We start from the raw sequence: 42,738 nt of genomic DNA, 5'->3' as shown, positions 1-42,738 counted from the left end.
ACTCGCTACGACAAGACCACCGAGTCCTACCAGGCCGCCGTCACCCTCGCCTCGCTCCTGATGTGGGCGTGACATTTGAAGACATCTCCTAGCGGCGGCGGCCGCCCCGGCGGCGAGAAGCCTTCTCACGTGCGGCCGGACTCGATGAACGGCTCCACCAGCGACCCGCACCTCACCGGACGCCCCACGGGCGACCGGCCCTGTGAGAACGACCCGGTCGACGTCGCCAGCGGCGAGCTGCTGCAGACGGAGACCGATCTCGACCTGCCCGGCGTTCTGCCGTTGCGGATCTCCCGTACGCACCTTTCCTCGTACCGGTACGGACAGTTCTTCGGCCCGTCATGGGCCTCTGCGCTGGACGAACGTCTGGAGGTGACGGAGGACGGGGTCGTCTGGGCCCGTGAGGACGGTTCCTTGCTGCGGTATGAGTCCCTGCCGCCGGCGGGCAGTGACGAGGCGGTCCACCCCGTCACCGGGGCACGGCTGCCGCTCGCCCATGCCGGCACCGGGGCGCTCGGCGGGACCACGTACGAGATCACCGACCTGCGCACCGGCATCGTCCGCGTCTTCGCCGACTCCCCCTCCCGGTCGGGCTGGTTCTGGCTGCAGTACATCGGTGACCGGAACGGCAACGAGATCGTCCTCTCCCGCCTGGAGGACGGCACCCCGACGACGGTGCACCACAGCGGTGGCTACGTCGTGCGTATCCACACCGAGGCCGGCCGCGTCTCCTGCCTCGCCCTGGACACCTCCGACGGACCGGCCGAGATCAAGTCCTACCGTTACGACGACGACGGCGCCGGAAACATCACCCACGTGGTCAACTCTTCAGGCAATGCCCTGGAGTTCGGGTACGACGACTTCGGTCGGATGACCTCGTGGACGGACCGGAACGGCTCGACGTTCCGGTACGAGTACGACCAGTGGCACCGCGTCGTGCGGACGATCGGTCCGGACGGCGTCCTCTCCAGCCGCTTCTCCTACGACCCTGCCCGGCGCACCACCCGGTACACCAACTCCCAGGGTGCCGTCACCGTCTACCAGTTCAACGCCCGGCACCAGGTGATCGCCGAGACCGATCCGCTCGGGAACACGGTCAGGCGTGAGTGGGACGAGCACGGCAACCTCCTCGCCGAGACGGACCCGCTGGGCCACACCACTCATTACGCGTACGACGACGCCCAGAACCTCACCGCAGTTCACCGGCCTGACGGCACCACGGTCCGCGCCGTGTACAACGGCCTGAACCTGCCCGTGGAGATCACGACGCCGGACGGCTCAGTCTGGCGGCAGGCCTTCGACGAGGGGGGCAACCTCACCGAACACACCGCGCCGGACAGCACCGTCACACGGTACGGGTACGACCTCACCGGCGCGGTCGCCGAGGTCATCGCCCCGGACGGCTCCAGGTCGGGCTACGCGAACAACGGGGCCGGCCTGCCGACCTCGTACACCGACCCGCTCGGCCACACCGCGCACGTTGAGCGCGACGCCTTCGGCCGTCCTGTCGCACTGACCGACCCCCTCGGAGCGCGTACGCACCTGGAGTGGACCCGTGAGGGCAAGATCGCCACCCGTACCGGCGCGGACGGCGCCCGGGAGACGTGGGAGTGGGACGGGGAGGGCAACCTCCACCTGCACACGGATGAGCTTGGCGGCGTTTCGGCGTACACGTACACGCACTTCGACAAACTCGTCTCCCGTACCACTCCCGACGGCGCCACCTACCGCTTCACCTACGACACCGAGCTGCGCCTCACCCAGGTCACCGATCCGGCCGGCCTGACCTGGGACTACACCTTCAACGAAGCGGGCCGCCTCACCGCCGAGTCCGACTTCGACAACCGGACCTCCACTTACGGTCACGATGCGGCGGGGCGGCTCGCCACCCGTCTCACCCCCACCGGCGAGAGCGTTACCTACGAGCGCGACGCCTTGGGCCGCATCACAGCCAAGGAGGCTGCCGGACACATCACCCGCTACCGGCACGACGCCCAGGGCCGCCTCCTTGAGGCCGTCACCGCCACTTCCCGCGTCGCCTACGAACGCGACGTTCGCGGCCGGGTGCTGGCGGAGACGGTCGACGGCCGCACCGTCCGCTACACGTACGACGCGCTGGGCCGCCGCACCTCCCGCACCACGCCGACCGGTGCCGTCACCCACTACGCATACGATGCCGCAGGCCGCACCACCGGCGTCGACATCGACAGCCACGCCCTCGTCTTCACCCACGACGCCGCGGGCCGCGAGACCACCCGCACCTTCGGCACCCCCGACGCTCCGGTTTCGGTGACCTCGGTGTGGGACATGTCGGGCCGCCTCACCGCCCGCGCCGCCGCCGCTCCCGGCCGCACCCTCATCTCCCGCACCTACCGCTACCGGCCGGACGGCCACCTCACCGCCGTCACCGACGAACGCCTCGGTGTCGGCCGCGAGTTCACCCTCGACCCGATCGGCCGCCCGCTCGGCGTCAGCGCCGAGAACTGGATCGAGCGATACAGCTACGATCTCGCGGGAAACCAGACCGAGGCCGCTTGGCCCGACCAGGCCGGCCACGACGAGGCCCGCGGCCCCCGCACCTACGCCGGGACCCGCCTGGAGTTCGCCGGCCACGTCCGCTACGAGTACGACGCCGCAGGACGCATCACACTCCGCCAGAAGAAGCGCCTGTCGGCCAAGCCCGACTCGTGGCGCTACGCATGGGACGCCGAGGACCGCCTCACGGCCTGCATCACCCCCGACGGCACCCGCTGGACCTACACCTATGACGCCCTCGGGCGCCGCGCCGCCAAGACCCGCCTCACCGCCGACGGGCAATCACCGGCCGAGACAGTGGCGTTCACCTGGGACGGCACCCGCCTCGCCGAGGAGCATTCCAGCACCACCGGCATCACCACCACCTGGGACCACAAGGGACACACCCCTCTTGCCCAGTACGAACGCAAGCACCTCTCCCAGGACGAAGTCGACGCCCGCTTCTTCGCCATCGCCACCGACCTCACCGGTATGCCGACGGAGCTCATCAGCGAGGACGGCGACCTCGCGTGGCAAGCCCGCGCCACCACCTGGGGCTCCACCGCCTGGAACCGCAACGCCACCGCGTACACGCCCCTGCGCTACCCCGGGCAGTACGCCGACCGCGAGACGGAGCTGCACTACAACTTCTTCCGGCACTACGACCCGGACACCGGGCGGTACGCCAGCCCGGATCCGCTCGGGCTCGGACCGGCTGCCAATCCGATCAGCTATGTGCTGAACCCCGCACGTTGGCGGGACCCCCTTGGTTTGTTCGGCTGCGAAGACGATGAGGAATTCTCAAGCCACCACGAACCAGCGCGTGATCTTTCCCGGTACACTGAAGGACAGAGTACTCGCGATCCGAGTTCGCAGTGGTATCACGAATACCTGAGTAACGATGAGCTTGTGGCGTCATTCAACAATGCTGGACCAGGGGATGGATTCCTTGTTTCGCCCGGGGGGCAAGTACTCGGTGGGCATCATCGATGGGATGAGCTCATGACCAGGGTGGGCGATGGCCGTATCGATCCCGAAACTCCCATCCGTGTCGATGTTCTTGGCGGGGAGTAGCACCTATGTCACTCGTCCGGTCTTCAGATCCTGATTTCCGCGTGTGCCAGGTCCGTTTCGCGGATCTGCTCGAACTGCAGTTGCGGGCAGAGCGGGAAGGGTGGGCAACGCGGTGGTCCTCCGAGGAGTCACTCCGTGGGCAGGTGAAGGAGGCTGCCGTATTTCTCTGCACCATCTTGCGGGAGGAGCGAAATGGTGAAGTGCGCTCCTATCGGTGCCTGGTGCTTTTCCCGGCGGCAAAGGGTGACGCCGCAGGAGGTGTGACCACGATTGACATCGCCCCGGAGGTGCTCGCGTCAATGGAAAGGATCGATCGAGATCCGCAGACGCGAAAGGCGCTTGCGAGAATTTTCTCCCTCGCCTCGGGCGGTATCTCCATGGCCTCGAAAGACTGATGTCATCCGGTCGCGACCGGATCAAGGGGAGCTGCGGATGCGAGCTCGCGGGCCCTTCACGGAGGTCCGCTCCGTGAAGGGCCCGCGGCTGCAGCTGGATGACGTTCCGTGAGCTGCGCGTGGCAGTGATCGCCGACTGCTGGATACCCGCTGGATCGGACGCTACGACGGGACGTACCCCGCCGGTCACTGCGGTGCCGTCGACATGTCGGTTCAACGTGTAGCGGGTGACCTGACGCCACGCGGCTGACCCAACGTCACCCCGCTGATCCAGCACGCCTACACAGCTGATCCCGCACACCCCCACCGCACAGAGGCCCGGCCCGTCAGGGTCGGGCCTCTGGTTTTTGGGCCTCCGGCTTTCTCAGGGTGGCCGCGGCGACCTGATCCAGCCGAGGGAGCGCTCGACGGCGCGCTTCCAGTCCTCGTACTCCGCCTCCCGGCGCTCGGGGGCCATGTCCGGCAGCCACTGGGCGGCGCGGTGCCAGTTGCGGCGGAGGACTTCCAGGTCGGGCCAGTAGCCGGCGGCGAGGCCGGCGGCGTAGGCGGCGCCCAGGGAGACCGTTTCGACGGCCATGGGGCGCACCACGGGTACGTCGAGCACGTCGGCCAGGAACTGCATGAGCAGGTTGTCCGACGTCATCCCGCCGTCCACCTTGAGCACCTTCAGGGCGAGCGAGGAGTCGGCGTTCATGGCGTCGACCACCTCCCGGGTCTGCCAGCCGGTGGCCTCCAGCACGGCCCGGGCCAGGTGGCCCTTGGTGATGTACGAGGTGAGGCCGACGATGACCCCGCGGGCGTCGCTGCGCCAGTGCGGTGCGTACAGGCCGGAGAACGCCGGGACGATGTAGCAGCCGCCGTTGTTCTCGACGGTGCGGGCGAGCGTCTCGATCTCGGGGGCGGTGCTGATCAGCCCCAGCCGGTCGCGGAACCACTGGACCAGCGCGCCCGTGACGGCGATCGGGCCTTCGAGCGCGTAGACCGCGGGCTGGTCCTCGACCTTGTAGGCGACGGTGGTGAGCAGGCCGTGCCGGGACCGTACGAGGTCGGTGCCGGTGTTGAGCAGCAGGAAGCTGCCGGTTCCGTAGGTGCACTTCGCCTCGCCGGGGGCGAAGCAGGTCTGCCCGAACAGCGCCGCCTGCTGGTCACCGAGGGCCGCGGTGATGGGGACGCCCGGGATGACGGCACGGGCGGCCCCGTAGCTCTCGGCCGAGGCGCGGATCTCCGGGAGCATCGGCCGGGGGATCCCGAAGAACTCCAGCAGCTCCTCGTCCCAGTCGAGGGTGCTGATGTTCATGAGCATGGTGCGGCTGGCGTTGGTGACGTCGGTGAGGTGCACGCCGCCGGCCGGCCCACCGGTGAGGTTCCAGATCAGCCAGCTCTCCATCGTGCCGAACAGCACCTCGCCGTCCTCGGCGCGCTGCCGCAACCCGTCGACGTGGTCGAACAGCCAGCGGATCCGGGGCGCGGAGAAGTACGTGGAAGGGGCCAGGCAGCAGCGTCGGAGGAAGAACTCGTCGCCGGGCCGGCTCCTGAGGTCCTCGACCAGTGGAGTCGTACGGGTGTCCTGCCAGACGATCGCCCTGCCCAGCGGGGTGCCCGTACGCGGGTCCCACAGCACGGTCGTCTCGCGCTGGTTGGCGATCCCGACGGCGGCGACCTCGTCCGGGCTGACATCCGCATGGGAGAGCGCCTGCGGCACCACGCGCTGCAGGGTGTGCCAGATCTCGACGGCGTCGTGCTCGACCCACCCGGGCCGGGGGAAGTACTGCTGGTGCTCCCGCTGGGCGACCGACACCAGCCGCCCCTGGTGGTCGAACAGGATGCATCGGGTGGAGGTGGTGCCCTGGTCGATGGACATCACATACCGCTTAACCATGATCAACCCTCCGTTGCGGGGCGCGAGAGCGGTGGCTCACCAGCGGGCGGCTCCCAGGTCTCGGGAGATCGCCCGGGCGGCGTGGCGTACCTGGGTGACCAGGGCCGGCTGCGGGACCCCTTTGGCGTCGCAGATCCGCTCGACCGTGCCGGAGACGCCGATGGCGCCCACCACGAGACCGCCGTGGCCCCGGACCGGCGCGGCGATACCGGCCTCACCCGTGATCATCTCCTGCACCTCGGCCGCCCACCCGAGCTCGCGGACCTCGGTGAGCGCCCGGGTGAGGTGCTCGCGGTCGGCCAGGGTGTGCCGGGTATACGCCTCCAGCCCGGCCTCCACGGCCGGCTCCAGCGGCACACTGCCGAAGGCCAGCAGCACCTTGCCGAGCGAGGAGGCGTGCAGCGGCAGCAGCGCGCCCACGTCCAGGGTCTGGAGGGTGTCGTCGGGGCGGAAGACGTGGTGGACGATGAGCACCTTGCCCTCCAGGGGAGCGCCCAGCCGGACCGCCTCCCCGCTGCGGGCGGCCAGGGCGTCGGCCCAGTTGATGGAGCGGGAGCGCAGCTCGTTCACGTCGAGGTAGCTGGTGCCCAGGTGCAGCAGCGCGGCCCCGAGCTGGTACTTCCCGGTCGCCGGGTCCTGCTCGACGAAGTCGATGTTCTGCAGGGTGCGCAGAATGCCGTGGGTGGTGCCCTTCGCCAGCGCGAGCGACGCGGCCACCTCACCCAGCCCGAGCCGACGGGGCCCACTGGCGAGCAGACGCAGGATTGCCGCCGCCCGTTCGATCGACTGGACCGGGCCGGCCATGAGGCAATCCTAGTCCCGCGCTCGTAGTCCCGCGGTCGGCATCTGCCGGAAGCGACGGCCCTTCGCGGGCAGCGTTCGGTAATGCCGACCGCCGTTCATTGACCGCCCCCACCGTCCCTCATAGCGTCCCTTCAAAGCCCGGCATCCAGCCGGTAGGGGGCCTCGGAGGAGGCGGCATGACGGCACAGCTCGAAGAGGTGGTCGGGGAGGCGGTCGAACACGTCTGCCCGCTGCCCCACATCCCCGAAGCCGTCTCGGTCGTACGCCGGCGGGTGCGTACGGTCCTGGCCGGCTGGAACCTGACCCCGGGCCTCGTCGAGGACGCGCTCCTCGTGGTCTCGGAACTCGTCACCAACGCGGTCGTCCACGCCCGGCCGCCGGCCGTGCTGCGGCTGTCGCGGGCCGTCGACGGGCGCAACGCCCTGCGCGTCGAGGTCACCGACACCGGGCCCGTCACGGCGGACGGGCAGCCGGCCGCCGAGCGCTGCGCGGACGAGCACGGCCGCGGGCTCGGCATCGTCACCGCCCTGGCGGCCGAATCCGGCACGCGGGTCCACGCCGGCGGCACCACCCGGTGGGCGGAACTCCGCGCCGCGTGAGTCGTGAAGCGCCGTCGCACATCCGGAATGCCGTCGCACACCAGGAATGCCGTCGCACACCAGGAGTGACAACGGCGGCCGTCGGCGCGCGGGCGATGATCCATTCTCTCCCGGAAAGGGGGGCGGGCGCATCGACTCCGCGGATGATCTTGAACGCGTTCGGCGGCCCTAGCGTGGACGCATGACACGAAGCGCGCGGAACGCGGGCCGGGACCTGATGTGCGAGGCCGGCGACGGGGTGGAGCTGGCGGTGCGGGACCACGGTGGGGCAGGGACGGCGGTGCTGTTGTTGCACGGGGCCGGGCGGACGCTCATGGACTGGGAGCGGGTGGCGCCCCTGCTGGCCGCCGGGCACCGGGTGCTGGCGATGGACCTGCGCGGCCACGGGCGGTCGGGGGACGGGGCGGTGCCGTGGACGTTCGAGGTGGCCGTTGAGGACGTACGGGCGGTGCTGACCGCGTGCGGGACACCGCGGGCCGTGGTGGTCGGGCACTCCCTGGGCGGGATGGTGGCCGTACGGTGCCTGGAGGCTCTGGCGGACGCCGTGCCCGCGGCGGTGAACCTCGACGGGCACGGGATGGGACGGCCCGAGCAGTATGTGGGGCTGGATCCGGCGTGGGTGCGGGAACGGCTCGCCGAGGCACGGAAGTTCGCCGAGGAGGCGGGCGGACGGCCCTTCGAAGCAGCGGCGTTGGCCGGCGTGATCGGCTACCAGACCGGCATGGCCGCCGAGTTGGGGATTCCCGCCGACGTGATGGAGGCGGGGGTGCGGCGGTCGCTGGCGGAGACCGGGGACGGGCGGCTCTTCCTGCGGCCCGGGCGGCAGCAGGCCCGGGAGCTGCAGGAGGCGATGGCCGGGATCGACCTGTTCGGGCGCTACCGGAACGTCTCCCGGCCGCTGCTGATCGCCCGGGCGCTGCGCCCCAACCCGCCGGTGCCGGGCGTGCCGTCGTGGTTCGACGACCTGATGGCGGCCTATACGGAGGGCCTGCGGCGCGACCTGGCGGAGCTGGCCCGGACCCGGCCGTACGTGACCGTCACCGGAGTGGACGCCACCCACGCGATGGTGCTGGAACGGCCCGCGGAGATCGCGGAGCTGGTGGCCACGTTCGCGGCGGGCGCGGTGAACGGGGGCTGCGGCGTACGGGCGTACGGGGGCGGGACGCGGTGAGCAGAGGTGCGGCGCGGTGAACGGCGGCGGCCCGCGGGGAACAGAGGTGCGGCGCGGTGAACGGCGGCGGCCCGCGGGGAACAGAGGTGCGGGGACCCGGAGTTGGGCGCGGTGAACGGCGGTGCGGGGACCAGGAGTTGGGCGCGGTGAATGGGGTTGCCGGGGGCGGGGACTTGGGGTTCCTGGCCGTACGGGGGGCCTAGCGCGGGAACAGCTCGAACAGGGTGGCCGGGCGGCCGCGGTGACGTTCCCCGCCGGTGCGGAGGGCCTGCTCGATGAAGGCGCGGGCGTAGGACTGCGCGTCCTGCCCGTGGCCGCGCAGGCCGTTGATGTACGTACTGTGCGCCGCCAGGGAGGCCACCGCGCGGTCGATGCCGGGGCCGACCTCGGCGGCGTGCGTGGGGTACGGCGAGGCGGCCACCGCCACCCAGCGGACACCGTTCCAGGGGGCGAGGCCGAGCGTGTCGGCGAGCTCCGGGAAGATCCAGCGGTTGCCGGCGTCGCCCGCCGCGTCCAGGACCGCCCGGCCGACCGCCCGGTGGTCCGGCGTGTTCCAGTGGCCCCCGGTCCATGTGTCGTGGTGGTTGAGGGTGATCAGGAGCTCCGGGCGGTGGCGGCGGACGGCCGCTGCGAGGTCGCGGCGCAGCGCCGGCCCGCCCTCGATCGTGCCGTCCCGGTGGTGGTCGAGGAATTCCACGGTGTGGACGCCGACGAGCGCGGCGCCGGCCCGCTGCTCGGCCTCGCGCACCCGGGCGCATTCGTCGGGGGCCAGCCCGTCGATACCGGCCTCGCCACGGGTGACCAGGAGGTAGCTCACCTCCCGCCCGGCGGTGGTCCATTCGGCGATGGCCGCCGCGGCGCCGTATTCGAGGTCGTCGGGGTGGGCGGCGACGGCGAGGGCCCGTTGCCAGTCCTTGGGCATGGGGGAGAGGGGGGACTCGGCGGGCATGGGCGCCTTCCTTCCTACTCCGGGTGGTCGTTCCTGATCCGGGGTCGGTTTCCGTTCCGAAGTGGTCGCTTCCGTTCCGGGGCTGTCCGGCACGGTCGCCGTTCGGTCGATTTTCGGTCGCTTTTCCGGGCCGTCGTCCGGGCTGTCTTCCGGACGTTCCGTCGGGTCCGCCCGCCGGCGGGGCTGCCGTCGGGCCGTTCCGTTCGTCGTGGTCGTCGTCGTGGCAGTCGTCGGGCCCCTGTGATGGGGGCGTGTGGACGATCGTGACATGACGAGGTGGCGCGTGCGGGGTGTGACGCCGGAGGTGGGCGAGGCGGAAGATGCGGAACGCCGGTGCGGGCCCGCACGGTCCCCAGGTGGCTGAGCTGGGTTTCATCACAACAGGTGAATATCTGGCCCGAGGTTGCGGTCGACCACGCGCGGTTGCCACGCTGTTGCTGACTGTCAAGCTGTTGGGAGGGGCATGTGCCTTTCGGTGAGCAGCCCGCGTACCTCCGCGTCGCCGGCGACCTGCGCCAGAAGATCGTCGACGGGGTGCTGCCGCCGCACACCCGCCTCCCCTCCCAGGCCCGGATCCGCGAGGAGTACGGCGTCTCGGACACCGTCGCCCTGGAGGCCCGCAAGGTCCTGATGGCGGAGGGGCTCGTCGAGGGCCGCTCGGGGTCGGGGACGTACGTGCGCGAGCAGCCCGTTCCGCGGCGCATCGCGCGGGTCGGGTTCCATGCGGCGGGTGGGTGTACGCCCTTCCGGCAGGAGCAGACGGACGAGCGGGTGCGCGGCACCTGGGAGTCCAGCAGCGAGCAGGAGGCGGCCAGTTCGGCGGTGGCCGGCCGGCTGCGGATCCCGCCGGGCGGCAGGGTCATGCGGACCCGCTACCTCTTCCGCGCGGAGGGCGAGCCGGCGATGCTCTCGACGTCCTGGGAGCCGCTGGACGTGACCGGCCGGACGCCGGTGATGCTGCCCGAGGCGGGCCCACTGGCCGGGCGCGGTGTCGTCGAGCGGATGGCGGCCATCGATGTGGTGGTGGACAACGTCATCGAGGAGGTCGGCGCGCGGGCCGCACTGGCCGAGGAGGCCATGGCGCTGGGCGGGGTTCCGGGCCATGCGGTGCTGGTGATCTCGCGGACGTACTTCGCGGGCGGCCGCCCGGTCGAGACGGCCGACATCGTCACGCTCGCGGACCGCTACCGGGTCGCGTACCACCTGCCGGTGAAGTAGGCGGCGGGGCGGGGCGGGGACGGGCGGGCGCTGGGTGGGGGTGGGCGGCCCTTGCTGGGGCCTCGCCGCACCCCGTAAGGGCGTTGGCGTCGTAAGGCTACTGACCCCGGCCCGTAGAGCCGCTGTCCCGTAGAGCCGCGCCGCTGGTACCGGCCCGTAGAGCCGCTTTCCCCTAGGGAGGGGTCGAACGGATCCCGTAGGGGTTGCGCGCGCCCCCTGTGGGCCGACAACGGCGCACGGGACGGCGGTATTCCCGCGTGAAGCGGCGGAATTCCCGCGTGACGCCCCCGGGCCGTGACGCCCCCGGGCCGTGACGCCCCCGGGCCGTGACGCCCCCGGGCCGTGACGCCCCCGGGCCGTGCCGCCCCCGGGCCGTGCCGCCCCCGGGCCGTGACGCCCCGGGCCGTGACGCCCCGGGGCCCGCCTCGTGCGAGATCCGCAGTTACTTTCGGCCTCAAGTCAGCTGTCCGTTTCATCCGCATATGCACGTAAACGTTGGCCGGATCTTGGTGTTGGAAAACTCACAGAGCCTCAGCTGGGCGGGAGTTTTGGCCGAGAGCGGGAAGCCGATCTTCGGATTCGCTCTTACGATGGCGAAGTTTGTGCACGGCACGGGGGAAGACCAGGAGACCAGCACGTGAGCACGACGAAAAACCCGGGTGCGGAGCAGGGTTCGCATTCGCATTACCGTCGGTCCCTCGGGACCATCGCCCTGACCGCCACTGGTCTCGGGTCCATCATCGGCTCCGGCTGGCTCTTCGGGGCCGAGCGGGCCGCCGCCATCGCGGGGCCGGCCGCGATCATCGCCTGGATCATCGGCGCGCTGGTCGCACTCACCATCGCCCTGACCTACTCCGAGCTCGGCGCGATGTTCCCGAAGGCCGGCGGCATGGTCCGTTACGGCCAGTACTCGCACGGCTCACTCGCCGGCTACCTCGCCGCGTGGGCGAACTGGATCGCCATCGTTTCGGTCATCCCCGGCGAAGCCACCGCCTCCGTCCAGTACATGAGCTCGTGGGACTTCGGCTGGGCGCAGGCGCTCTACGACGGCAAGGAGCTGACCGGCACCGGCGTCGGGCTCGCCAGCATCCTGCTGATCTTCTACTTCTTCCTCAACTGGTTCGCGATCTCGCTGTTCGCGAAGACCAACACCGCGATCACGGTCTTCAAGGTCGTCGTCCCGGTGCTGACCGCCAGCGCCCTGATGCTGGCGCACTTCGACACCAGCAACATCGCGCACCACGGCGGCTTCACCCCCAACGGCTGGAGCTCGGTCTTCACCGCCGTCGCGGTCTCCGGCATCGTCTGGGCGTACAACGGCTTCCAGTCCCCGCTGAACCTCGCCGCCGAGGCCCGCAACCCCGGCAAGTCGCTGCCCAAGGCCGTGGTCTCGTCGATCATCATCGCCCTGGTCATCTACGTGGCGCTGCAGGTCGCGTTCCTGATGGCGGTCCCCGGCGACAAGCTGGGCGCCAACGGCGGCTGGGCCGGCCTCGGCTTCAACTCGCCGCTCGCCGACCTGGCCGTGGCCTGGGGCCTGAACTGGCTCGCGCTGCTGCTCTACGCGGACGCCTTCGTCTCGCCGTCCGGCACCGGCATGATCTACGCCGCCACCACCTCGCGCATGATCCAGGGCGTGCAGGAGAACGGCCACCTGCCCGGCGTCTTCGGCAAGGTGGACAAGAAGACCGGTGTGCCCCGCCCGGCGCTGCTGCTCAACCTCGTGATCGCGTTCCTCTTCCTCGCGGTCTTCCGTGGCTGGGGCTCGCTGGCCGAGATCGTCTCGGTCGCCACGGTCATCTCGTACATCACCGGCCCGGTCGCCGTGATGTCGCTGCGCCGGCTGTCGCCGGACCTCAAGCGCCCGGTCAAGCTGCGCGCCATGCCGGTCATCGCGCCGATCGCGATGATCTTCGGCTCGCTGGTCCTCTACTGGGGCCGCTGGCCGCTCACCGGCAAGGTCATCCTGATCATGGCCGTCGGCCTGCCCGTCTGGGCCTGGTACGAGATCGGCAAGCCGCTCACCCAGGGCCGCAAGCCGTGGGCCGCGCTGGTCCCGCACCTGAAGGCCGGCGCCTGGATGGTGGCGTACCTGCTGGTCATGGCTGCCGTGTCGTACCTCGGCGGCAAGGACTTCGGCGGTAAGGGCTACCTGCCCGAGGGCTGGGACATCCTCCTGGTCGCCGTGATCGCGCTCGCCTTCTACTACTGGGGCGTCCGCAGCTCCTGGCGCAACCCGTCCCTGGCGACGGTCGAGGGCGAGCTCGCCGCCGAGGCCGAGAGCCGTGCGGCGGACGAGACGGGAGAGGCCGAGGAGGCCAAGGCGTCCGCGCGGGCGTAACCCGGACTTCCGTCCTCGGGGCGGCCGATGCCCGGTCGCCCCCTCACCACCACACCTGCCCGAGTCCTTCGGGCCCCACCGGCCACTCGCGGCCGCCCCGGTACGCCGGGCCCGCGGGTGGCCGGTTCGGTATCTCTTTGTGTAATTCCATATCCGCTGAGTAAAGGTCGGGCGTACGCTCGGGCATATGCGGATTGCGATTTCGGCATCAGCACACGAGGGGCGCGCCACGGCGCGCTGTCCGGCGGACGGAGGGGCGCAATGACCGACAACGGAGCCGTGCTGCCCTGGCTCGTCATCCGCCAGGACGAAGGCGGCAACCGGTATCGCGTGGGCCGTTATGCCACCCGAGCGGAGGCGGAGCGGGTGGCCGAACGGCTCGATACCCGGGGCAGCCGGCGGCTCTACGTGGTCGAGAAGGCCGATCGCGCGACGACCTGAGGGCCGCCGCGCAGAAGCGGGACGAGGGCGGGGGACGTAGGCTGCCGCGCATGACGACGGTGCGCGTAGTGGTGGGCGGAGCGGTGTGCGAAGGCGGGCGGCTGCTGGCCGCCCGGCGCAGCGCACCGCCCGCGCTGGCCGGCCGCTGGGAGCTGCCCGGCGGCAAGGTCGAGGACGGCGAGACGCCCGAGCGGGCGCTGGAGCGCGAGCTGCGCGAGGAGCTCGGCGTCGAGACCGAGATCGGGGACCGCATCCCGGGGGAGTGGGTGCTGCGGCCCGGCTATGTCCTCCAGGTGTGGACGGCGCGGCTGGTGTCCGGGGCGCCGCAGCCGCTGCAGGACCACGACGAGCTGCGCTGGCTGCGGCCCGGGGAGGAAGCGCAGGTCGACTGGCTGGACCAGGACCGGCCGGCGGTCGCCGAGGCGATGCGACGGCTGGCCGCCACGGCCGCCGGGGTACCGGGCGTCCGTCGCTGAACGGTCCGGGCCCGTGCCCGTGTACGCCGCTGAGCGCTGAAGCGGTCCGAGGCCGTGCTGTTACGCCGCTGAGCGCCGAGCGGTCCAGCCCCTGCTGTTACGCCGCTGAGCGGTCCCCTGGGGGCGCGCGGGCGTCCGTCCGCCGGCCGGCACGCCCGGCGCATCGTGGCCCCTCCGCCGCGCACGCCCGCCCGCCCACCAGGCATCCCTCGCGTCACCGCAGTCATATGCGCCATTTGTGCCACAGTGCACGATTGCGGGCGGTACTTCGCCCTCGATATCGGGTATGTCCTGATTGAGCCCTTGAATGCGGGTAATCCGACGGGGATGCCTCGGCTGGGATGTGATCGGCGTGAGCGACAGCGCAGCGGAAGGCGTCCCGGCACCCGGCCCCGGCCCCGCCCGCAAGCGCGGCAGGGCCACCGGTTCACCGATCGCCGAATGGAGCTTCCCGGCCGATCCGGGCGCCGTACGCACCGCCCGCACCGCCGTCCGCCGGGTGCTCAACGACTGGGGTCTGAACGGTGCCGCCGACATGGCCGTACTCCTCGTCAGCGAGCTCGTCACCAACTCCCTGCGCCATGCCACCGGACCGATCGGGGTGCGCATGGTCCTGCTGAGCGCCGGCGAGCTGCTGGTCGAGGTCTCCGATCCGCTGCCCGACCCGCCGCAGGAGCGCACCGCCGCCCCCGACGACGAGGGGGGACGCGGATTGCAACTGGTCGCCTGCAGTTCGCGGCGCTGGGGGACCCGTCGCGGAAAGAGTGGCAAGACAGTGTGGTTCGAGCTGTCGGTGGCTGGTTAGGAGACAGGTGGGGTCCTGATCGTTGCCATTTCATCGACATTCCGTCGATGGCCTGCGATCGAGACTGTGCTGTGATCGTGAAGACCGTGTTCCGGATAGCCGAGGTGCTGGATACTCAGGTTGGTCCGGTCCGGGCACGATGAGCTGGAGGGGACGGGGCTCGTGAGCGAGATGACATCTGGCGGGGCAGAACCCGCGCAGGCCGAGGGCCAGGGCGGTGCGGACGGCCCCGGCGGCCCAGGTGCCCGTTCGCACGCGCGCGAACCGCAGGGCCCGCCCGTCTGGCAGAGCAGCCGCCCAGGCTCGATCTACGACTACATCCGGGTGGCCTCCTTCTCCCTCGGACCCGACGGACGCATCGACCAGTGGAGCGAGCGCGCCGAGCAGATGCTCGGCATTCCCGCCCGCTACGCCCTCGGCAAGGACCCCGTAGCGGCCTTCGTACCCAGCGAGTTGCGGGAAACCGGCCGCCGCAAGGTCTCCGAGATCCTCGACGGCCGGGAGTGGACCGGCCTGGTGCCCTACCGCCGGAACGAGGACGGACCGGCCGACGGGCTCGCCGAGATCTACGTCATGCCCTCCCGCAACGAAGAGGGTGAACGCGCCGCGGTCTGCGTGGTCGTGGACGTCCGGGCCCTGCGCGGCATCGAGACCGACCTCGCCGCCTCGCAGGCCGTTTTCGGTCAATCTCCCATGGGCTTCACCCTGTTCGGCACGGACCTGAAGCTGCTGCGCGTCAACGAACGCTTCGCCACGGTCTTCGGCGGCCCGGCGAGCAAGTACCGCGGCTGCACCCCGCACGACTTCCTGCCCCGCCCCGAGGCCGAGCGGATGACCGTCGCACTGCGCCGCGTCCTGGACACCGGCGAACCGGTCACCGAAATGCAGTTGGTCGGCGCGGTGCCCGGCGAGGACGAGCGCCGTCGCTGGTCGATCTCGCTCTACCGGCTGCACGGCGCCAGCGGCCGCCCCATCGGCGTCGCCGCGCTCGCCGCCGACGTCACCGGCCGGCGCCGGGCCGAGCGCGAGGCCGCCAACGCCCGCCGCAACCTCGCCCTGCTGAACGAGGCCGGCGCCCGGATAGGCAACTCCCTCGACCTGGAGACCACCGCCCGCACCCTCCTCGACGTCGCCGTCCCCCAGTTCTGCGACCTGGCCTCCGTGGACCTCTACCAGGGCCTGCTGTCCGGCGACGAGGCCCCGCCCGGCACCAGCGACGGCAGCGCCGAGCTCCGCCGGGTCGCCTTCGCCAGCGCCGTCTCCGACGCCCCGCTCGCCGGGGCCCCCTGCTGCGAGCCGCCGGACGCACCCGGCCCGGTCGCGGTCGGCGCCGTCCACCGCTACCCCTTCAACTCCCCCTGCGCCGGCGCCCTGCGGACCGCCCAGGCGCAGATCATCCCCGGCCGGGAGAGCGACGACGGACCCGAGCTGGGCGCCGTGGTGCACTCCACCCTCGCCGTCCCGATGGTCGCCCGGGACACCGTCGTCGGCCTGGTGCAGTTCTCCCGTACGAAGGGCAGCGAGCCGTTCGGCGAACGCGACACCGCACTCGCCGTCGAACTCGCCGCGCGCGCCGCGGTCTGCATCGACAACGCCCGCCTCTACCGCCGCGAACACGAACGCGCCCTGATATTGCAGCGCAGTCTGCTGCCGCCGGGCGACCCCGAGGCGGCCGGCCTCGACATCGCCTGCCGCTACCTGCCCGGCACCACCGCCACCGAGGTCGGCGGCGACTGGTTCGACGTCATCGAACTCCCCGGCCACCGCACCGCGTTGGTCGTCGGCGACGTCATGGGCCGCGGACTGCGCGCCGCCGTCGCCATGGGCGAACTGCGCACCGCCGTACGGACCCTGGCCCTGCTGGACCTGGAACCGGCCGAGGTGCTCTCCGCCCTCGACGAGATCGCCCGCGGGCTCGGCGGCAGCGGCGACGGCCGGACCAAGGGCCCGGGCCCGCGCGGCCGTTCGGGCACCGCCGGTTCCGCCGGTTCCGCCGCCTCCGCCGCGGAGTCGAGGCGCTCCGCCCGCACCGCCGACCTCTCCGAGGTCTACCTCGCCACCTGCGTCTACGCCGTCTACGACCCGGTCACCCGGCGCGCCACGTTCGCCAACGCCGGGCACCTGCCGCCCGTGCTCGTCGAGGAGGGCGAGGACGCGCTGCTGCTCGACGTACCGCCGGGGATGCCGCTGGGGGTGGGCGGCGAACCGTTCGAGGAGATCGAGGTGGAGCTGCCGGACGGGGCGCTGCTCGCGCTGTACACCGACGGACTGGTCGAGTCCCGCGAACACCCGCTGGACGAGGGGCTGCAGGCGTTCCGCCGGGCACTGTCGGGCGCCGACCGCCCGCTGGAGGACGCCTGCGACCACGTGCTCAGCGCCCTGGACACCTCGCACGGCGAGGACGACATCGCGCTGCTGATGGCGCGGGTGCACGGGCTGCCCAAGGACGCGGTGGGCGACTGGAGCCTCGCGCCGGAGGCCCGCTCGGTGGCCCGGGCCCGCGAACTGGCCCGCGACCAGCTGACGGACTGGGGCCTTGCGGGCCTGGTCGACACCACGGAACTGCTGGTCAGCGAGCTGGTCACCAATGCGCTCCGGCACGGCCACGGCGAGATCCGGCTGCGGCTGCTGCTGGACCGCACGCTGGTCTGCGAGGTCTGGGACGCCGACCTCGCCCAGCCGCGCCGCCGCCGTGCCCGCGACACCGACGAGGGCGGCCGCGGGCTGCAGCTCGTCGGCCTGCTGAGCGAGGGCTGGGGCAGCCGCCGTACGCCACGCGGCAAGACGGTCTGGTTCGAACTCGCCCTGCCCGACGGCGAGTCCACGGCACCCGACCCGACGGAAGCCCTGCTGAGCCTCTTCTGAGGGGCGTACGGCCCCCCGCGGGGGCTGGCCCGGGCCCGGGGCGGCGGCCGGTTGTCCACAGGCCGGGGCGGGCTCTGGGCGCCCGGCCTACCCTGGGTCGAACCGGGGGCCCATCGATCCCTTAGGGGACGCACCCTAGGGGACCGGCCCCGCACTCCCCTCGGGCCCACCCCCCTCGTGCCACCCGCCTCCGGCCCCGCGCCCCGCACCGCCCCCTCGCCCCTCCCCCGCACCGCCCCCTCACCCCGCCCCTCACCCCGCCCCGTTACGCCGCCCCCGTACGCGGGCCGCCGCGCGTTCCGCCTCGTGGACGACGTGGGTCGGGTCGACGTGGATCAGTCGGCCCCGGTGTTTGCGGAGGTGGCCGTCGACGAAGACCTCGCTGACGTTCGGCGGCTGGCCGTTGAGCACGATCTGGCTGGTCCAGTCGAAGCGCGGGGCGAAGTTGAGCGTGCCGGGGTCCAGGACGACGACATCGGCGCGCTTGCCCGGTGTCAGCGACCCGACCCGGTCCGCCAGGCCGATGCACTCCGCGCCGCCCAGCGTCGCCATCCGCAGCACCGCCGGGATCGTCGGGTGGACCGACGCGTCCTCGTGCCGGGCCCGCTGGAGGCCGACCGCCGCCTTCATCACGTTGAACATGTCCGAGGTGTCGTTGGTGCCGCCGTCGTGCCCCAGACCGGCCCGTACACCGTGCCGGTGCAGGGCCGGCAGCGGCATGATGCCGGACGCCAGCCGCATGTTGCTGAGCGGGCAGTGGGCGACCCGGACGTCGTGTGCGCCGGTCAGCGCGATCTCCTCGTCGGTGAGGTGGATCGCGTGGTTCATCAGCAGGTCCGGGCCGAACGCACCGGCCTCGCGCAGCGCGCGGATCGGGTCGTCCTTGCGGTCGTCGCGGTGTTCCAGGACATGGGAGTTGAGCATCACCCCCAGGTCCCGGGCGAGCTCGTGGAACTGCCGCAGCTCCTTGCGGGCGGACATCCCGGCGTGCACCGACACCTGCGCGGAGGCCAGCGGCAGCGGATCCAGGAGGTCCTTCTTGACCCGGGGGATGAGGTCGAGGTCGGCGGCGCCCTGGGTGGCGGCGTAGACGAACCGCAGACCGGCGTCGTCCAGCGCCCGGACGTAGCGCTCGCCGGTGTCGTACGGGATGGGGTGGACCCAGTCGACGAGCGTGGTGACGCCCGCCTGGAGGGCGTCGAGGGCGGCGAGGTGGACGAAGCGGTACATGTCCTGGGGGTCGATCTTCGGCAGGGTGGCACGGTTGCAGCCGGCCAGCCAGCCGTACAGGTCCTGGGTCGAGCAGCCGCCGCGGATGCTCGACTGCCACAGGTGGTTGTGCAGATCGACGAAGCCGGGCAGGACGAGCTTCCCGCCGGCGTCCATGATCCGGGCGCCGGCGGGCGCGTCGAGCCTCCGGCCGACCGCGGCGATCGTGCCGTCCTTGAGCAGGACGTCGACGCCGTTCTCCAGGGTGCCCAGCGGGCCGTCGCCGAGTGCCGGGTCCATGGTCAGGACGAGGTCGGCGCCGCGCAGCAGGGTGGTCCGTCTGCCGCCCGGCGCCTCGACCGGTCTTCCGGGACGCTCCCGGCCGCGCGCCGGTACCCCTGCCGCGGCCGCCAGCGGCACGCCCCCGATGCCGGCGAGGACCCGGCGCCGGCTCAGTTTCGGAAAATTCATTCCGTTTTTATACCGCGTTGACAAGAGCGCGTCGGGAGGTGAGATCAAGCCATTTGATGCCTCGTCAGTATGTGTCTACGTAGCGGCGGTTGGGCGGACATGTCGGCCTGTGGGGCAGGCGGGTCCGGCCGTGCGGCGGTCATTCGGTGCGGCGCCGGATCTTGTTCCCGAGCCACACCAGCGGGTCGTACTTCCGGTCCGCGGCGCGTTCCTTGAGCGGGATCAGCGCATTGTCGGTGATCTTGATGTGCTCGGGGCAGACCTCGGTGCAGCACTTGGTGATGTTGCAGTAACCCAGCCCGTGCTCGTCCTGCGCGGTCCGCTTGCGGTCGATGCCGGACTCCGGCGCCGCGTCCAGCGGATGCATGTCCAGCTCGGCGATCCGCATCAGGAACCGCGGACCGGCGAACGCCGCCTTGTTCTCCTCATGGTCACGGACCACATGGCAGGTGTCCTGGCACAGGAAGCACTCGATGCACTTGCGGAACTCCTGCGAGCGCCCCACGTCCTCCTGCTGCATGCGGTACTCGCCCGGGCCCAGCTCCGGCGGCGGCACGAACGCCGGGATCTCCCGGGCCTTGGCGTAGTTGAAGGACACATCGGTGACCAGGTCCCGCACCACCGGGAACGCCCGCATCGGCGTCACCGTGATCGTCTCCGTGCGCTCGAACACCGACATCCGGGTCATGCACATCAGCCGCGGCCGGCCGTTGATCTCCGCACTGCACGAACCGCACTTGCCCGCCTTGCAGTTCCAGCGGACCGCGAGGTCCGGGGCCTGGGTGGCCTGCAGCCGGTGGATGATGTCGAGCACCACCTCGCCCTCGTGCACCTCGACCGTGAAGTCCGCAAGCCCTCCGCCGTCCGTGTCGCCCCGCCACACCCGGAAGTGCGCCTGGTAGGCGCCGGACGCGCCCGGCTGCTCCGCCACGTGCTGCGCTGTCTGCTGCTCGGTCACCGGGTCAGCTCCTCGTCGGTCAGGTACTTCGCCAGCTCGTCCTTCTCGAACAGCTCCAGCAGGTCGCGGCGGATCGGCGGGGTCTCCCGCCGGGCCAGCCGGATCTGGCCCAGCGACGGGTCGGCGGCCCGGGCGTCGCCCTGCGGATCGGCCAGTTCACAGACGAGGTTGATGTTGCGCCAGCTCCGGTCCATCGCCGGGTGGTCGTCGCGGGTGTGCCCGCCGCGGCTCTCCTCGCGCTCCAGCGCCGCCCGCGCCACGCACTCGCTGACCAGCAGCATGTTCCGCAGGTCGATGGCCAGGTGCCAGCCCGGGTTGTACTGCCGGTGGCCCTCGACGCCGGCCCCCCGGGCCCGCACCCGCAGATCGGCCAGCCGCTTGAGCGCCTCGAACATCTCGCTCTCCTTGCGGATGATGCCGACCAGGTCGTTCATCGCCTGCTGGAGCTCCTGGTGCAGGGTGTACGGGTTCTCCGCCGGGCCGCGGTCGGCGGCTCCCGCCCGCTCCTCGCCCTCGGCGCTGAACGGACGGAGCGCCTCCGCCTCCGCGGCGTCGATCTGCAGCGGATCGGCCGCCGGCCGCGCGGTCAGCCCGGTCACGTACTCGGCCGCGTACAGACCCGCCCGGCGGCCGAAGACCAGCAGGTCGGAGAGGGAATTGCCGCCCAGGCGGTTGGAGCCGTGCATGCCGCCGGCCACCTCACCGGCGGCGAACAGCCCCGGTACGCCGGTGGCCGCCGCGGTGTCCGGGTCCACGTCCACGCCGCCCATCACGTAGTGGCAGGTCGGCCCGACCTCCATCGGCTCCGCCGTGATGTCGACGTCCGCCAGCTCCTTGAACTGGTGGTGCATCGACGGCAGCCGGCGCTTGATCACCTCGGCCGGCATCCGGGTCGAGACGTCCAGGAAGACCCCGCCGTGCGGGGAGCCGCGGCCCGCCTTGACCTCGGCGTTGATGGCCCGGGCGACCTCGTCGCGGGGCAGCAGCTCGGGTGGGCGGCGGTTGTGGTCCGGGTCCTCGTACCAGCGGTCGCCCTCGTCCTCGGTCTCGGCGTACTTCTCCTTGAAGACGTCCGGGATGTAGTCGAACATGAAGCGCTTGCCGTCGCTGTTGCGCAGCACCCCGCCGTCCCCGCGCACCGACTCGGTGACCAGGATGCCCTTGACCGACGGCGGCCAGACCATGCCGGTCGGGTGGAACTGCACGAACTCCATGTTGATCAGCGGGGCCCCGGCCAGCAGCGCCAGCGCGTGCCCGTCGCCGGTGTACTCCCAGGAGTTCGACGTCACCTTGAAGGACTTGCCGATGCCGCCGGTGGCCAGCACCACCGCGGGCGCCTCCAGCACGAAGAACCGGCCGGACTCCCGCTCGTAGCAGAACGTGCCGGACACCTTGCCGTCCGTCTTGAGGACCCGGGTGACCGTGCACTCCTGGAAGACCTTCAGCCGGGCGTCGTACGCGCCGAACTCCTTCTCGTCCGCCTGCTGCAGCGAGACGATCTTCTGCTGGAGGGTGCGGATCAGTTCCAGTCCGGTGCGGTCGCCGACGTGCGCCAGCCGCGGGTACTCATGGCCGCCGAAGTTGCGCTGGGAGATCCGGCCGTCCGGCGTCCGGTCGAACAGCGCGCCCCAGGTCTCCAGTTCCCAGACCCGGTCCGGCGCCTCCCGGGCGTGCAGCTCGGCCATCCGCCAGTGGTTGAGGAACTTCCCGCCGCGCATGGTGTCGCGGAAGTGGACCTGCCAGTTGTCGTGCTCGTTGGCGTTGCCCATGCTGGCCGCGATACCGCCCTCGGCCATCACCGTATGGGCCTTGCCGAACAGGGACTTGCAGATCACGGCCGTCCGCATGCCTGCCTCGCGGGCCTCGATGGCGGCGCGCAGTCCGGCGCCGCCCGCGCCCACCACGACCACGTCCCATGTCTGCCGGTCCACATGCGCCATCGGGAGGCACAACCTTCCTTGGAGAACTGTCGTAGGAACAGGAGTTGTTGAGGGGGAGAGGATTCAGGGGGAGGGGTACGGGTCCGGGCCGCGCCGCGTCAGAAGAAGCGCGGGTCCGCGAACGCCCCGCTGGCCAGCAGGAAGACGTAGAAGTCCGCCAGCGCCACGCTGATCAGCGACGACCAGGCGAGCAGCATGTGCCGCTCGTTGAGCTTGCCGATCCAGCCCCAGAGCCGGTAGCGCACCGGGTGCTTGGAGAAGTGCCGCAGCCGGCCGCCGACGATGTGCCGGCAGGAGTGGCAGGAGAGGGTGTACGCCCAGATCAGCACGATGTTGGCGAGGAACACCAGGCTGCCCAGGCCCATGTGGCCCCAGGCGTAGTGCTCGTCGCGGAAGGTGAGCACGGTGTCGTAGGTCAGCACGCCGGCCACCAGCACCGCGAAGTAGAAGAAGTAGCGGTGGATGTTCTGCAGGATCAGCGGGAACCGGGTCTCGCCGGTGTACTTCTTGTGCGGCTCGGCGACCGCGCAGGCCGGCGGCGAGGCCCAGAAGCCTCGGTAGTAGGCCTTGCGGTAGTAGTAGCAGGTGAGCCGGAAGCCCAGCGGGAAGATCAGGATCAGCAGGGCCGGGGACAGGCCCCACCAGCTCCCGAAGATCTCCCAGTTGGGCCCGCCACGCATGGTGTGGCAGTTCTCCGCCAGGCACGGGGAGTAGAACGGCGAGACGTAGGGCGCGCTGTAGTAGTCGGCGTTCGCGAACGCCCGCCAGGTCGAGTAGACGATGAACGCGAGCAGCCCGGCGGCGGTGATGGCCGGTGCCAGCCACCAGCGGTCGGTCCGCAGATGGCGGGCCGGGATGGCGGCGCGCGCCGGGGTGTGCACGCCGGTCGTGCCCGTCGGTGAGGTGGGTTCGGTGCCAGTGGCCAACGTCGGTCTCCGTGAAGGGCGCTCCGTCGGGGCGCGGCGGGGCGGGATGAGGGGCGGACGGGAAGGTGCCCAGGGGGAGGTTTCCTCCTGCGGCTCGGTCCTTAAGGGGCGTGCCCGTGTCTCGACCCGAGGCCCTCGTCGTCGGCACCGGCCCACAGCGCGGAGTTGTAGGGCGCGTCGGAGATCGTGACCATCTCGGCCGCGACGGCCTGCCCGCGGGCGGCCGGTCCGCCGGACGCGCTCTGCTTGAGCAGGGCCAGGCTCTGCCGCAGGTGGTCGGTGTCGCTCCGGACCCGGCGGATGTCCAGGCCGCCGCCGAGCCGCACCTCGAGCCTGCCCACCGACCGGACCAGGTCGTCCAGGTTGCGTTCAACCGCCGTCAATTCGTCCTGAAGGGACATAACGTGCCCTCACTTTTGAAGGTGTGCTGGGCGATCTCATGCGCCCGAGAGTGTCGCGCGTCACAGTAGGGCTTGGGAAGGGGTCCAACGCGACTACGACTCGAACCGGTGCGTTTCGGAACCCATGCGCCGTGGCGGGGGTCGAACGCCATTGCGGGAAACGGCGGATGTGGGGCCCCGCGCGCCCCCCTCGTGCGCCGGCCTCCACTCCGCCGTACGGGCCTGATGTTGGGCCGGGCGGGTGGCCTTGGCGGGGCGGTCGCCGTGTCGGGATGCCGGTCCGCCTCCGGTCGCCTTCAGTAGGGATGCCATAGATGTGATGAGCCGCAAAGTCGGCCGAACGTGGTGCGCCGGTCAGCACCAGCGCGGTGCTCGGCGCGGCGCGGGCGAGCCCGGAGGTAACCGTCATGACCGACCACGACCACCCCTCAGGCCGCCGCACGGCGGGCCGCAGACGCCGCTGTGCCGCCCTCGTCGCGGCGGGGGTGCTGCTCCCCCTGCCGGCCCTGGCCGGATGCAGCAGCGACGACCGCGAGGCGTCCGCCGAGGCCTCCCAGGACATCGCCCCGGCGCCGCGCGGCGAGCTCAAGGACGGCGGCACCCTGCGCTGGGCCGTCGACGCGATGCCCGGCACCTTCAACGCCTTCCAGGCCGACGCCGACGCCACCACCGCCCGGATCACCGGCGCGGTGCTGCCCAGCATGTTCACCGTCGACGCCAACGGCACCCCGCAGCGCAACGCCGACTACCTCGACGCCGCCGACGTCAGCGCCCGCGACCCCAAGCAGGTCGTCACGTACAAGATCAACGCCAAGGCGCGGTGGAGCGACGGCAAGCCGATCACCGCCGCGGACTTCATCGCCCAGTGGACCGCCCTGCGCGGCAAGGACAACGCCTTCTGGACCGCCCGCAACGCCGGCTACGACCGGATCGGCAAGGTCGAACAGGGCGCCGACGCCCACGAGGTCAAGGTCACCTTCGCCCGCCCCTACGCCGACTGGCGCTCGCTGTTCACCCCGCTCTACCCGAAGAGCGTGATGGGCAGCCCCAACGCCTTCAACGACGGGGTGCGCGAGCGGCTCCAGGTCGGCGCCGGCCCGTTCCTGGTGCAGCAGCGCGACGCCGACGAGGGGCGGGTCGTCCTGGTCCGCAACCCCTCGTGGTGGGGCGCCCGCGCCAAGCTGGCCAAGATCGTGCTGCAGGCGCTGCCCGCGGACAAGCGGGCCGCGGCACTGGCCGACGGCTCCATCGACGTCGCCGCCGTCGACCAGAGTGCCGCCAAGCGCGTCGAGGCGGCCGGAAAGACGGACGGCAACGCGGGCCCGCAGCCCGGCCGGGCGGCCGCCACCGGGAGCAAGGTGCTGCGCGGCTACGTCATCCACAAGGCCCTGGAACCCGCCTACACCCAGCTCGCCCTCAACGGCAGCAGCGGCCCGCTGGCCGACGACCGGGTGCGCCGCGCGGTGGCCCGCGCCATCGACCGGCAGGCCCTCGCCGACACCGTGCTGAAGCCGCTCGACCTGCCGTCCAAGCCGCTCGGCAGCCATCTGCTGATGGCCGGGCAGCCGGGCTACGAGGACCACAGCGACGCGCTCGGCGACCAGGACACCGGCGCCGCCAAGGCGCTGCTCGCCGACGCCGGCTGGAAGCCCGACGGCGCCGGCCACCAGCAGGCCGGCGAGAAGGCCGGCGCCCCCGCGCCCGGCGGCTGGCTCGGCGCCCGCGACTACGGCGACGAGGACGAGGACGAGCGCGCCGACGACCGCGCGGACGACGGGGACGGCGACGAGGGGGACTACGACCCGGACGCCGACGGCGCCGCCGACGGCCGCAACCCCGGCCGCCCGGTCCCCGCCCAGGCCGTCCGCCCCGCCAAGGGCGACCACGAGGAGGGCGCCCGGCCCGCCGCGGCCGACGCCCCGCTGTCCTTCACCGGCGCGGTCGGCTCCGAGGTCCAGCAGGCCGCCCTGCTGCGGCAGAGCGCCGCCTTCTACAAGGACGCGGCCGCCGCCGAGAAGGAGGACGCCGACGGCGACACCGCCTCCGGCTCCTACGCCAAGTACAAGCGGTACAAGAAGCGCGCCGCCCAGGCACTGGGCGCCGCCGAGGTGATCGAGACCGGCCAGGGCCACGACCTGCCCGGATCCGGCGGCCACCCGGGCGCCGAGCACGCCGCCGTCCCGCGCTCCTACGACGCCCCGCTCGCCGCCCCGCCGGCCGGTGACAAGGCGGCCCGCGGCCCCGCCCTCAAGAAGGACGGCAAGCCGCTCACCCTGCGCTTCGTGCTCCCCGACGGCGCGGCCTCCGAGCAGCTGCGCACCGTGGGCAGCCGGATCGCCGCGATGCTCGCCAAGATCGGCGTGCAGACCTCCCTCCAGCGGGTCTCCGACGCCAGCTACTTCCAGGACCACGTGGCCTCCGGCGACTACGACCTGGCGCTGTACTCCTGGCCCGGCACCGCCTACCCGGCCACCGACGCCCGCCCGATCTACGCCAAGCCGCAGCCCGCGCCGGACGGCTCGCTGACCGTCGAGCAGAACTACACCCGGGTCGGCACCGACCACATCGACCAGCTCTTCGACCAGGCCGCCTCCGAGCTGGACGAGGACGCCGCGCGCACGCTCGTGGCGCAGGCCGACGCCCGGATCTGGGCGGCCGCCGGCTCGATCCCGCTCTACCAGCGGCCCGAGCTGGTGGCCACGAAGAAGTCGCTCGCCAACGTCGGCGCCTTCGGCTTCGCCACCCCGCGCTTCCAGGACATCGGCTACCAGAAATAGGACCCGGGAAGACCCCGAAAGACCCCGCGCAACCCCTCTTTTCGAAAGGGAAGCGCAGGTCAGCGGTGCTGTGTACGGGCTGGGGCGGCCTTTGTCGCCCCAGCCCCGTACCATGGGGTGAGGCCGTGGCGTCTTCATGCCCGGCGGGCGCGCGTACCGGTCCGTACGCGCTGCCATCCACGATTCCGGGAGAAGCACCGCTAGTGCCCACGCGCCACGACATTCGTAACGTAGCCATCGTCGCCCACGTCGACCACGGCAAGACGACCCTCGTCGACGCCATGCTCAAGCAGGCCGGCGCGTTCGCCGAGCACGCCGCAGAGAAGCTCGACGACCGGATGATGGACTCCAACGACCTGGAGCGTGAGAAGGGCATCACGATCCTCGCCAAGAACACGGCGGTGAAGTACCACCCCAAGGACGGCGGGGAGCCCATCACGATCAACATCATCGACACCCCCGGCCACGCCGACTTCGGCGGTGAGGTCGAGCGCGGCCTGTCGATGGTCGACGCGGTCGTCCTGCTGGTCGACGCCTCCGAGGGCCCGCTGCCGCAGACCCGCTTCGTGCTCCGCAAGGCGCTCGCCGCCCGGATGCCGGTCATCCTGTGCATCAACAAGACCGACCGCCCGGACTCCCGCATCGACGAGGTCGTCAACGAGACCTACGACCTCTTCCTCGACCTCGACGCGGACGAGGACCAGATCGAGTTCCCGATCGTCTACGCCTGCGCCCGGGACGGCGTCGCCTCGCTGACCAAGCCGGAGGACGGCACGGTCCCGGCCGACAGCACCAACCTGGAGCCGTTCTTCTCCACGCTGCTGGAGCACGTCCCCGCGCCCGAGTACGACGAGACCGCCCCGCTGCAGGCGCACGTCACCAACCTCGACGCGGACAACTTCCTCGGCCGCATCGCGCTGCTCCGCGTCGAGCAGGGCGAGCTGCGCAAGGGCCAGAACGTCGCCTGGATCAAGCGCGACGGCTCGATCTCCAACGTCCGCATCACCGAGCTGATGATGACCGAGGCGCTCACCCGCAAGCCCGCCGAGAAGGCCGGCCCGGGCGACATCTGCGCGGTCGCCGGTATCCCCGACATCATGATCGGCGAGACGCTGGCCGACCCGGAGAACCCGATCGCGCTGCCGCTGATCACGGTCGACGAGCCCGCGATCTCGATGACCATCGGCACCAACACCTCCCCGCTGGTCGGCCGCGGCGGCACGGGCAAGGGCGCGGACGCCAAGGCCGCGGTCAAGGACCGCAAGGTCACCGCCCGCCAGGTCAAGGACCGGCTGGAGCGCGAGCTGATCGGTAACGTCTCGCTGCGCGTGCTGGACACCGAGCGCCCCGACGCCTGGGAGGTGCAGGGCCGCGGTGAGCTGGCGCTGGCCATCCTGGTCGAGCAGATGCGCCGCGAGGGCTTCGAGATGACCATCGGCAAGCCGCAGGTGGTCACCAAGCAGGTCGACGGCAAGACCTACGAGCCCGTCGAGCGCATGACCATCGACGTGCCCGAGGAGCACATGGGCGCCGTCACCCAGCTCATGGGTGTCCGCAAGGGCCGGATGGACAACATGTCCAACCACGGCTCGGGCTGGGTCCGGATGGAGTTCGTCGTCCCGTCCCGCGGTCTGATCGGCTTCCGCACGGAGTTCCTCACCAACACCCGCGGCACCGGTATCGCGCACTCCATCCACGAGGGCCACGAGCCGTGGTTCGGCACGCTGACCACCCGTAACAACGGCTCCCTGGTCGCCGACCGCGCCGGTTCCGTCACCGCCTTCGCGATGACGAACCTCCAGGAGCGCGGTGTGCTCTTCACCGACCCGGGCACCGAGGTGTACGAGGGCATGATCGTCGGCGAGAACTCCCGCGCCGACGACATGGACGTCAACATCACCAAGGAGAAGAAGCTCACCAACATGCGCTCCTCCTCCGCCGACTCCTTCGAGGCGATCGTGCCGCCGCGCAAGCTGTCGCTGGAGCAGTCCCTGGAGTTCTGCCGCGACGACGAGTGCGTCGAGGTGACCCCGGAGGCCGTGCGCATCCGCAAGGTCGTCCTGGACCAGAAGGAGCGCGGCCGCACGGCGTCGCGCGCCAAGCGCTGAGGTCCTACCCCACGTACTCGGCCGTAGCGCCGCGGTGGTACCTCGCCGTCACGCCTGCGGCGGACGTTGGGTGTCGGGTGCGGTGCCGCTCCTCCGGACTTCGTCCTGCGGCGCGGCCCCTCCCGTGAGTGGGTGAATTGAGGCCGGTGGGGGTGCATGTGATCACTTACGTGCACCCCCACCGGCCTTTTCCCTTTTCCGCTACCGAAGAGCGTGGCCAATCGGAGTAGCGAGGGCCGTCGCTGACGTGCGGTACGTCCCGGTTTGCGATCTCATGTGCCTAGGCTTGATCGCGGACCTGAGGAGGCGTCATGCGGGTGGTGCGTGCACGCGTCGGCGCCCTCCTCGCGGCCGTCGCGCTGGCGGCCACCGCCTGTGGAGGGGGGAACGCCGGCCAGGCCGGCGTGGTCAGCGCCTCCTGGGGGGATCCGCAGAACCCGCTGGAGCCGGCGAACACCAATGAGGTCCAGGGCGGGAAGGTCCTGGAAATGCTGTTCCGGGGGCTCAAGCGGTACAACCCGACGACCGGTGCGGCGGAGAACGTGCTCGCGGAGCGGATCGAGACGGCGGATTCGCAGAACTTCACGGTGACCCTGAAGCCGGGCTGGACCTTCAGCAACGGGGAGAAGGTCACCGCCAAGTCCTTTGTCGACGCCTGGAATTACGGCGCTTTCATCGGCAACAAGCAGAAGAACGCGCCCTTTTTCCAGTACATCGACGGCTTCGACCGGGTGCACCCGGAGAACGGGAAGCCCACCGCCCGTACGCTGTCCGGGCTGGTGGTCAAGGACGACAAGACCTTCACCGTCCGGCTGAACCAGAAATTCTCCAGCTGGCCGGACACCCTCGGCTATTCCGCGTTCATGCCGCTGCCCCGGGCGTTCTTCACCGACCATGACGGCTGGCTGCGGAAACCGGTGGGGAACGGGCCGTATCTGGTGGACTCCTACGAGAAGGGGTCCGTGCTGCGGATGCGGAAATGGGGCAAGTACCCGGGCAGTGATCCGGCGCGCAACGGGGGTATCGATCTCCGGGTCTACACGGACAACAACACCGCCTATACGGATCTGCAGGCGGGGAATCTGGACCTGGTGGACGATGTGCCGGCCTCGCAGCTGCGGCATGTGAAATCGGATCTGGGTGGCCGGTATATCAACCAGCCGGCCGGGATCATCCAGACGCTCACCTTTCCGATGTACCGGAAGGAATGGTCGCGGCCGGGGTCGGACAAGGTCCGGCGGGGGCTGTCGATGGCCATCGACCGGCAGCAGATCACCAAGGAGATCTTCGAGAACACCCGCACCCCGGCGACCGACTGGACCTCGCCCGTGCTGGGCGCGGACGGCGGCTACCGGGCCGGGCTGTGCGGTGCCGCCTGCGAGTTCGATCCGGCGAAGGCGCGACAGCTGATCAAGGAGGGCGGGGGGCTGCCGGGCGGCCGGATGACCCTCGCGTACAACGCGGACACCGGGTCGCACAAGGACTGGATCGACGCGATCTGCAACAGCATCAACCGGTCGCTGGGCAACGACCGGGCCTGTGTGGGCGATCCGGTCGGCACCTTCGCCGACTTCCGGAACAAGATTTCGGCAAAGGCGATGAACGGGCCGTTCCGGGCCGGCTGGCAGATGGACTACCCGCTGATCCAGAACTTCCTGCAGCCGCTGTATTACACCGACGGCTCCGCCAATGACGGCAAGTTCAGCGACAAACGGTTCGACAAGCTGGTGAACGAGGCGAACGCCGCGACGGACCGGGCGAAGGCCGTGGCGACCTTCCAGGACGCGGAGAAGATCCTCGCGCAGCAGATGCCGTCGATCCCGCTCTGGTACCAGAACGGCAGCGGCGGCTACTCGGAACGGATCAGCCATGTCTCGCTGAATCCGTTCAGCGTGCCGGTCTACAACGCGATCACGGTCAACTGACAGGACGAGAGAGGCGGGGCGCGCATGGGACGTTATGTGGTCCGGCGGCTGCTGCAGATGATCCCGGTGTTCATCGGCAGCACCTTCCTCATCTTCTTCATGGTGTACGCCCTGGGCGACCCGGTCGCGGCCATGTTCGGCGACCGGGCGCCGGACCCCGCCACCGCCGCGCAGATCCGCCGCGACCTCTATCTCGACCAGCCACTGGGAAAGCAGTACCTGCACTACATGGGCCAGATCTTCCAGGGGAATTTCGGCACCGCGTTCAACGGGCAGTCGGTCACCGAACTCATGGCCTCCGCCTTCCCCGTGACGCTCCGGCTGACCCTGGTCGCCATCGTGCTGGAAATGCTCGTCGGCATCACGCTGGGGGTGTTCAGCGGGCTGCGGCGCGGCCGGGGCATCGACACCGGTGTGCTGCTGCTGTCGCTGGTCGTGGTGTCCGTCCCGACGTTCGTCAGCGGCTATCTGCTGCAGTTCGTGTTCGGCGTGCGATGGGCCTGGGCGGCGCCGTCCGTGGCCCCGGAGGCGCCGCTGAACGAACTGCTGCTGCCCGGCCTGGTGCTGGCACTGGTCTCGCTCGCCTACGTGACCCGGCTGACCCGTACCTCCATCGCCGAGAACGTCCGCGCCGACTACGTCCGCACCGCGCTCGCCAAGGGCCTGCCCCGGCACCGCGTCATCACCCGCCACCTGCTGCGCAATTCGCTGATCCCGGTCGTCACCTTCATCGGCACCGACATCGGCGCCCTGATGGGCGGCGCGATCGTCACCGAGCGGATCTTCAACATCCACGGCGTCGGATTCCAGCTCTACCAGGGCATCCTGCGGCAGAACTCGCCGACCGTGGTGGGCTTCGTGACGATCCTGGTCCTGGTCTTCCTGCTCGCCAACCTCCTCGTCGACCTGCTGTACGCCGTCCTCGACCCGAGGATCCGCTATGCCTGAGCCCTACGTCCCCAAGGAAGCCATCGGCCACGGCGACGGCGGCACCGCCGCGCTGGCCATCGGCGAGGCGGAGTCGCTGGAGCGCCGGCCGTCCGCCGCACCCCCGACCGCCGGCCCGCCCGGCGCCCCCGTCGGCAAACCCCGCAGCCTGTGGAGCGACGCCTGGCACGATCTGCGCCGCAACCCGGTCTTCGTGCTCTCCGCGCTGGTCATCGTCTTCCTGGTGGTCATCGCGATCTGGCCGCAGCTGATCGCCACCGGCAACCCGTACCGCGCCGACCTCGCCAAGGCGCAGCAGGGCTCCCAGCCCGGCCACCCCTTCGGCTTCGACACCCAGGGCCGGGACGTCTACACCCGGGTGGTCTACGGCGCCCGGGCCTCCATCACCGTCGGCGTCTGCGCCACCGCCGGCGCCGCGCTGCTCGGCAGCCTGCTCGGCGGGCTGGCCGGGTTCTTCGGCAGCTGGTCGGACACCCTGCTGTCCCGGCTCGCCGACATCTTCTTCGGCATCCCGGTGATCCTCGGCGGCCTGGTCTTCCTCTCCGTCGTCACCAGCACCACCGTCTGGCCGGTGGTCGGCTTCATCGTGCTGCTCGGCTGGCCGCAGGTCTCCCGGATCGCCCGCGGCTCCGTCGTCACCGCCAAGCAGAACGACTACGTCCAGGCCGCGCGGGCGCTGGGCGCCGGCAACGGGCGGCTGCTGCTGCGGCACATCGCGCCCAACGCGGTGGCCCCGGTCATCGTCGTCGCCACCATCGCGCTCGGTACGTACATCGCGCTGGAGGCGACGCTGTCCTACCTGGGCGCGGGCCTGAAGCCGCCGACCGTCTCCTGGGGCATCGACATCTCCACGGCCTCCACCTACATCCGCAGCGCCCCGCACATGCTGCTGTGGCCCGCGGGCGCGCTGAGCATCACCGTCCTGGCCTTCATCATGCTCGGCGACGCGGTCCGCGACGCCCTCGACCCCAAGTTGCGCTGAGGAGACGGCAGATGACGAACGACGCGCGGAGCGGGGAGGGCGGCGGGACGGCCCTGCTGGACGTACGGGACCTGAAGGTGGAGTTCCGGACCCGGGACGGGGTGGCGCACGCCGTCAACGGCGTCAGCTACCGCGTGAAGCCGGGGGAGACCCTGGCGGTGCTCGGCGAGTCCGGCTCCGGCAAGTCCGTCACCGCCCAGGCCGTGATGGGCATCCTCGACTCCCCGCCCGGCCGGGTGACCGGCGGCCAGGTGCTCTTCCAGGGCCGCGACCTGCTGACCCTGCGCAAGGAGGAGCGGCGCCGGATCCGCGGCGCCAAGATGGCGATGATCTTCCAGGACGCGCTGTCCGCGCTGAACCCGGTGCTCAGCGTCGGCGCCCAGCTCGCCGAGATGTTCACGGTCCACGAGAGCACCTCCCGCAAGGAGGCCCGCGGCCGGGCCGTGGAGCTGATGGAACGGGTCGGAATCCCCGCCGCCCGGCAGCGGGTGGGCGACTACCCGCACCAGTTCTCAGGCGGGATGCGCCAGCGCATCATGATCGCCATGGCGCTGGCCCTCGGCCCCGACCTGATCATCGCGGACGAGCCGACCACCGCACTCGACGTCACCGTCCAGGCCCAGGTGATGGACCTGCTCGCCGAGCTGCAGCGCGAGCTCACCATGGGCCTGATCCTGATCACCCACGACCTCGGGGTGGTCGCGGACGTCGCCGACACCATCGCGGTGATGTACGCGGGCCGGATCGTCGAGACCGCGCCCGTCCACGCCCTCTACCGCGCGCCCGCCCACCCGTACACCCGCGGACTGCTGGAGTCCATCCCGCGGCTGGACCACAAGGGCCGCCGGCTGCACGCCATCAAGGGACTGCCGCCCAGCCTGACCGCCATCCCGCCGGGCTGCCCCTTCCACCCGCGCTGCCCGCTGGCCCAGGACGTCTGCCGCACCGACCCGCCGCCCCTGTACGAGGCCGGCCCCGGCCGGGCCAGCGCCTGCCACTTCTGGAAGGAAACCCTCGATGGCGCCCGGTGAACCCCTCCTCGAAGTGCGCGACCTGGTCAAGCACTTCCCGCTCACCCAGGGCGTGCTCTTCCGCAAGCAGATCGGCGCGGTCAAGGCCGTCGACGGGGTCTCCTTCGAGCTCCGGAAGGGCGAAACGCTCGGCGTGGTCGGCGAATCGGGGTGCGGGAAGTCCACCCTCGCCCGGCTGCTGGTCGGCCTGGAGCGCCCGACGTCCGGTCAGATCCGCTACCAGGGCGAGGACATCACCGCCCTCTCGGGCCGCGCCCTCACCGCCGTGCGCCGCAACATCCAGATGGTCTTCCAGGACCCCTACACCTCCCTCAACCCCCGGATGACGGTCGGCGACATCATCGGCGAACCGTACGAGATCCATCCGGAGGCCGCCCCCAAGGGGGACCGCCGCCGCCGGGTCCAGGAACTCCTCGAAGTCGTCGGCCTCAACCCGGAGTTCATCAACCGCTACCCGCACCAGTTCTCCGGCGGCCAGCGCCAGCGCATCGGCATCGCCCGCGGTCTGGCGCTGCGCCCGGAGATCATCGTCGCCGACGAACCGGTCTCCGCGCTGGACGTCTCCGTGCAGGCCCAAGTGGTCAACCTCCTGGAGCAGTTGCAGGACGAGTTCGACCTCTCCTACGTCTTCATCGCCCACGACCTGTCCGTCGTCCGGCACATCTCCGACCGGATCGCGGTGATGTACCTGGGCCGGATCGCCGAGACCGGCACCGACGAGCAGATCTACGACCACCCCACCCACCCCTACACCCAGGCCCTGCTCTCCGCCGTCCCCGTGCCCGACCCGGAGGCCCGCGTCCACCGGGACCGCATCCTGCTCAGCGGGGACGTCCCCTCACCGGCCGACCCGCCGTCCGGCTGCCCCTTCCGCACCCGCTGCTGGAAGGCCCGCCCGCGGTGCGCCGAGGTCGTCCCGCCGCTCGACGTCCCCCCGGAATTCCAGGAGTCGACCGGACCCGCGCACCACGCGTCGGCCTGCCACTTCGCGGAGGAGCGGCACGTCGTGCCGAGCGAGTAGCCGGTGCCTTCAGGCCCGGACGCCGCCGCTCACCACCGCCAGGTACGCGCCGATGGCGTCCCGATTCCGGCACAGGGTCTCGATGCGTTCGGTCATCCGGTCGCGCTCGTGCTCCAGCGTGGCGAGCATCTCCGGGGTGGCGTCCGGGAAGTGGATCGCCCGCGGCCCGTTCAGACAGGGCAGGATCTGCCGGATGATCCGGGTCGGCAGCCCGGCGTCCAGCAGGCCGCGGATCTGCCGCACCCGGTCGACGGTCGGCTCGTCGTAGGCGCGGTAGCCGTTGGCGCAGCGGTCGGAGACGATCAGCCCCTGCTCCTCGTAATACCGCAACAGCCGCCGGGGCGTGCCCGTACGCTCCGACAGCTCCCCGATCCGCATCGGCACCCACCTCCTGTGGAAACGACAGCGCCGCCGTGGCGGGAATCATTCCCGCCACGGCGGCGCCGGGCCGTCGCGTCCGCGTTACTCGGTGGACTCCGACTCCGCCGCGGCCTCCTCGATGGCCGCCAGCGCCGGGTCCAGGATGATGTCCTCGTCGCGGGCCGCGGTCGTCGGCTCCTCGGGGAAGTGGCAGGCCGTCAGGTGGCCCGCCGCGTTGCCGCCGAGCTGGATCAGCGGCGGCTCCTCGGTCGCGCACTTCTCCTGTGCCTTCCAGCAGCGGGTGCGGAAGCGGCAACCCGAGGGCGGGTTGACCGGCGAGGGCACGTCACCGGCGAGGCGGATGCGCTCGCGCTCCTCCTCCTCGCTCTCCACGAACTTGGCCTCGGGCACGGCCGAGAGCAGCGCGTGGGTGTACGGGTGGCGCGGCCGGTGGTAGATCTCGTCGCGGCTGCCCACCTCGACGATCTTGCCGAGGTACATCACCGCGACCCGCTCGCTGAAGTGCCGCACGATCGCCAGGTCGTGGGCGATGAACAGGAACGCGATGCCCAGCTCGCGCTGGAGGTCCTGGAGCAGGTTGACGACCTGCGCCTGGATGGACACGTCGAGCGCGGAGACCGGCTCGTCGGCGATGATCAGCTTCGGCTCCAGGGCGAGCGCCCGGGCGACGCCGATGCGCTGCCGCTGGCCACCGGAGAACTCGTGCGGGAAGCGGTTGTAGTGCTCCGGGTTCAGGCCCACGGTCTCCAGGAGCTCGCGGATCCGCTTCTCCCGGCCACCGGGCGGATTGATCCCGTTGATCTCCATCGGGCCGCCGATGATCGTGCCGACCGTCTGCCGCGGGTTGAGTGAGGCGTACGGGTCCTGGAAGATCATCTGGATCTCGGAGCGGATCGGTGCCAGCTCCTTGCGACCCGCGTGGGTGATGTCCCGGCCCTGATACGTGATCCTGCCGGAGGTCGGCTCCATCAGCCGGGTGAGCAGCCGTCCGGTGGTGGACTTGCCGCAGCCGGACTCGCCTACCAGGCCGAAGCTCTCCCCGGCGTGCACGGTCAGGTCGACGCCGTCGACGGCCTGCACCGCGCCGACCCGCCGCTTGAACGGAAAGCCGCCGTAGATCGGGAAGTGCTTGGTGAGTCCCTCGGCGGTGAGCAGCGGCTCGCCCTTCGCGGGCACGGCGTCCCGGGGCGCGGGGAGGGTGACGTTGTCGGTCATGGTGGTCGCTCCCTAGCCCAGCCGGGGCTTGATCTGCTCGATGAAGAAGGTCTGCTTCTGCTCGACGCTCAGGTGGCACGCGGCGGCGCGACCCGGCGCCAGCGGCGGCCGCTCGTCGCTGCAACGGCTGCCGCCGACCTCGCCGGTGAAGCCGCAGCGGGGGTTGAACGGGCAGCCGGACGGCGGGTTCAGCAGGCTCGGCGGGGAGCCCGGGATCGGGTGCAGCGCCTCGGTGACGTCCGAGGAGAGCCGCGGCATCGAGCTGAGCAGGCCCCAGGTGTACGGGTGCCGCGGCTCGGTGAGGATCTCCTTGACGGAGCCCCGCTCGACCGCCCGGCCCGCGTACATCACCAGCAGCTTGTCCGCCGTGTTGGCGACCACGCCGAGGTCGTGGGTGATCAGGATGATCGCGGAGCCGAACTCCTGCTGGAGGTCCTTGAGCAGGTCGAGGATCTGCGCCTGGACGGTGACGTCGAGGGCGGTGGTCGGCTCGTCGGCGATCAGCAGCTGCGGGTTGCAGACCAGCGCCATGGCGATCATCGCGCGCTGGCGCATACCGCCGGAGAACTGGTGCGGGTAGTCGTCCACCCGCAGGTTGGGCTGCGGGATGCCGACCTTGGTCAGCATCTCGATGGCGCGCTGCCGGCCCTCGCGCTTGGAGGCGCCGGTGTGCTTCATGAACGGCTCGGCGATCTGCCGGCCGACCGTGTAGTACGGCGACAGGGCGGTCAGCGCGTCCTGGAAGATCATGGCCATCTTGTTGCCGCGGAGCTTTTCCAGGGTCCGCTCCTTGGCCCCGGTGAGCTCCTGGCCGTCCAGGTGGATCTCGCCGCCGATCTCGGTGGCCTTGGGGTTGTGCAGACCCAGGATCGCCAGGTTGGTCACCGACTTGCCGGAGCCCGATTCGCCGACGATGCCGAGCGTTTCGCCGCGTTCCAGATCGAAGGAGAGACCGTCGACCGCCTTGACGATGCCGTCCTCGGTGGAGAACCGCACGTGCAGGTCACGAACGGACAGGAAGGGGTCGGACCCGGCCGGCACGGTGGTGCCTTCGGTCTTGGTGAGTGTGGTCACTTCAGGCTCTCCTAGGACAGGCGCACGCGCGGGTCGATGAAGGCGTACGTCGCATCCACGATGATGTTGAACACCAGGATCAGGGCGGCGCTGAAGACCAGCACGCCCAGGACCATGGGCAGATCAAGGGTGATGACTGAGTCGATCGCGAGCCGTCCGACGCCGGCCAGCTGGAAGGTGAACTCGGTGATCATCGCGCCGCCGAACAGCGAGCTGAGGTCCATGCCGAGGATGGTCACGATCGGGATCAGCGAACCGCGCCAGGCGTAGCGCAGGAAGACGTAACTGCTGGACATGCCCTTGGCCTTGGCCGTCCGGACGTGTTCCTCCTGCAGCTGCTCGATCATCGTCGAGCGGGACATACGGGTGTACTGCGCCGTGAAGATCGTCGCCATCACGATCCAGGGGATCAGCAGGCCCATGAACCAGCCGGCCGGGTCCGAGGTGAAGTCCACGTACTTGGGCGAGTCCATCAGGCCGCTGTAGACGAACAGACCGAGCGCGATCGGGCCGAGGATGTAGATCTGCGCCGAGCTCAGCACCATCGAGATGGAGGTGAGCACCTTGTCGAGCATCGAACCGCGCTTGTAGGCGGCGAGCAGGCCGGTGGCCAGACCGACGGTCAGGAACACCGCGGCGCCGCCGATGGCCAGCGAGGCGGTGGTGGGGAGCCGGTCGATCAGCGTGGACCAGACGTCCTGCTTGGTGGCGAAGGAGTAGCCGAAGCAGGGGGCGCTGCAGTGGCCGATGGAGTAGTCCCGGCCGGCGAAGATGCCGACCAGCCAGTCCCAGTACTGGGTGGTCAGCGGCTTGTCGAGGCCGAGGTTCTGGTGGATCAGCGCGATGTTGTCCGCGGTGCAGTTCTTGCCGCAGGACATCGCCGCCGGGTCACCGGCACCGAAGAACACGAAGAAGGTGAAGGCACTGAGCAGGAGAAGGATGACAACAGCGCCGAACGTCCGGCGAAATAGGAATTGAAGCATGGCAGTTCGCTGCTCTCAGGACGGCGGCGGCAGTGGGCGTGAGGGGTGGCGGACGAAGGCCCCGGAGAGCGCGCGTTCCGCCGTGTGCGCGCTCTCCGGAGTGCCTTCGTCAGGCGATTGCCGTAAGGGCAACCGCTCGGGTCACTTCTTCAGGTACAGCGTGTTCGGGTCGAGGTAGCTGACGTCCAGGTTGTAGCGGACGCCACCGACGTTCGAGCCGTACAGCTGGAGAATCTTGGTGTAGAAGGCCGGCCCGGCCGGGTTGATCTTCTCCACGATGTACTGGTGCAGCTTCTGCCACTCCTCGGTCGCCTTCTTGACGTCGGTGATCTCGGAGATCCGGGCGATCTCGGAGTTCACGTGCTTGTCGTTGACGTGGGAGTAGTTCGAGGCGCCGTCCTGGATCGTGGTGCCGTCGTACGACGGCGGGATCACGGTCGAGGCGTCCGGCCAGTCCTGGCCCCAGCCGGTCATGTAGATGTCGAAGCCGTTGTCGACCTTGCCCATCTGCTCGTACCAGGAGGCCGCGTCGACCTCCTTCTTCTGCACGTTGAAGCCGGCCTTGGTCAGCGCGTCCTCGATGGCGACGGCTTCCTTCTGGCGGGCCTCGGTGTTGGAGTACGCGTAGACGAGCTTCATGCCCGTCTTGCCGGCCTCCTTGAGGAGCTTCTTGGCCTTCTCCGGCTCACCGTTGGGGTGCGAGAGCTTGCCGTAGGGGTCGTAGCCCTTCTTGTAGCCCGCGACGGTCGGGGCGAGCAGACCGCCGGCGATCTCACCGCCGTAGCTGCCGCCGTTGAGGCGGACCAGCTGCTGGTCCGGCAGCGCGTAGGTGATCGCGTCACGGATCCGCTTGTCCTTGAGGCGGTCCATGTTGAAGTTCATCTGCCAGACGTAGGGCTGGTAGCCCTGCACCATGCGCTTGCTGGCGCTGGCGTTGTTCAGCACGTCCTTGGTCAGCGTGGGGTCCACCGCGTTGGTGAAGCTCACCGCGTTCTTGGCCTCACCCTGGTCGGCCATCAGGCGCTTGGTGGAGTCCGACGCCTGGTGGTTGAAGGTGATGTTGAAGCCGTCCGGGTACTGGTGGTGGATCGGGTCGGTCTTCGCGTCCCAGTTCTTGTTGCGCACCAGCTGCATGGACTTGCCGGACTTGAACGACGCGATCTTGTACGGACCGGAGCACACCGGCGCCACGTCGTAGGCGTCCTTGGTGTCCTTGGCGCTGTCCGGGACCACGCTGTAGCCGGGCATCGTCAGCGCGTACGGCAGCTGCGACTGCGGCTTCTTGAAGTGGAAGATGACGGTCTTGTCGTCCGGCGTGTCCAGGACGCTCTTGGGCAGGTGGTCGCCCTTGTAAGGACCGTCCGGCAGCGCCTTGCGGTAGGTGGTGCCGGCGCCCGACAGCCAGGTCTGGACGTAGGTCGGGCCGTCGGTGATGAACTTGGCGTACAGACGCTCTATGGAGTGGCGGATGTCCTTCGAGGTGATCGGCTTGCCGTCCTCGAACTTGATGCCGTCCTTGAGCGTGTACTTCCAGGTCTTGCCGCCGTCGGACATCTGGCCGGCGTCGGTGGCCAGGTCACCGACGACCTTGGCGTTGCCCTGGTCGTCCTGCTTGAAGGCGGTCAGCCCGCGGAAGATCAGCTGCGACAGCGCCTTCATGTCGCTGACGTACATCTGACCCGGGTCCAGGTGGTTGAAGCTGTCACGCTGGTACACGCGGATGGTGCCGCCGTTGCGGGCACCCTTGACGGCGACGGCCGGGCCGGTGGAGTCGGCGGCGGTGCCCATCGGGATCGTCTTGGCCTGGGCCGCGGCGTCCGCGTCGGTCTGCGCCTTGTCCTTGTTGTTGTTGCTGCCGCCGCTGCAGCCGGTGAGCGCGAGCGATCCGGCCGCGAGGGCCACGATCGCCGCGCGTGCTCTGCGCGTAGAAAGTGCGTTCATGGGGTTCCAAGCACCTGCCTGTCAGTTGGTGGGTCCAGATGTGCTGTCTGACGCATCCCGGGACAGGCCCGGACGGGTGGGGTGACAGCAAGCCCCCTCAAGCGGACGATCAGCGCCCGGACTTGGGATCGAAGGCGTCGCGTACCGAGTCTCCGAGCAGGTTGAAGCAGAGCACGAAGACCACCATGGCCACGGCGGGGATGAGCAGGAACGTCGGGTCGTTCTCGTAGAAGCGCGCGCCCGCCTGGAACAGCGCACCCCAGTCCGGGGTCGGCTCGACGATGCCGACGCCCAGGAAGGACAGACCCGCCTCCGCGGTCACGAAGAGGGGCAGCATGTAGGTGCCCTGCACCAGCACCGGGGTGACGACGTTCGGCAGCAGTTCCTTGCGGATGATCCGCCAGGGCGAGGCGCCGGTGATCTTCGCGGCCTCGACGAACTCCCGCTCGCGCAGGGAGAGCACCTGGCCGCGGAGCAGTCGGGCCAGACCCATCCAGCCCAGGGACCACTGCACGATGATCAGTGCACAGACCCGCACGTAGGTCGGGGTCTCGTCGCCCGGCGGCACGAAGAGCGCCACCACGACCGGCATGAAGGCCACGAAGGTCAGCTGGCTCGGGAACGCCAGCAGGAAGTCGATGACCCGGCTGAGGAAGTAGTCGGTCTTGCCGCCGATGTAGCCGGCGGTGATACCGATGACGATGCCGGTGAGCACGGTCAGGAGGGTCACCGCGACGGAGATGCCGAGCGACATCCGCATGCCGTAGACCAGCCGCATGAACACATCGCGGCCCAGCTGCGGTTCGATGCCGAACCAGTGTTCCGGGGAGATCCCGCCGTTGGGGCCGGCCGGATAGCCGAATTCATCGAGGAGATTCGGGTCGTCGCTGCCGTAGAGGGTGTACGGGTCCTTGCCGTACAGCGCACTGATCACCGGGGCCAGCGCCGCGATGACGAAGAAGGCCAGTACGACGATCGCGCAGATCATTCCGGTGCGGTCGCGCTTGAAGCGCGTCCACATCAATTGGCCGGGGGAACGGCCGACGAGCTCACCGCCCTTGCCCTTCTTTTCCTTCTTCAGGCCGCCGGATCCAAGCCCTGGGGTGTCGGACCTGTCAGCGGCGGTCTGGGATGGACTAGTCATCGCGAAGTGCCCCCGCGCCGAGTTCTCTTGGAACGTGAAGCGGTGTCGATTCGCACCGCTGGATGTGCGGACTTTCGCAAGTGATTTATGGCGGAGTCAAGGGGATCGGGTGTGCTCGCGAACAGGTCGTCTACTTCTTGAGCGAACATTGCGCAGATCGACGCCAGTGCGTGCTTGACAGGTGGGCGGGATATCCGGCATGGGGGACATATCGCCACCAATCGCTTTAACGTGAAGGCAACTTCACTGTCGCAACACCGATATACGGACGCGCCATGATGAACAACGTACGGCCGTGCGGGTGCCGTGGACCGGCCGGGACGCCAGAGGGCGGCCCGGCCGGTTGCCGTTTCAGGGGTTTTGTCCCCTCGGTGCGGCGGCCCGCCCAGCCCGCTTCCCGTCCCGCTCTGTTGTGCCCGCGCCGGTACTGGAGTAGATCTGCGGTGGACGCCGCGTCCCCGCGGCGCCCCAGGCCACCCGGCACACCGACACGGACGGGGGACGGGCCGTGTCCACAGAGCGGGACAGCTTTCTCACCAACGGCATGCGCCGCACCGCCACTTGGCTCTGCGTACTGCTCGCACTCTCCGGCGCCGGCTGGATCGCCCGGGACCTCGCCGTCGCCGGGCAGGGCGCGGACCTGTGGCGGCACTGGAGCGGCGCGGCCCTCCGCCCGGGCGGGCACACCGTCTGGGCCACCTCGGCCCTGGACCCGCTGCTGGTGCTCGGCGCGCTCGGTGCCGCGGCGGCCGTACGGCGCCGGGCCCCCGCCCCGGCCGTGGCCGCCGGCGCCCTGTGTTCCCTCGCGGCCGGCCTCGTCCTGCTGCGGCTGCCGGTGCTGTGGACGACGGCCGCGGCCCCGCCGCCCGGCCCGGACGGCGGGCTGCTGACCTGGGCCCGGGCGACCGTCGCGGCCCAGCTCGTGGCGGCGGCGGTGCTGTGCGCGGTGGCGGCCGGCGCGGTCCGGCGGCGCGGGCGCCCGGGCCGGTCCGGCGGACGCCGTGCCGACGCCCTGCCCGAGGTGGCGTCCTCGGCGTACGGGGTGGTGCACACGGTGCCGTACGGGGCGGGCCCCGGCCCGGCCGGCCGCCCGTACAAGGGGCCGGCGGTCCTTGCGGGCCTCCTCCTGGGTGCCGTCGGCCTGGCCCTGACGGCCCAGGAGATCCACCACTGGGTACGGCTCGGCGGCGAGGCGTACGGCAGGCGGCTGACCGGCGGAGCGGGGGCCGTGCGGGCCCTGCTGGAGCCCCCGGCCGACTGGCGGACGGCGGTGCTGGCACTGCTGGCGCTGGCCGGGGCGGCGGCCGCCTTCCGCCGGGCCGCCTGGGCCCGACCCGCGGCGGCCGCCGCCGGGGCACTGCTGACCGTGCACGGCGCGGTGACGCTCGCCCTCGCCGTGCGCGCGGGGCAGTTCGGGCGGCTGGCGGTGCTGCCGGGCGGGGTCCAGCTCGGGCTCGCCGCGGCGGCCCTGTCGGCGGCCGCAGGCCCGGTCGTGCTGCTCGCCGCGGCCCGGCCCGGCCTGCCACCGCCCGCCGCGGACCCCGACCGGCTGCGCGCCTACGGCTCCGCCCCCGGCGAGGCCCGCCCCCCACACGCCCCGCCCCCGCCGACCACGCTGCCGCCGGGGTGGTGATCACGGGGCGGGCGGGGGGAGCGGGTGGGGCGGGGCCGGACCTTAGAGGGCATCTGATCTCGGTAGTTGGTGTTTTGGGATGTTCTTGTGACTGCTGGTGAGGGTGGTCGTTGCATGTCGTGTGAGTGCTCGCCGTTCG

Annotated in this window: 32 protein-coding genes; 18 read left to right on the top strand and 14 right to left on the bottom strand. The window is 70.7% G+C overall.

What is annotated here, in order from left to right; all coding sequences use genetic code 11:
* Positions 1-129 precede the first annotated feature (129 nt).
* Together AB0E02_RS33875 and AB0E02_RS33870 are read left to right on the top strand one after the other, a co-directional pair.
* The gene (locus tag AB0E02_RS33875; protein WP_362146790.1) at positions 130-3,588 is read left to right on the top strand and encodes a DUF6531 domain-containing protein; all 3,459 of its coding nucleotides are present in this window, start codon (positions 130-132) and stop codon (positions 3,586-3,588) included.
* 5 nt (positions 3,589-3,593) lie between these two features.
* Positions 3,594-3,983 (top strand): hypothetical protein, encoded by a 390-nt coding sequence (locus tag AB0E02_RS33870; RefSeq protein WP_362146787.1) that lies wholly within the window; start codon positions 3,594-3,596, stop codon positions 3,981-3,983.
* Between the two features lie 364 nt (positions 3,984-4,347).
* Here the strand turns inward: AB0E02_RS33870 and glpK are convergent, their stop codons facing one another.
* Positions 4,348-5,862 (bottom strand): glycerol kinase GlpK, encoded by a 1,515-nt coding sequence (gene glpK / locus AB0E02_RS33865; protein ID WP_362146784.1) that lies wholly within the window; start codon positions 5,860-5,862, stop codon positions 4,348-4,350.
* Positions 5,863-5,898: 36 nt separating this feature from the next.
* Positions 5,899-6,666 carry an IclR family transcriptional regulator gene (locus AB0E02_RS33860; RefSeq protein ID WP_362146780.1) on the bottom strand — a complete coding sequence of 256 codons (768 nt, stop codon included), beginning with the start codon at positions 6,664-6,666 and terminating at the stop codon, positions 5,899-5,901.
* A 176-nt stretch (positions 6,667-6,842) separates the two neighbouring features.
* Between AB0E02_RS33860 and AB0E02_RS33855 the strand changes: the two genes are divergently transcribed.
* Both AB0E02_RS33855 and AB0E02_RS33850 read left to right on the top strand, forming a co-directional pair.
* Positions 6,843-7,265, top strand: a complete 423-nt coding sequence (locus AB0E02_RS33855) for an ATP-binding protein (RefSeq protein ID WP_362146777.1) — start codon at positions 6,843-6,845, stop codon at positions 7,263-7,265.
* 181 nt (positions 7,266-7,446) lie between these two features.
* Positions 7,447-8,436 carry an alpha/beta hydrolase gene (locus AB0E02_RS33850; RefSeq protein WP_362146774.1) on the top strand — a complete coding sequence of 330 codons (990 nt, stop codon included), beginning with the start codon at positions 7,447-7,449 and terminating at the stop codon, positions 8,434-8,436.
* 199 nt (positions 8,437-8,635) lie between these two features.
* On the opposite strand, the gene AB0E02_RS33845 is transcribed toward AB0E02_RS33850, so the two are convergent.
* Complete coding sequence (locus AB0E02_RS33845; protein ID WP_362146771.1) at positions 8,636-9,385, bottom strand: PIG-L deacetylase family protein; 750 nt, start codon at positions 9,383-9,385, stop codon at positions 8,636-8,638.
* A gap of 465 nt (positions 9,386-9,850) precedes the next feature.
* On the opposite strand from AB0E02_RS33845, the gene AB0E02_RS33840 reads away from it, so the two are divergent.
* From AB0E02_RS33840 to AB0E02_RS33815, 6 genes are all read left to right on the top strand, one after another.
* Positions 9,851-10,603: a GntR family transcriptional regulator gene (locus AB0E02_RS33840; RefSeq protein ID WP_362146768.1), complete on the top strand. Its 753-nt coding sequence runs from the start codon at positions 9,851-9,853 to the stop codon at positions 10,601-10,603.
* Between the two features lie 637 nt (positions 10,604-11,240).
* A complete protein-coding gene (locus AB0E02_RS33835; protein WP_362146765.1) occupies positions 11,241-12,944 on the top strand; it encodes an APC family permease in 1,704 nt (567 codons plus the stop codon).
* A gap of 261 nt (positions 12,945-13,205) precedes the next feature.
* Positions 13,206-13,385, top strand: coding sequence for an SPOR domain-containing protein (locus AB0E02_RS33830; RefSeq protein ID WP_030412215.1), 180 nt, complete (start codon positions 13,206-13,208; stop codon positions 13,383-13,385).
* Between the two features lie 50 nt (positions 13,386-13,435).
* Positions 13,436-13,861 (top strand): (deoxy)nucleoside triphosphate pyrophosphohydrolase, encoded by a 426-nt coding sequence (locus AB0E02_RS33825; protein WP_362146762.1) that lies wholly within the window; start codon positions 13,436-13,438, stop codon positions 13,859-13,861.
* 343 nt (positions 13,862-14,204) lie between these two features.
* Positions 14,205-14,666 (top strand): ATP-binding protein, encoded by a 462-nt coding sequence (locus AB0E02_RS33820; RefSeq protein ID WP_362146799.1) that lies wholly within the window; start codon positions 14,205-14,207, stop codon positions 14,664-14,666.
* 171 nt (positions 14,667-14,837) lie between these two features.
* Positions 14,838-17,531 carry a SpoIIE family protein phosphatase gene (locus tag AB0E02_RS33815; RefSeq protein ID WP_362146796.1) on the top strand — a complete coding sequence of 898 codons (2,694 nt, stop codon included), beginning with the start codon at positions 14,838-14,840 and terminating at the stop codon, positions 17,529-17,531.
* A 252-nt stretch (positions 17,532-17,783) separates the two neighbouring features.
* On the opposite strand, the gene AB0E02_RS33810 is transcribed toward AB0E02_RS33815, so the two are convergent.
* The 5 genes from AB0E02_RS33810 to AB0E02_RS33790 all read right to left on the bottom strand — a co-directional run bounded on the left by AB0E02_RS33810 (position 17,784) and on the right by AB0E02_RS33790 (position 23,436).
* A complete protein-coding gene (locus AB0E02_RS33810) occupies positions 17,784-19,211 on the bottom strand; it encodes an amidohydrolase family protein (protein WP_362146759.1) in 1,428 nt (475 codons plus the stop codon).
* 139 nt (positions 19,212-19,350) lie between these two features.
* The gene (locus tag AB0E02_RS33805; protein WP_362146793.1) at positions 19,351-20,142 is read right to left on the bottom strand and encodes a succinate dehydrogenase/fumarate reductase iron-sulfur subunit; all 792 of its coding nucleotides are present in this window, start codon (positions 20,140-20,142) and stop codon (positions 19,351-19,353) included.
* 23 nt (positions 20,143-20,165) lie between these two features.
* On the bottom strand, positions 20,166-22,109 hold the full coding sequence (locus tag AB0E02_RS33800) for a fumarate reductase/succinate dehydrogenase flavoprotein subunit (protein ID WP_362146756.1): 1,944 nt from the start codon (positions 22,107-22,109) through the stop codon (positions 20,166-20,168).
* 98 nt (positions 22,110-22,207) lie between these two features.
* Complete coding sequence (locus AB0E02_RS33795) at positions 22,208-23,035, bottom strand: hypothetical protein (protein WP_362146753.1); 828 nt, start codon at positions 23,033-23,035, stop codon at positions 22,208-22,210.
* Between the two features lie 101 nt (positions 23,036-23,136).
* On the bottom strand, positions 23,137-23,436 hold the full coding sequence (locus AB0E02_RS33790) for a hypothetical protein (RefSeq protein WP_362146750.1): 300 nt from the start codon (positions 23,434-23,436) through the stop codon (positions 23,137-23,139).
* A 407-nt stretch (positions 23,437-23,843) separates the two neighbouring features.
* Here AB0E02_RS33790 and AB0E02_RS33785 point away from each other — a divergent pair, with 407 nt between their 5' ends.
* From AB0E02_RS33785 to AB0E02_RS33755, 7 genes are all read left to right on the top strand, one after another.
* Complete coding sequence (locus AB0E02_RS33785) at positions 23,844-26,213, top strand: ABC transporter family substrate-binding protein (protein ID WP_362146747.1); 2,370 nt, start codon at positions 23,844-23,846, stop codon at positions 26,211-26,213.
* 203 nt (positions 26,214-26,416) lie between these two features.
* The gene (typA, locus tag AB0E02_RS33780) at positions 26,417-28,321 is read left to right on the top strand and encodes a translational GTPase TypA (RefSeq protein WP_362146744.1); all 1,905 of its coding nucleotides are present in this window, start codon (positions 26,417-26,419) and stop codon (positions 28,319-28,321) included.
* Positions 28,322-28,632: 311 nt separating this feature from the next.
* Entirely contained in the window at positions 28,633-30,246 is a 1,614-nt protein-coding gene (locus AB0E02_RS33775; protein ID WP_362146741.1) for an ABC transporter substrate-binding protein, read from the top strand.
* Positions 30,247-30,270: 24 nt separating this feature from the next.
* The gene (locus AB0E02_RS33770) at positions 30,271-31,194 is read left to right on the top strand and encodes an ABC transporter permease (RefSeq protein ID WP_030412226.1); all 924 of its coding nucleotides are present in this window, start codon (positions 30,271-30,273) and stop codon (positions 31,192-31,194) included.
* Positions 31,187-32,176, top strand: coding sequence for an ABC transporter permease (locus AB0E02_RS33765; RefSeq protein ID WP_362146738.1), 990 nt, complete (start codon positions 31,187-31,189; stop codon positions 32,174-32,176). Before AB0E02_RS33770 ends, AB0E02_RS33765 begins: the two co-directional genes overlap by 8 nt.
* Positions 32,177-32,187: 11 nt before the next feature.
* Positions 32,188-33,207 carry an ABC transporter ATP-binding protein gene (locus tag AB0E02_RS33760; protein WP_362146735.1) on the top strand — a complete coding sequence of 340 codons (1,020 nt, stop codon included), beginning with the start codon at positions 32,188-32,190 and terminating at the stop codon, positions 33,205-33,207.
* On the top strand, positions 33,194-34,228 hold the full coding sequence (locus tag AB0E02_RS33755) for a dipeptide ABC transporter ATP-binding protein (RefSeq protein WP_362146733.1): 1,035 nt from the start codon (positions 33,194-33,196) through the stop codon (positions 34,226-34,228). The genes AB0E02_RS33760 and AB0E02_RS33755 overlap by 14 nt, the downstream gene beginning before the upstream one ends.
* A gap of 9 nt (positions 34,229-34,237) precedes the next feature.
* Here AB0E02_RS33755 and AB0E02_RS33750 read toward each other — a convergent pair whose 3' ends face one another.
* The 6 genes from AB0E02_RS33750 to AB0E02_RS33725 form a co-directional block, all read right to left on the bottom strand.
* Positions 34,238-34,606, bottom strand: coding sequence for a MerR family transcriptional regulator (locus AB0E02_RS33750; protein WP_362146730.1), 369 nt, complete (start codon positions 34,604-34,606; stop codon positions 34,238-34,240).
* An 84-nt stretch (positions 34,607-34,690) separates the two neighbouring features.
* Positions 34,691-35,824, bottom strand: a complete 1,134-nt coding sequence (locus tag AB0E02_RS33745; RefSeq protein WP_362146727.1) for a dipeptide ABC transporter ATP-binding protein — start codon at positions 35,822-35,824, stop codon at positions 34,691-34,693.
* Positions 35,825-35,836: 12 nt separating this feature from the next.
* Positions 35,837-36,898: an ABC transporter ATP-binding protein gene (locus tag AB0E02_RS33740; RefSeq protein ID WP_362146724.1), complete on the bottom strand. Its 1,062-nt coding sequence runs from the start codon at positions 36,896-36,898 to the stop codon at positions 35,837-35,839.
* 11 nt (positions 36,899-36,909) lie between these two features.
* Positions 36,910-37,881, bottom strand: a complete 972-nt coding sequence (locus AB0E02_RS33735) for an ABC transporter permease (RefSeq protein ID WP_030804853.1) — start codon at positions 37,879-37,881, stop codon at positions 36,910-36,912.
* Between the two features lie 141 nt (positions 37,882-38,022).
* The gene (locus tag AB0E02_RS33730; RefSeq protein ID WP_362146720.1) at positions 38,023-39,822 is read right to left on the bottom strand and encodes an ABC transporter substrate-binding protein; all 1,800 of its coding nucleotides are present in this window, start codon (positions 39,820-39,822) and stop codon (positions 38,023-38,025) included.
* A gap of 109 nt (positions 39,823-39,931) precedes the next feature.
* Positions 39,932-40,966, bottom strand: coding sequence for an ABC transporter permease (locus AB0E02_RS33725; RefSeq protein WP_362146717.1), 1,035 nt, complete (start codon positions 40,964-40,966; stop codon positions 39,932-39,934).
* 508 nt (positions 40,967-41,474) lie between these two features.
* On the opposite strand from AB0E02_RS33725, the gene AB0E02_RS33720 reads away from it, so the two are divergent.
* A complete protein-coding gene (locus tag AB0E02_RS33720; RefSeq protein WP_362146714.1) occupies positions 41,475-42,599 on the top strand; it encodes a hypothetical protein in 1,125 nt (374 codons plus the stop codon).
* Positions 42,600-42,738: the final 139 nt, after the last annotated feature.

The sequence above is a fragment of the Streptomyces sp. NPDC048196 genome, from assembly GCF_040652715.1.
Lineage (GTDB): Bacteria > Actinomycetota > Actinomycetes > Streptomycetales > Streptomycetaceae > Streptomyces > Streptomyces siderophoricus.
This window is presented reverse-complemented; position numbering and strand designations above follow the sequence as displayed.

Excerpts from the sequence above, each read along its gene's own strand:
- AB0E02_RS33870 (WP_362146787.1), top strand. The coding sequence starts at position 3,594 with ATGTCACTCGTCCGGTCTTCAGATCCTGATTTCCGCGTGTGCCAGGTC.
- glpK (WP_362146784.1), bottom strand. The coding sequence starts at position 5,862 with ATGGTTAAGCGGTATGTGATGTCCATCGACCAGGGCACCACCTCCACC.
- AB0E02_RS33860 (WP_362146780.1), bottom strand. The coding sequence starts at position 6,666 with ATGGCCGGCCCGGTCCAGTCGATCGAACGGGCGGCGGCAATCCTGCGT.
- AB0E02_RS33855 (WP_362146777.1), top strand. The coding sequence starts at position 6,843 with ATGACGGCACAGCTCGAAGAGGTGGTCGGGGAGGCGGTCGAACACGTC.
- AB0E02_RS33850 (WP_362146774.1), top strand. The coding sequence starts at position 7,447 with ATGACACGAAGCGCGCGGAACGCGGGCCGGGACCTGATGTGCGAGGCC.
- AB0E02_RS33845 (WP_362146771.1), bottom strand. The coding sequence starts at position 9,385 with ATGCCCGCCGAGTCCCCCCTCTCCCCCATGCCCAAGGACTGGCAACGG.
- AB0E02_RS33830 (WP_030412215.1), top strand. The coding sequence starts at position 13,206 with ATGACCGACAACGGAGCCGTGCTGCCCTGGCTCGTCATCCGCCAGGAC.
- AB0E02_RS33825 (WP_362146762.1), top strand. The coding sequence starts at position 13,436 with ATGACGACGGTGCGCGTAGTGGTGGGCGGAGCGGTGTGCGAAGGCGGG.
- AB0E02_RS33815 (WP_362146796.1), top strand. The coding sequence starts at position 14,838 with ATGACATCTGGCGGGGCAGAACCCGCGCAGGCCGAGGGCCAGGGCGGT.
- AB0E02_RS33810 (WP_362146759.1), bottom strand. The coding sequence starts at position 19,211 with ATGAATTTTCCGAAACTGAGCCGGCGCCGGGTCCTCGCCGGCATCGGG.
- AB0E02_RS33800 (WP_362146756.1), bottom strand. The coding sequence starts at position 22,109 with ATGGCGCATGTGGACCGGCAGACATGGGACGTGGTCGTGGTGGGCGCG.
- AB0E02_RS33790 (WP_362146750.1), bottom strand. The coding sequence starts at position 23,436 with ATGTCCCTTCAGGACGAATTGACGGCGGTTGAACGCAACCTGGACGAC.
- AB0E02_RS33785 (WP_362146747.1), top strand. The coding sequence starts at position 23,844 with ATGACCGACCACGACCACCCCTCAGGCCGCCGCACGGCGGGCCGCAGA.
- AB0E02_RS33775 (WP_362146741.1), top strand. The coding sequence starts at position 28,633 with ATGCGGGTGGTGCGTGCACGCGTCGGCGCCCTCCTCGCGGCCGTCGCG.
- AB0E02_RS33770 (WP_030412226.1), top strand. The coding sequence starts at position 30,271 with ATGGGACGTTATGTGGTCCGGCGGCTGCTGCAGATGATCCCGGTGTTC.
- AB0E02_RS33765 (WP_362146738.1), top strand. The coding sequence starts at position 31,187 with ATGCCTGAGCCCTACGTCCCCAAGGAAGCCATCGGCCACGGCGACGGC.
- AB0E02_RS33760 (WP_362146735.1), top strand. The coding sequence starts at position 32,188 with ATGACGAACGACGCGCGGAGCGGGGAGGGCGGCGGGACGGCCCTGCTG.
- AB0E02_RS33755 (WP_362146733.1), top strand. The coding sequence starts at position 33,194 with ATGGCGCCCGGTGAACCCCTCCTCGAAGTGCGCGACCTGGTCAAGCAC.
- AB0E02_RS33750 (WP_362146730.1), bottom strand. The coding sequence starts at position 34,606 with ATGCGGATCGGGGAGCTGTCGGAGCGTACGGGCACGCCCCGGCGGCTG.
- AB0E02_RS33745 (WP_362146727.1), bottom strand. The coding sequence starts at position 35,824 with ATGACCGACAACGTCACCCTCCCCGCGCCCCGGGACGCCGTGCCCGCG.
- AB0E02_RS33735 (WP_030804853.1), bottom strand. The coding sequence starts at position 37,881 with ATGCTTCAATTCCTATTTCGCCGGACGTTCGGCGCTGTTGTCATCCTT.
- AB0E02_RS33730 (WP_362146720.1), bottom strand. The coding sequence starts at position 39,822 with ATGAACGCACTTTCTACGCGCAGAGCACGCGCGGCGATCGTGGCCCTC.
- AB0E02_RS33725 (WP_362146717.1), bottom strand. The coding sequence starts at position 40,966 with ATGACTAGTCCATCCCAGACCGCCGCTGACAGGTCCGACACCCCAGGG.